This is a genomic window from Mesorhizobium sp. B2-1-3 (assembly GCF_006442495.1).
Lineage (GTDB): Bacteria > Pseudomonadota > Alphaproteobacteria > Rhizobiales > Rhizobiaceae > Mesorhizobium.
The window spans coordinates 1-57,671 of sequence record NZ_VFWL01000027.1 but is presented as its reverse complement, the minus strand read 5'-3'; the positions used below and the strand labels follow the sequence as shown (position 1 = coordinate 57,671).

The following is a 57,671-nucleotide window of genomic DNA, read 5'->3' as shown; positions in this document are numbered from 1 at the left end:
TGGCGCCCGAGACGATCGCGGCGGCGAACGATGTGCCGGTGACGACATCCGAGCCGGCTCCGCTCGGCGCCACCATCTCGACGCCCGGCGCCGAGATGAAGACATAGGCGCCGCGATTGGCCTGCGGCATTAGCCCATCCCTGGCGTCGGTGGCGGTTACCGCGATGACGCCGTCGAAGGCGGCCGGGTAGCCATAGGGCGCCTTGGGCCCGTTGTTGCCGGCGGCGGCGACAAGAACCATGCCGAGCGCGCGTGCATTGCGGCAGGCGATGCCGAGCAGGTCGTTCTTCGGACCGACGAAACTCATATTGATGATGCGCACGTCCTGCTCGGCCGCCCAGTCGAGCGCAGCGAGGATGACGTCCATTGTCGACTTGCCGCCTTCGAAGGCACGTGCGTGATAGATCCTGGCGCCGGGCGCCATGCCCCTGAGCGCGCCGACGCCGGCGATCAGCCCATCGACCGAAGTGCCGTGGTCGCGCTTTTCGACCGGCACGTCGGGCATGGCGTCGAACTGGCCGGCGATGACCCCGGCCAGCGTCGGATTGGTGTCGTCGACGCCGGTATCGATTACCGCGACGCGGACGTTCTCGCCGCTCGCATGGTTGGCGTCGAGCGCGATGCGCTCGAACGCATAGTTGACGATGCCCGCCGCCTGCTGAAGCGAATAGATATGGTTGGGCTCACGCCGCTGCGTGCGGCTGTCGGCGGCAAGCTGCGCCAGCACCACGCCGACGGGGCGACCGTCGGGAATGCCGAAGCGCACAAGCGTGGTGCCGAGCAAAAATGATTGCCGCTGCGAGCGCACATCGAGGCCGAAGGAAGCGGCGATCTGCTGCACGGCGCCCGCATCGCCATCGACGGTCACCAGCACCTCGTCGGGCACGAAATCGCCGGCCACGGCGCGTGGCGGCTGAACGGCGATGAGATCGCTTGGCGAGACGATCGGCCCGCCCGAAGGCAGTCCGGCCTGCGTGCCGGCGGGCGGCGCCGCCGGGTCCGGCCGTGGCGTCGGCACCGGTGCCGCGGGAGCGGCCGGATTGGGGAACAGGTCGACGATCAGGGCGGGAAGAAACACGGCACCGGCCGCGCCGTCACTGATGCTCTTGCCGTCCTTGCCACAGTCGGCGCCCGCCGCATCGGTGCCGTTGCGGCAGTCGATCTTTCCCCGGTTGGCATTGGCGTCGTTGCCCTGCGCCGACGCAGGCCCGGTGGCGATCGTCATCGCTGCCGCAAGAATTGCCGCAAATCGGATGACCGCCTCAGCCGCCATCGGCCGGTTTCCTTCCCTCGATCACGGTGTCGGTGAAAGGCTGGGCGGCAACAAGGCCGAGTTGCCTGGTGTAGTCGGCCGCGTTGGCGGCCGGAATGCCGAGCCGGAACACGCCCCCGGCGGTCGGTCCGTCCAGGATCTTCAGGCCGCTGCTGCCGAGAAAGGCGGCGATGTCGGACATTTTCGCGTCGGGCTTGAACTTGACCAGGGCGAACGGCATCTTCGCCATCTCGTCCTGCGCGCCCGCGATCTCGAAATTGCCGTCCTTGCCGCCGGGCTGCACGAACGACTGCACCATGACCAGCGCCAGCAGAGCCGCGGCCGCCGCCCAGGCGACGCCGACCGGCAGCGCCATGAAACGGCCCCAGGCCTGCGCCAGCCAGGACGAACCGGCGGCGGCGCGCGCCGGGCCAGCCTCCGCATCGAGCGCCCTGGAAAAGCGGCTCAGCGCGTCGGCCGGCGGACGGATCGCCTCATTGGCGGCCGCGGTGCTGGAGAATTCAGCCTCCGCCTCGCCAAGGGCGGCCATCGCCGTCGGATCGCTGGCCAGCCATTCCTCGACGGCCTCCAGTTCCGAGCCTTCCAGCGAACCGTTCAGGTAGAACGGCAGCAACGTTTCCATTTCGTCGCGGCGCGACATCTTTTCAGCGGCGCTCATGGCCACCCCCTGTCGTAACCGGCGGCCTTGAGGGCTTCGCCGAGTTTCTTGCGGGCATAAAACATGCGGGTCTTGACGGTCGCGACCGGGATGTCGAGCACCTCGCCGATCTCGGTCACCGATTGCCCCTGATAATAGGCGAGATCGATGACCACGCGATGCTCGCGCGGCAAGGCATCGATGAAGCGGCGCAAGGCAGTGCTCTTGTCCTCCTTCATGGCAACGATCTCGGGCGTATCGGCGCCGTCGGGCACCGCGGCTGCGGCCTCGTCGTCGATCCAGTCTTCCTTTTTCTTGCGCAACAGGGACAGCGCCTTGAAGCGGGCGATGCCGAGCAGCCATGTCGAGACTCCGGAACGTCCCTCGAAACCCGGCGCCTGGCGCCACAGTTCGAGGAACACCTCGTTCGCGATGTCGTCAGCCATCATTTCCGATCCCGTCTGGCGCGCTACGAAGCGGTATATCCGCGCGTGGTGGCGCATGAACAGGAGCCGCACGGCGGCCCGGTCGCCCTTCGCGACCCGCTCGACAAGCGCGCGATCGGTCTCCATCGCGCCGGTCATGACCGATCGAGCCGCCTGGCTCCTGCCTGCTCTGTCGCTGATCGGCTCAAAAAGGTTCATCCTCCGCCAAGGAATTTGCGGAGGCTAACCGAAGAAGATGAGCCTTGCCAGTGGGTGAAGGGGAAGCTAGCTCAGGAAAGGCTTCGCCTTCATCGTCGCCGGCACCGACACCCCCAGTCGGCTTAGAACCGTCGGCGCCAGCTGCAGCTGGTCGAGCAGTGTGTCGGCATCCGGTCCCTTGCCGGCGCCGAAATAATACAGCGCGAAATCCTGCATCTCCTCATCATGGCCGCCATGGTGGCCGCGGTCGGTCTGGCCGTGATCGGCGGTGACGATCACTTCATAGCCGGCGTCGCGCCAGCGCGGCAGGAAAGCGGCCAGCATGCCGTCCATCGCGTAGCACGCATGGTCCATCTCGTGACAGTCATGGCCGAAACGGTGGCCCATCGAGTCCAGCGTGCAAGTGTGCAGGATGCCGTAATCGATGCCGTGGCGGCTGCTCAGCATGGTCAGCGTGGCGAACAGGTCGACGTCGCTCGGCGTCATCTGGTTGCGCGCGTTGTAGCCGGTCATGGTGTGGAAGCGGCCATGCGTGATCGGCCCGCCCGGCTCGTCATACTCCATGTCCTCGACGAGGTCGAACGGGTAGGAACGGAAGAACTCCGACCAGTAGGAGTGGGTGACCGCGCCGGTTATTCCCCCGGCCCCGGTGACCTCCGAGAAGATGTCGGGCTGGCTGACGCGGAAGCGGTTCTCGTTGGAAAGAATGCCATGCGCCTGCGGCGGCACCCCGGTGTGGATCGAAGCATAACAGCAGGCCGAGGTCGACGGCAGCACCGAGCGCATCCTCCATACCCGCGCTTCGCCCGACTGCACCCAGCCTTCGAGGTTGCCCATCAGCCGGCGCCAGTTCCGGTAAGGCACGCCGTCGAGGATGATCAGCAACAGTTTGGTCTTGAGCGCCACGAGCTGCTCCATGCGATTGTCGGGGGAACGAGCACGCCGCGTGTCGCACGGACACGCGGCGTGCTCGGCAGGAACTTGATGTCAGGCGTTCAGCCAGCATTCGGCGAGCGCGTAGCCGTCCATCATCTCGCCGATCGGGCTCTTGGCGAAGCCGCCGATCTTGTTGGTGGCGGCGTCGATGAACTGGTTGAAGAAAGGCACGATCAATCCGCCTTCGTCGCGCATCAGCACGGCCATGTCGTGATAGATCGCCTTGCGCTTGTCCTGGTCGAGCTCGCCGCGCGCTGCAAACAGCATCTTGTCGAACTCGGGCCGCTTGAAACGCGTGTCGTTCCAGTCGGCGTTCGACACATAGCCGGTGGAATACATCTGGTCCTGCGTGGCACGCCCGCCCCAGTAAGACAGCGAGAAAGGCTGCTTGTTCCAGACCTCCGACCAATAGCCGTCGCCAGGCTCGCGCTTGATCTCGATCTTGATGCCGGCCTTGGCGGCACTCTGCTGATAGAGCTGTGCCGCATCGACGGCCCCGGGGAAGGCGACGTCGGAGGTGCGCAGCAGGATCGAGCCGCTGTGGCCCGACTTCTTGTAGAGCGCTGCAGCCTTTTCCGGGTCGAACTTGCGCTGTTCGATGGCCGAAAACAGCGGATAGGCCTCGTTGATCGGGAAGTCATTGCCGACCGAACCGTAGCCGCGCAGGATCTTTTCCAGCATCTCGTCGCGGTCCATGGCGAGCTTGAGCGCCATCCTGAGATCGCCGTTGTCGAAGGGCGCGGTGTCGCAGAACATGTTGAACGGGTAATAGCCCTTGCCCGAAACGTTCTCGATGCTGACGCCGGGGATGCGCTTGACGAGATCGACCACCTTCGGCTCGACGCGATTGATCATGTGCACCTGGCCGCCTTGCAGGGCCGCCAGCCGCGCCGTCGCATCGTTGATGACGACGATCTCGACCTGGTCGGCATGGCCCGCCTTGTCGCCCTGCCAGTAATTGGCGAAGCGCTCGCCGCCATGGCGCACGCCGGGCTGGTTGACGGTCACCTTATAGGGGCCGGCGCTGATGCCCGCGTTCGGATCGTCCTTGCCGCCATTGGGCTGGATGACGAGATGATAGTCGGCCATCAGATAGGGGAAGTCGGCATCGGCGTCGGCAAGCGTGACGACGACCTCCTTGCCGTTGGCCTTGATGCCCTTGATGTTCTTGAGAATGCCGAGTGCGCCCGACTTCGACTTCTCGTCGGCGTGGCGCTCGATGGTGGCCGCGACATCCTCCGCGCCGACCGTCTTGCCATTGTGGAACTCGATGCCGTCGCGGATCTTGATCGTCCAGGTCTTGGCATCCGGGGAAGCGCCGATGTCCTCGGCGATCAGGTTGACCAACCTGTTGTCGGGGGTGAGGCGAACCAGATATTCGCCCCACTGCTTGCCGAAGCTGAAGGTGACCTGGCTGAGGTTCAGCGCCGGATCGAGGCTGTTGGTCGATTCGCCGCCCTGCAGGCCGGCCTTGAGAATGCCGCCCTTGACCGGCGTCTGCGCGAAGGCTTTCCCGGCCAGCGTCGTTGCCAGCGCCGCCGACATGCCCAGCGCCGCGGTGCGCCCGAGAAAGTCACGCCGCGATATCCGGCCTTGGCCGGCGAGTTCAGCGAGATGGTCGAGTTCAGTCTTCATGTCCTACCCCTTTTTGAAACAACCGCACACAGGCGATGCCGTCCGAAGGACGTCTGGCCCTCCAGTGTTGCATCCGGATGACGTTCGTCATCTCCTTGACTGGCGAACCGCTGGCTAGTTCCCGGCGCTCGCCATGCGTCGCCCCTTGATCGCCTTTTCCAGCCAGCCGATCTCCATTTCCGGAACCGAGGACAGCAGGAGGTCGGTATAGGCATCGAAAGGCGGTGTGAGCACCTTGCTTTTGGAACCGTAACGGACCACCTCGCCGCGATACATCACCGCGATCGAATCGGCGATCGACCTTACCGTCGCAAGGTCGTGGGTAATGAAGAGATATGCGACCTTCTCGTGCTGCTGCAGGTTCAACAAAAGCTTGAGAATGCCGTTGGCCACCAGCGGGTCGAGCGCCGAGGTCACCTCGTCGCAGATGATCAGCTTCGGTTTGGCGGCGAGCGAGCGGGCGATGCAGACGCGCTGCTTCTGGCCGCCCGACAGCTCCGCCGGATAGCGGTCGAGGAAGCCTTTGCCCATCTCGATCTCGTCGAGCAATTCGGCGACGCGCCGGTCGCGCTCACGTCCCCGCATGCCGAAATAGAACTCCAGCGGCCGGCCGATGATGGTGCCGACGGTCTGGCGCGGGTTCATGGCCACGTCGGCCATCTGGTAAATCATCTGCAGCTGCCGCAGATCCTCCTTCGGCCGGTCGGCAAGCCGGTTGGCAAGCGGGCGCCCGTCGAAGGTCACCGTGCCCTGTTCGGGCGGCAGGAGCCCTGTGATGGCGCGCGCCAGCGTCGACTTGCCGGAGCCGGACTCGCCGACCACCGCCAGCGTCTGGCCGGGATAGATATCGACGGAGACGTTCTTCAGCACCTTGACATGACCGCCGCCATAAGCGGCGGTGATGTTCTTCACGGACAGGAATGGCGAGACGCCGGGTTTCTGCTCGGCGTGTTCGATCTCGTGCACTGACACCAAAGCGTTGGTGTACTCCTGGCGCGGTTCCTTGATGATCTGGCGGGTGCCGCCCCATTCGACCAGACGGCCGTGGCGCAGCACCATGATCTCGTCCGAAACCTGGGCGACGACGGCGAGGTCGTGGGTGATATAGAGCGCGGCCACATGCGTGTCGCGGATGGCGTCCTTGATCGCCGACAGCACGTCGATCTGCGTCGTCACGTCGAGCGCCGTCGTCGGCTCGTCGAAGACGATCAGGTCCGGTTCCGAGCACAGCGCCATCGCCGTCATCACACGCTGCAGCTGGCCTCCGGAGACCTGGTGCGGGAAACGCTCGCCGATGGTTTCGGGATTGGGCAGACTCAGCTTCCTGAACAGCGCGACGGCGCGTTTCTCGGCCTCCGCGCGCGTCGCCCTGCCGTGCAGGAGGGTGGCTTCGACAACCTGGTCCATCAGCCTGTGCGCCGGGTTGAACGCCGCTGCCGCCGACTGCGCGACATAGCAGACCTCGCGGCCGCGCAGCCTGCGGAAACCTTCCTTGCCGCCCTTGAGGATGTCGCGGCCGTTGAGGAGCACCTCGCCGCCGGTGATGCGCACGCCGCCGCGCCCATAACCCATCGAAGACAGGCCGATGGTCGACTTGCCGGCACCGGATTCGCCGATCAGGCCGAGCACCTTGCCCTTTTCCAGGGTCAGCGAGACGTCATGGACGAGCGTGATGGTCTTTGGCGCTTCGCCCGGTGGGTAGACCATGGCCTCGATGCGCAGGTTGCGGATATCGAGGAGCGGGCTGGATTTCGCTTTGCTGTCGGCCATCATCCGCGTCCTCCTTTCAGGCTTGTCGTGCGGTTGAGCACCCAGTCGGCGACGAGATTGACCGAGATCGCAAGCGCCGCGATCGCGGCCGCCGGTATGAGCGCCGCGGCAATGCCGAAGACGATGCCGTCCTTGTTTTCCTTGACCATGCCGCCCCAGTCGGCATCCGGCGGCTGTACGCCGAGGCCAAGAAAGGAGAGCGTCGACAGGAACAGCACGGCATAGATGAAGCGCAGGCCGAGTTCCGAGACCAGCGGCGACAGCGCATTGGGCAGGATCTCGCGGAAGATGATCCAGGCGCTGCCTTCGCCGCGCAGCTTGGCGGCTTCGACATAATCCATGACGTTGATGTCGACGGCCACCGCGCGCGACAGGCGGTAGACGCGGGTCGAGTCGAGAATGCCCATCACCAGGATCAGCGTCACCAGGTTTGTCGGCAGCACCGAGAGCACGACAAGGCCCATGATCAGCGTCGGGATCGACATCAGGAGATCGACGAGGCGCGACAGCAGCGTGTCGAACCAGCCGCCGAACACCGCCGCCGAAAAGCCGAGAATGGCGCCAAGCGAGAAGGACAACGCCGTGGCGAGCACTGCGATGAACAGGGTGATGCGCGCACCATAGATCATGCGCGACAGCAGATCGCGGCCAAGGTTGTCGGTGCCCAGCCAATGCGCCGCCGACATCGGCTCCCAGACGTCGCCGACGATCTCGCCATTGCCGTGCGGCGCAAGCCACGGCGCGAAGATAGCCGCCAACACGAACAGGGCCGTCAGCACCAGGCCGACCAGCGCGGGCACGGGGATGCGTTTGATGTCGAGCATGCCCGCCCTCTTCATTTGGGATGCCTCAGGCGCGGATTGGCGACGATTGCCGCTATATCAGCGATGATGTTGAGGCCGATATAGACGGCGGCGAAGATCAGTCCGACCGCCTGCACCACCGGCACGTCGCGCTTGGTGACGTGATCGACCAGATACTGCCCCATACCGGGATAGACGAAGATCACTTCGACCACGACCACGCCGACGATCAGATAGGCGAGGTTGAGCATGACCACGTTGATGATCGGCGCGATGGCGTTCGGGAAGGCATGTTTGCGGATGACCGCGAAAGCCGAGAGCCCCTTGAGCTCGGCGGTCTCCACATAGGCCGATTGCATGACGTTTAGGATCGCAGCGCGCGTCATGCGCATCATATGGGCAAGCACCACCAGCGTCAGCGCCGCCGCCGGCAGCGCGATCGCCTGCATGCGTTCACCGAAAGGCATGCCGTCATAGACGGTCGAGATGGCGGGGAACCACTGATGCTGAACCGCGAAGTAGAAGACCAGCAAGTAGCCGATGAAGAATTCCGGGAAGGAGGTCGAGGCGAGCGCCAGTCCCGAGATCAGCTTGTCGACCCAGCCATTGCGGTAGCGCACCGCGATCAGGCCAAGCGTTATGGCCAGTGGAATGGCCACGATCGCCGCCCAGAAGGCGAGGAACAGCGTGTTCCACAGCCGGCCCTTGATCGATGTTGCGATATCCTGTCCGCTCGACATGGCGGTCCCGAGATCGCCGGTCAAAACGCCGCCGAGCCAGCGGAAATACCTGATATAGGCCGGGTCGTTGAGACCAAGCTGCTCACGCAGATTGGCGAGCGATTCCGGTGTCGCCGACTGCCCTAGGATGGCTTGCGCGACGTCGCCGGGCAGGATCTGTGTGCCGGCGAAGATCAGGACCGAGACGGCCAACAAAAGGAGGATGCCCAGCGCAACGCGCTGGGCCACCAGTTTCACGATGGGTGAGGACATCTGGGCAAGGCCGGCTCAGGCTTCGAGCCAGCACTTTGCCAGGGCATAGCCATTCATCAACTCCTGGTGCGGATCGTCCACCCAGCCGCCCACCTTGGCGCCGGTGGCGTCGATGAACTGGTTGAACATCGGCAGGATCAGGCCGCCTTCGTCGCGCACCATGACGGCCATGTCGTGATACATCGCCTTGCGCTTGGCCTCGTCCAGCTCGGCGCGCGCCGCCAGCACCATCTTGTCGAAATCCGGGCGCTTGAAACGCGTGTCGTTCCAGTCGGCGGTCGACAGGTAGGCGGTCGAGTACATCTGGTCCTGGGTCGAGCGTCCGCCCCAATAGGAGGCGCAGAAGGGCTGCTTGTTCCAGACCTCGTTCCAGTAGCCGTCGCCCGGCTCGCGCTTGAGCTCGATCTGGATGCCGGCCTTGGCCGCGCTCTGCTGGAAAAGCTGGGACGCGTCGACGGCGCCGGGAAAGGCGACGTCGGAGGTCCTGAGCAGCACCGCACCGTCATGCCCCGACTTCTTGTAGTGGAACTTGGCCTTGTCCGGATCGTATGTGCGCTGCTCGATCTCGGTGAACAGCGGGTAGGCGGCATTGATCGGGAAATCATTGCCGAGCGAACCGTAACCGCGCAGCACCTTCTTCAGCATTTCTTCGCGGTCGATCGCCAGCTTCAGCGCCATCCTGAGGTCGTTATTGTCGAACGGCGCCGTATTGCAGTGCATGATGAAGACGTAGTGCCCCGGTCCCGCATGGTTGCGGATGGTGACGCCCGGCACGCGTTTGATCAGGTCGACGATCTTCGGCTCGACGCGGTTGACCATGTTGACCTGGCCGCCCTGCAGGGCTGCCGTACGGGCCGTGGCGTCGTTGATGACGATGATCTCGATCTGGTCGGCATGGCCCATCTTGTCGCCCTGCCAGTAGTTGGCGAAGCGCTCACCGCCATGGCGCACGCCGGGCTCGTTGGTGGTGACCTTGTAAGGGCCCGCCGAGATGCCGGCATCGGCCTTGTCCTTGCCACCATTGGGCTGGACGATCAGGTGGTAGTCGCTGAGCAGGTAGGGCAGATCGGCATTGGCCTCCTTCAGCGTCAGCACCACTTCCTTGCCGCTGGCCTTGATGCTTTCGATGCCTTTCATGTAGCCGAGCGCGCCGGACTTCGACTTCTCGTCCGAATGGCGCTCGAGCGTGGCGGCGACGTCTTCGGCTGTCACCGTCTTGCCATTGTGGAATTCGACGCCGTCGCGGATCTTCAGTGTCCAGACCTTGGCATCGTCGGACGAGCCGATCTCCTCGGCGATGCGGTTCTCGAGCTTGCCCTCGGGGGAAAGCTCGACGATCAGTTCGCCCCACATTTTGCCGAAGGCGAACGGCACCTGCGTCATGAACAGGGCTGGATCCAGGCTGTTGGTGGACTCGCCGCCAACCAGGCCTGCCTTGAGCGTCCCGCCCTTGACCGGACCGGCTGCGCGCGCCGCGCTCGAAAGCAGTGAGTTGGCGAAGGTCGCGGTGACGCCGAGCGCTGCCGCCCGGCCGAGAAAATCACGACGGCTGAGCTTGCCTGAAGCGACACGTCGGCTAAGGAATTCCAGTTCGTTTGACATTTTGAGTTCCTCACTCTGTTGGTTCGACCTTAGTGGTCGTTTTCTTGTTTCTTGTGAGGGGAATAATGACCGCAAGGGAAAGCGGTAAGCAAGACCGAATGCGACATGCCGTGGCGTAAATGGCACGTCGCAATTGGACCAATGCCTTGCCGCTCAAACAAGCGAGCGCGGAACCGCCTGTTCGAAATTGCGTTCGAAGACGAGTTTTTCGCCTTCGTAAGCTTCAATTCGGGCGCTTACGATGAAGTTTTTGGCGTCGGAGCGTATTTCGGCCGATGTTTCGGTGCGCACCGACCATCCGCTTCGCGACAGGGTTTGCGTCCAATGCGTCCGTCCCGCGGCCGACAACGGATCGTCCGGATGAATCGTCCAGGTCTCGCGGGCGATGCTGCCGTTCGCCAGGCCATGCGCAAGATCGCGCACCTCGCCGAAATCGTCTTCTATGGAAAGCGTGACGATGCCGGTCTTCTCGTCGCGGTCGACGCGGCGTTCCGAATTGGCCGGGCGGATGGTCTCGGTTGCCCAGGGGGAAGCAGCCTCCGGCGCGGCGAACGTGACCTCGTCGCCCGTCGCCAACGGGCGCAGCGGCAGCTTCAGCGTCGCCGCCGACAGGCTCAGGCGGACCGGCTCCGGCGAGGGCCAGATCATGGGCCAATAGGCGTTCGAGACGGCTATGCGCAAATGGTGGCCGGCCGGCACGCGATAGGCGCACTGGTCGAGCACGACGCGTGCCGAAACGCTCTCGCCGGGGACAAGCGCTTGCGGGAATTCGTGCGAGAGGCGGTGCGTGAGGTTGAGCACGCCATAGGAGATCAGTTCCGAGGCGCCATCGGGATGCACGTCGCAAAGCCGCACCGCGATGTTGGCCTGCGGACGGTCGCAGGATAACCGGACCTCGACTTCCGGTGCGCCGACGATGTCGATCGCCTCGGCGAGTTCCTGCTGGTCGAAACACACCGACAGCGCGTCGTCGGGACGCTGGTCGCCCGGCAATTCCGGGCCGAAGGTGAACGGGAAATACTCACCGCCGGCCAGCCCACAGCTTTGCGGCGAAGCGATGGTGACGGATTTACCGCCCGCCGGGATCAGGTCGATCGTTTGCGTCTTGATGTCGGGCGAAGGCCACTGCCGCTCCGCCACCCAGCGGCCCGGCCGTTCCGGATGCCAGCGCGCTGGCCGCACGCTGTCCATCACATAGGCGCGGTAGGCCGGGTCGGCCTCGACGCCGGTCTCGATACCCTTCAGCCAGCGGTCCCACCAGCGCAGCGCTTCCTGCAGGAAGCCGATTGCCGGCTGGGGCCCGGCATAATGCGGGTATTTGTGGATCCAAGGGCCGACAATGCCTTTGACCGGCGCCTCGATGTTGGCGACGAGATGCGAGATGGTGTTGCGGTAACCGTCATGCCAGCCGCCGATCGACAGCACCGCGGCCTTGAGGGCGGAGAAATCCTCGCAGATCGATCCCCGTTTCCAGTAGGCGTCGCGGTGCTGGTGGCCAAGCCAGAGTGGCAAAAGGAACGACTGGTTCTCCAGCCGGCTGAGCCACAGGTCGCGCCATCTGTTGTCGCCCGCCAGCAGCGGGTCCGGCGGCCGTGACGAATAGGACAGCATTGTCGAGGCCCAGCCGAAATTTTCCAGCAGCAGGCAGCCGCCCTTGTAGTGGATGTCGTCGGCATAGCGATCAACGGTCGAGCACAGGCTGATCACCGCCTTGAGCGCCGGCGGCTGCATGGCTGCCACCTGCAGGCAGTTGAAGCCGCCCCAGGAAATGCCCATCATGCCGACATTGCCGTTGCACCAGGGTTGGGCGGCCGCCCAGGCGATGACGTCGCAGGCGTCCTGCAATTCCTGCTCGGAATATTCGTCGTCCATCAGCCCTTCGGAATCGCCATTGCCGCGCATGTCGACACGGATCGAGGCATAGCCGTGGCCGGCGAAATAGGGATGCGTCAGCTGGTCGCGAAAGATGGTGCCGTCGCGCTTGCGGTAGGGCAGGTGCTCGAGGATGAGAGGCACCGGATCGTCGCCGGCATCTTCCGGCATCCATACCCGCGCCGACAGCCGGCAGCCATCCGGCATGACGATGGCCATATCAGGGAATTCGACGACCTTGCGGGGAAACTCGGTGACGGTTTTCATGGCGCGCATAACGCCTCGCGGCGCGGCAAGTTTCAATCGCCATTCGCGACTGGAGCAGCGGAATATGCGACCTGTGCCGCTGCTTGGTGCCCTCAGTTCAGCGGAATGTCGTTCTCGGCCTTGTTGGCCTGGTAGTCGCCAGAGAGCGCTTCATAAAGTGCTGCAATCTTGCCGATGCGCGCCTCCAGCCGCCCGCGTTCCGCCTCGGGCAGCGCCAGCACCAGCCTGCGGATCGAAAAGCTCTTCCAATAGGCATTCTCGGCATTGTAACCGCCGGGATCGAGTGTGAAGACCTCTTTCAGGATTTTCAGATCGTGCGGGATGGCAAAACTGTCGCGCGAATCCTCGTGGCTGAACAGATAGTAGAAATTGTCGAAACCGGTCCAGGTGATCGCCGACAGGCAGAGCGAACAGGGCTCGTGCGTGGCCAGGAAGATGGCCTCCTTGGTGTCGACACGTTCGGCTTTGGGCATTTCGTAGAAGCGTTTCAGGCAGTGCACTTCGCCATGCCAGAGCGGGTTTTCGATCTCGTTGTTGGTTTCGGCCAGCACCAGCGAGCGGTCGCCTTTCTTCAGGATCGCCGCGCCGAACAGCTTGTTGCCATGGGCGACGCCTTCCTGCGTCTTCGGCACGATGTCGTGCTCGATGACGTCGAGCAGGCGGTCGATCAGCGAAATGTCGGTCATCAAAGGATCTCGTCGGGGAGATGAATCTCGTAGGCGTGCGAAAAATGGAATTCTTCGAGATTGGAGCCGTCGCCGCCACGGTCGACGATCAGGAAATCCTGGGGCTCACCCAATGGCGTCAGTACGCCGTGCCATAGATTGCGTGAATAATTGATGCCTTGCCCTGGCTTGGTGATGAAGGCATGCGGCTCGGCCGGACCGTCCTTGCCGTCATGACAGACGACGACCAGGAACGGTCGTGGCGACAGCGGGATAAAGGCCTGGCTGCCGAGCGGGTGACGCTCGACCATGGTCAGCGCCAGCGGCAATTCGTAAGGCGTGCCGCGCACCATCGAGATCAGCACGCGCGCATTCGGCCCCACGGCCTCGGCGGTCGCCAGATCATGGTAGCGCTCGGCCTTGCCGCCATTGATCGGGTAGTGGTTGTCGCCGCCCATGTCGATGACATCGCCGAACGGGGCAAAGCCCTCGCGGGTCAGCGGCCGCGCGACGATGCGGGTCACGGCGCACGCCCTGCGATCCCGGCACTGCCGAGCTTGGCGTGCCGGTTGACGTCCTTGTAGAGCAGATAGCGGAATTTTCCCGGTCCGCCGGCATAGCAGGCCTGCGGACAGAAGGCGCGCAGCCACATATAGTCGCCGGCCTCCACTTCGACCCAGTCCTGGTTGAGCCGGTAGACGGCCTTGCCTTCCAGGACATAGAGCCCGTGCTCCATGACATGGGTCTCGGCAAAGGGAATGACCGCGCCCGGTTCGAGGGTGACGATGGTCATGTGCATGTCATGGCGCATGTCGGCCGGATCGACGAAGCGCGTCGTCGCCCAACGGCCGTCGGTACCGGGCATCGGCGTCGGCCCGATGTCCTGCTCGTTGGTGAAGAAGGCTTGCGGGACCTCGAGGCCGCTGACGGACTCATAAGCCTTGCGTATCCAGTGAAAGCGGACAGCCGCATTGCTTTCGTTGCGAACAGTCCAGCCGCTCGACGGCGGCAGGAAGGCGAAGCCGCCCGGCCGCAAGACATGTCTTTCGCCGGCAAGCAGGACGGTCAGTTCGCCTTCGACCACGAACAAGGCGCCCTCGGCGCCGGCATCGGGTTCCGGCCGGTCGCTGCCACCGCCGGGCGCGATCTCGACGATGTACTGCGAAAACGTCTCGGCAAAGCCCGACAGCGGCCTCGACAATATCCAGACGCGGGTCTTGTCCCAGAATGGCAGGGCGCTGGTGACGATGTCCTGCATCACGCCCTTGGGGATGACGGCATAGGCCTCGGTGAAGACGGCGCGGCCGGTCAGAAGCTCACTCTGGCCGGAATGGCCGCCATGTGGAGCATAATAGGTTCGCTCGGGCATCCTGATCGTATCCATGGGTTCAAACCTATTGCGGAAGCATGTCCTTGAGGCGGAAGAGCGCGATGCGCTCGACCTGTTTGCAGGCGGTCTCGAATTCGACGCCGCGGCTGTTGCCGATGCGCCTTTCGAACTCCGCCAGGATTTCTTGCCTGGTCTTGCCCTTCACCGCGACGATGAACGGGAAACCGAAGGTGGTGACGTAGGCGGCGTTAAGCTTGGAAAACAGCTCGCGCTCCTTGTCGGTCAGCTCATCGAGGCCGGCCGAAGCCTGTTCCCTGGCTGATTCCGCCGTCAGCCGCCTGGCCCTTGCCAGCTTGCCGGCAAGGTCTGGATGGGCGTTGAGCACGCCCAGCCGCTCCGTTTCGCTTGCGGCGCGGAAAACGCGGCAGAGCGCATTGTGCAGGCCGCCGGCGCTGTCGTGCGCCGGGCCAAGTTCCAGCTCGTAGGCGCGCTCGGCTATCCACGGCGAATGTTCGAAAACGCCGCCGAAAGCATGCACGAAGGCCTCGAATTCCATCCTCGAAGGGCGCAGCACCGGCTGCTTGTATGGATGGGTCTCGCGCCAATGCCTGGCGATGTCGATACGCCGCGCCAGCCAGACCTTGTCGTGCGACTTCACATAGTCGACGAAGCGCTTCAGCGCCGCCACCCGCCCCGGCCGCCCGACGAGGCGACAGTGCAGGCCGATATTCATCATGCGCGGCCGCCCAGCCTTGCCTTCGGCATAGAGCGTGTCGAAACTGTCCTTCAGATAGGCGAAGAACTGGTCGCCCGAGTTGAAGCCCTGCGGCGTGGCGAAGCGCATGTCGTTGGCATCGAGCGTGTAGGGGATGATGAGCTGTGGCCTGTCGGTCCCGTCATCCGCGAACCAGTAGGGCAGTTCGTCGTCATAAGTGTCGGAGACGTAGTCGAAGCCGCCTTCCTCCGCCACCAGCCGCACGGTGTTGACCGACGTCCGGCCGGTGTACCAGCCCGTCGGGCGCGTGCCTGTCACTTCGTAGTGCAGCCGGATCGCCTCCTTGAGGTCGCGGCGCTCGTCCTCGGCGCTGTGGTCGCGGTAGTCGATCCATTTCAGCCCGTGCGAGGCGATCTCCCAGCCGGCATCCTGCATCGCCGTCACCTGATCGGGCGAGCGGGCGAGTGCCGTGGCGACGCCGTAACAGGTCACTGGCACCTCGGCCTCGGTGAACAGGCGAAGCAGCCGCCAGAAGCCTGCCCGCGCCCCATATTCGTAGATCGATTCCATGTTCCAATGGCGTTGGCCCGCCCAGGGAGCCGCGCCGACGATTTCCGACAGGAAGGCTTCCGAAGCCTTGTCGCCATGCAGGACGCAGTTCTCGCCGCCTTCTTCGTAATTGACGACGAATTGCACGGCCACATGCGCGCCACCGGGCCATTTGGGATCCGGCGGATTGGCTCCGTAGCCGCGCATGTCTCTGGTGTAACGCATCGTCCCTCCCACGGGCATCGCCCGAAGTATGATCAGGATATCGAAAGGGTGCTTCTCGCATTCCCCCGAAAATTTTTGAAAGTGTTTTTGTCGCACTCCGCTCGACCGGGACTTATGCATCGCCTTTAATTGGCGCACAATTCATCAGCAATGTTTGGCTGTACCGGCCGGTTTGTTCGTATTGGAATGGGAGGCGGACAATGGCAGAAACGTCGAAAATCGATGGCGGGCGTCTGACGACCCATGTCCTGGATACGGCAACCGGCAAGCCCGCGGCGGGATTGTCGATCGCGCTCTACCGGATCGATGGCCCGGCCAGGACGCATCTGAAGACGGTCGCCACCAACGCCGATGGCCGTTGCGACGCACCGCTTTTGGCCGACGCGGATTTCCAGACCGGCGAATACGAGCTGGTTTTCGCCGCTGGCGACTATCTGCGGCGCCAGGGAACGAAACTGCCCGAGCCGGCCTTCCTCGACACCGTGCCGATCCGCTTCGGCATGGCGGATGCCGTGCACTATCATGTGCCGCTGCTCGTCTCGCCCTACGGCTATTCGACTTACAGGGGGAGCTGAGACGTGGCCGAGGTCAAGATCCGTAACGATATTCGTGTTATCCTCAACGGCAGGGATGTCGTGCTGTCATCCGTGGCGCCTGACGCGACCTTGCTCGACTGGCTGCGGCTCGACCGATCGCTGCGCGGCACCAAGGAAGGCTGCGCAGAGGGCGATTGCGGCGCTTGCACCGTGCTGGTCGGCAGGCTTTCCGCCGGCGAACTGGTCTATGAAAGTGTCAACGCCTGCATCCGCTTTCTGGGTTCGTTGGACGGCACCCATGTCGTGACGGTCGAGCATCTCCGTGGAACGCCGGGCCAGTTGCACCCGGTGCAGCAGGCGATGGTGGATTTCCACGGTTCGCAATGCGGCTTCTGCACGCCAGGTTTCGTCATGTCGCTTTACGGCTTGTGGATGAAATCACCGGAACCGTCGGACGCGGCCATCGAAAAGGCCTTGCAGGGCAATCTCTGCCGCTGCACCGGCTATGAGGCGATCATGCGCGCGGCTCGCGCCATCTCCAGCTACGGCAAAGCACAGAAGGATCCGCTGGCGCTGGAGCGTCAGTCGATCATGGCCAGACTCGAGGCGATGGGCGACGGCGCACGGATCGAGATCGGCGCCGGCAAGGCGCGGCTCGTCGTGCCGGCTGACGTTGACGATTTCGCCGCCGTGCTCGACAAGGAACCGGGCGCCACCATCGTCGCCGGCTCGACCGATGTCGGTCTCTGGGTGACCAAGCACATGCGCGATATTTCGCCTGTCATCTTCATCGGCAATCTCGACGGGCTGTGCGCCATTGCCGAGGACAAGGACGTGATCTCGATCGGCGCCGGCGTCACCTATTCCGATGCCTTCGCGATGCTGTCGAAACGCATCCCGGCGCTCGGGCCATTGTTCGATCGCATCGGCGGCGAACAGGTGCGCAACATGGGCACGATCGGCGGCAACATCGCCAATGGCTCGCCGATCGGCGACACACCGCCGCCATTCATCGCGCTCGGCGCGCGGCTGACGCTGCGCCGTGGAAGCAAGCGGCGCACGATCCCGCTCGAGGATTTCTTCATCGCCTATGGCAAGCAGGACCGGCAGGCCGGCGAGTTCGTCGAGGCCGTGCATGTGCCGGTTCCGGCAAACGAAACGAAGTTCGGCGTCTACAAGATCACCAAGCGCCGCGACGAGGATATCACCGCCGCCCTCGGCGCGTTTTTTCTGACCTTGGCCAGGGACGGCACCGTGGCCGATATCCGCATCGCCTATGGCGGCATGGCGGCGACGCCGAAGCGGGCTGCGGCGGTCGAGAAAGCTCTGCTCGGCAAACCCTGGACCGAAGAAACAGTCGAGGCGGCGATGACCGAATACCCAACGGATTTCACGCCGCTCACCGACATGCGGGCAAGCGCTGAATATCGGGCTTTGGCGGCGAAAAACTTGTTGCTGCGTTTCTTTGTCGAAACCACCGGCACCAGGGCACCGTTCCAGGTGTCGCGCAACGAGGCGGCATGATGAACAAGCACGCCAGCGCCAATTTAAAGGCCGAAAAGATCGTCGGCGGCGTCGCCACAGACCAGCGCCATGATTCCGCGCACAAGCATGTCAGCGGCAGCGCCGTTTACATCGATGATATGCCCGAACCGGCGGGCACGCTGCATGGCTGCCTCGGCTTGGCCACGGCCACGCATGCCGCCATCGCCAAAATGGACCTGTCGGCGGTGCGCGCCGCTCCCGGCGTGATCGACGTGCTCACGGCAAAGGATGTGCCGGGCGAGAACGACATTTCGCCGACCGGGCGCCATGACGAGCCGGTACTCGCCGACGGCAAGGTACAGTTTTTCGGCCAGCCGATCTTTTGCGTGATTGCCGAGACGCGCGAGCAGGCGCGGCGCGCCACGAGGCTGGCAAGGGTCGAATACGAGGAATTGCCTTTCGTCACCGACATCGGCGCGCTCGATCCGACCAGGGACAAACTCGTCACGCCGCCTCTGACGCTGAAACGCGGCGACGCGGCTGCTGCGATCCGTCAGGCCCCCCGCCGGCTGAAAGGAAAAATGCGCGTCGGCGGCCAGGAGCATTTCTACCTCGAAGGCCATATCGCGATGGCGGTTCCGGGCGAGGATCAGGATGTCACCATCTATTCCTCGACCCAGCATCCGAGCGAAGTCCAGCACATGGTTGGTCATGCACTCGGCGTGCCGAGCAACGCCATTACCGTGGAAATGCGTCGCATGGGGGGCGGCTTCGGCGGCAAGGAAACGCAGGGCAACCAGTTTGCAGCGCTGGCCGCGATCGCCGCCAAGAAGCATCATCGGGCAGTGAAAATCCGGCCCGATCGCGATGACGACATGATCGCCACCGGCAAGCGGCACGATTTCCTCATCGACTACGAGGCCGGCTTCGACGATGAGGGCAATATTCTCGGCGTCGACTTCATGTTCGCGGCGCGCTGCGGCTTTTCTGCGGACCTTTCCGGGCCGGTCACCGACCGCGCGCTGTTCCACTGCGACAACACCTATTTCTGGCCGGCTGTGCATGCACAGTCGGCGCCGCTCTACACCAACACGGTCTCGAACACCGCCTTTCGCGGCTTCGGCGGCCCTCAAGGCATGGTCGGCGCCGAGCGTATCATCGACGAGGTGGCGTTCGCCGTCGGCAAGGACCCGCTCGAGATCCGCAAGCGGAATTTCTACGGCACCGCCGACCGCAACGTCACGCCCTACCATCAGGTGGTCGAGGACAACATCATCCACCGCATCGTTGGGGAACTGGAAGAAAGCGCCAGCTATGCAAGGCGCCGGCGCGAGATCTCGGCCTTCAACAACAACAGCCGCTTCATCAAGCGGGGCTTGGCGCTGACGCCGGTCAAATTCGGCATCTCGTTTACCGCCACGCATTACAATCAGGCCGGCGCGCTGGTGCATGTCTACACCGACGGTTCGGTGCATCTGAACCATGGCGGCACCGAGATGGGGCAGGGCCTCAACGTCAAGGTGGCGCAAGTGGTGGCGCAAGAGTTCCAGATCGATCTCGACCAGGTGAAGATCACCGCGACGACCACCGGCAAGGTGCCGAACACCTCGGCCACCGCCGCGTCGTCCGGCACCGACCTCAATGGAATGGCGGCGCAGAACGGCGCCCGCCAGATCAAGGACCGGCTGACCGATTTCGCCGCCGAGAAATACCAGGTGCCACGCGACCAGGTGCTGTTCCTGCCCAACAGGGTGCGCATCGGCAACCAGGAGATACCTTTCGCCGACCTCGTCAAGCAGGCCTATATGGCCCGCATCCAGCTTTCGGCGGCCGGCTTTTACAAGACGCCGAAGATCCACTGGGACCGCGACAAGGGCGAGGGCCGTCCTTTCTATTATTTCGCCTATGGCGCCTCCTGCTCGGAAGTCTCGGTCGACACGCTGACCGGCGAATACATGGTCGAACGCACCGACATCCTGCACGAGACGGGCCGCTCGCTGAACCGCGCCATCGACCTCGGCCAGGTCGAGGGCGGCTTTATCCAGGGCATGGGCTGGCTGACGACCGAGGAACTGTGGTGGGATGACAAGGGCCGGCTGCGCACGCATGCGCCCTCGACCTATAAGATCCCGCTGGCGTCGGACCGGCCCAAGATCTTCAACGTGACACTGGCCGATTGGCCGGAGGCCGGTGAGCCGACGATCCATCGCTCCAAGGCGGTCGGCGAGCCGCCCTTCCCGCTCGGCATGTCGGTGCTGCATGCCCTGTCCGACGCGGTGGCAAGCGTCGCCGACCACAGGATCTGTCCACGTCTCGATGCGCCTGCGACACCGGAACGCGTGCTGATGGCGATCGAGCGGCTGAAGAAAGAGGCGAAGACCTGACTCCGGCAAAACGTGCAAAACAGGCCGAAAAGGCCTATATTTCCCGACAGGGAATGTAAAAAATGAACACGACTGTGCAAAGCCTGAAAGCCTTTCTTGGCCAAACCGGCCGGGTCGCGCTCGTCGAGGTCGCGGCGACGAAGGGCTCGACGCCGCGCGAGAAGGGCGCCTTCATGCTCGTCTCGCAAGCAGCGACATCGGGCACGATCGGCGGCGGCCAACTGGAATATATGGCCATCGACAAGGCACGGCAGATGCTGGGCTCTTTACCCTCCTCCTTGCGGGGAGGGTCGGCGAGCGGACGCCGCGAAGCGGCGTCAGCGAAACGGGGCGGGGGAGCGGCGTTCACAGATCCCTCGACGACGACGTCGTCCAACCCTATCCACAAGGGGGAGGGTGAAGAGACCCGCCCCGACGCCCACGTGATCCTCGACGTGGCGCTCGGTCCGGAGATCGGCCAATGCTGCGGCGGGCGCGTCGAGGTGTCGATCCGCCTCGTCGATGCGACGTTGGCGCAGGAGCTGATTTCGGCCGCGGAAGTCGAGCAGGCTAAACTGCCTTGTGTCTACATCTTCGGCGGCGGCCACGTCGGCCAGGCGCTGGCCTCCGCGGTCGCCCTTCTCCCTGTGCACCCCGTTGTCATCGAAACACGGGCAGACGCGCTTGAAGGAATGCCGCAAGCCATCGAGACGCGGCTGACCCCGATGCCTGAAGCCGAGGTGCGCAACGCGCCTGCAGGCAGCGCCTTCGCCATCCTCACCCATGATCATGCGCTGGACTTCCTGATTGTCGCCGAAGCCCTGAAGCGTGATGACACCGCCTATGTCGGCATGATCGGCTCAAAGACCAAGAAAGCGACATTCAGGAATTGGTTCCTGAAGTCGGCTGAGGGCACGGAAGCGCAGTTTGCCCGCCTCGTTTCCCCAATTGGCGGTGATGCCGTGAAAGACAAGCGCCCATCCGTCATTGCCGCGCTAGCGGCCGCCGAGATCATGACGGCGCTGGTCAATCACGGCGCCGCGGCAAATGCCGAGCACCAGGTGCCGCATGATAGGACGACGGCCGGGTAAGGTCACGTCGCGGCTATACCGGTTGCTTCAAGCCCAGATGATCGCGCAGTGTGCGGCCCTCATACTCCCTGCGAAACAGGCCGCGCCGCTGCAGCTCCGGCACAACCAGGGTGGCGAAGGCATCGAGTTCGCCGGGGAAATATGACGGCATGACGTTGAAGCCGTCCGCCGCACCGCCCTCGAACCGGGCCTGGAGTTCGTCTGCGATCTGCACCGCGGTCCCGACGATGCGCCAATGGCCGCGTGCGCCGGCGAAATGGCGGGCAAGCTGGCGGATGGAAAGGCCGTCGCGGCGCGATTGCTCGATGACCAGGGCCTGCCGGCTTTTCATGCCTTCGCTCTCCGGCAATTCGGGCAGCGGCCCGTCGAGCGGATAGCGCCGAAGATCGGAGATGCTGAGATAGCTGGACAGCAGCGCTACGCCGACGTCATCGGGGATCAGCTCCTGCAGCTCCTCGTATTTCGCCCGCGCTTCCGCTTCGGTTTCCGCCACCACCGGGGCGACGCCGGGCATGATCTTGATGTCGTCCGGTTCGCGTCCATAGGCCGCCAGACGGCCCTTGAGATCGTCGTAGAAAGCCTTCGCTTCCGCGAAAGTCTGCGCGGCGGTGAACACCACATCGGCGGTGCGAGCGGCGAGATCGCGGCCGACATCCGAGGCGCCGGCCTGAACCATGACCGGGGCGCCCTGCGGCGAACGCGGCAAATCGAGTGGATCGCACACCGAAAAGCTCTGGCCGTCATGGCCGGAGGCGCCGAGCTTGCCGTGCCAAAGCCTGGTGACGACTTCGGCGAATTCTCGTGCCCGTTCATAACGATCGGCGTGGGGTCTGAGACCCGTTGCGCCGAAGTTGGCGGCCTCGATCGGGCTGGCCGACGTGACCAGGTTCCAGCCGGCGCGCCCGCCGCTCAGCTGGTCGAGCGAAAGGAAGGTTCGTGCCAGCCCGTAAGGCTCGTTGTAGCTGGTCGAAGCCGTGGAGACGAGGCCGATGCGGCTGGTCTGGACAGCGAGTGCGGAAAGCAGGCTGATCGGCTCGAAGCCGATCGAACGCGAGGTCTGGCTGGCGATGCTGACATCGGCTTCGCGCAGGCCGGCCGCATCCTCGCAGAACAACAGGTCGAATTTCGCCGCTTCCGCCGTGCGCGCCAGCGCGACGTAATGATCGATGTCGATCCCGGCCTTCACATGGGCCTGGGGATGCCGCCAGGCGGCGATATGGTGGCCCGTCGCCCACAGAAAGACGCCGAGCTTCATCTGGCGCGCGGTCATCGGTCGCCTCCGCCGCTGAGTCCCAGATGCGAGCGCAGCGTTGTGCCCCCATGGCTCTGTCGAATCACGCCGCGCCGCCGCAGCTCCGGCAGAACGCGATTGGTGAAATCGTCGAGCGCTGAAATGTGCGCGGACAGCCGGATGTTGAATCCGTCGCAATTGTTCGCCCGGAATTCTTCCTCCATCCTGTCGGCCAGCCCGGCGACGCCGTTGGCGGCGAGGGATATGTCAGCCAATATTCTCACGGCATCCGGTTCGCGCCCGGACGCGGAAACGCGGCGCCTGAATTCGTCATGGCGTGCCCTGCGCCGCGCTGCCTGCCTTTCGTCCAGCAGGATGACATCGGCTGTGCGCGCGGCAATGTCGAGGTCGCCTGCCGCCAGGCCGGACAGGACCAGAACCGGCGTATCCTGCGGCGAGCGCGCCACGTTCAGCGGTCCGCGCACGGCGAAGAATTCGCCCTTGTGGTCGAGTTGGTGCATTTTTCCGGGATCGTGAAAGCGGCCGCTGTCTTTGTCGAACAACAGCGCGTCCGCCTCCCAGCCATTCCACAAGCCCTGGACGATGCCGATGTATTCCTCGGAGCGGCGGCGAAACTCGTCGCTGGAAAATCCATCCGGCCGGCTGAAATTGGCCGCCTCGCTCGGCGCCTGCGCCATCGTTGCGTTCCATCCGGCGCGACCGTGGCTGATGATATCGAGCGAGGCGAACCGGCGCGCCAGATTGTAGGGCTGGTGGGCAACCATCGACGCGGTGGCGACCAGCCCGATCCTGCTCGTCACGGTCGCCAGTGCGGCAAGCAGGGTCGTCGCTTCGAACGGGTTGCCCGACCCGGCCCTGCCCGGCGGCGCATCGTCGAGAACAATCATGTCCAGCCCGGCCGCTTCCGCCCGCTGCGCGAAGCCGGCCAAGTCGCTGAAGGTGAGCGCGCCGGCCTGCCCGGCCGTGGAGGCAATGTTGAGCGAAACGGTGAGATGCATTGTGGCTAGCTCGTCAGTCGGCGCAAAGCCCATCGGCCATGAGGCGGCATCCGCGAACCTAAGTTCGCCTTCGCGCAAGGCAACCCTTGCGACTGGGCCAGGAGCCGCTCACTTGCCGACCAGTATGTCCTTGATCAGCCGCTGGCAGCGCTCGGCCATGAAATCCAGCAGCAGGCGCACCTTCGGGTCCTGCAGCTTCTTGTGCGGATAGACGGCGGCGAACTGCACCGGCGTCGGCGGCGTGCCGGCCAGGATGATCCTCAGCCGCCGGTCGCGGATGAACGGCTCGACCTCGAAGCGCGGCTTGTTGATGATGCCGCGCCCCGACAGCGCCCAGCCGGTCAGCACGTCGCCATCGTCCGTATCATAGGGCCCGTGCACCTCGAATTTCTGCGGTCCGTTCGGCGTCTGCAAGGTCCAGACATATTCGCGCGCGCCGGAATAGCGCAGCATCAGGCAATCGTGCTTCCTGCTGATCAGTTCCTGCGGCTCGGCCGGCTCTCCGCGCGCCTCCAGATATTTGGGTGCCGCCACCAGCACCCGCTCGCATTCCATGATGCCGCGCATCCTGAGGCTGGAATCTTCGATGATACCGAGTCGGAAGGCGACGTCGATGCCCTCTTTCATGATATCGACATTGTGATCCGAGAGCCTCAGCCGCACTTCGATATCAGGATATTTGTCGTGGAAATCGGGAATACCCGAGGCGACCAGGCGGCGGCCGAGGCCGAGCGGCGCGGTCACGCGGATGGTGCCGCGCGGCTGACCGGAAAGGGCCGAAACCGCGGCCTCCGCCTCGGTGATCGCTTCCAGCACCTGCTTGGCGCCGGTGTAGAACACCGTGCCATGCTCGGTCGGCATCAATTGTCGTGTCGTGCGGTTGAACAGCCGCACACCAAGGTGCTTCTCCAGCTCCTTGATTCGGTTGGAAGCAACCGCCGGCGAAATGCGCATGTCGCGCCCGGCCGCCGACAGATTGCCGAGCTCGACCACGCGGACGAAGACGGCGATGTTGTCGAGATAGGCCATGCGGTTCAGGGGCTTTCAATCAAGCTGTGTGCGAGCAACCTAGTATTTTCCAATTTTTTTTGAAAGTCATCGCACACCTCGCCTCTTTCCGTTTGCGCGCCACACCGTAAAGTCGCTTCATCGGCAGGGACGACTTCAATGATGGATTTCGCTATTTTCTGGGACTGGCTGAGCTTTGCCGTGCGCTGGCTGCACGTCATCACCGGCATCGCCTGGATCGGCTCGTCCTTCTATTTCGTCGCGCTTGATCTCGGTTTGCGCCAGCGACCGGGCATGCCTGTCGGCGCCTTCGGCGAGGAGTGGCAGGTGCATGGCGGCGGCTTCTATCACATCCAGAAATACCTGGTCGCGCCGGCCGAGATGCCGGAACACCTCACCTGGTTCAAATGGGAATCCTACGCCACCTGGCTGTCCGGCTTCGCCATGCTGTGCGTGGTCTACTATGCCGGGGCCGACCTGTTCCTGATCGATCCCAACGTGCTGCCGATGTCTGTGCCGGTCGGGATCGTCCTGTCGATGGCGACGATCGGCGTCGGCTGGGTGGTTTATGACCTGCTCTGCCGTTCGCCGCTGGGCAAAAGCGATACAGGCCTGATGCTGGTGCTCTACTGCGTGCTGGTGTTCATCGCCTGGGGACTGACCCATCTGTTCACCGGCCGCGCCGCTTTCCTGCATCTGGGCGCCATCACCGCCACGATCATGTCGGCCAATGTCTTCATGGTCATCATCCCCAACCAGAAGATCGTCGTTGCCGACCTCATCGCCGGCCGCAAGCCGGATCCGAAATACGGCAAGATCGCCAAGCAGCGCTCGCTCCACAACAATTACCTGACGCTGCCGGTGCTGTTTCTGATGCTGTCGAACCATTACCCGCTGGCGTTCGGCACTGAGTTCAACTGGATCATCGCCTCCCTGGTGTTCATCATCGGCGTGTTGATCCGCCACTACTTCAACACCGTGCACAAGCGCGCCGGCAACCCGCACTGGACCTGGCTGGGCGCCCTTGTCCTGTTCCTCATCATCGTCTGGTTGTCCACCGTGCCGAAGGTGTTGACCGGCGAACCGAAGGCGTCCGCCTCGGCGCAAGTCTATATCGCTTCGGCCCATTTCCCGGCCGTGCGCGACACCGTGCTCGGCCGCTGCTCGATGTGCCATTCACAGGAGCCGGTCTACGAGGGCATCTACCATGCGCCCAAGGGCGTGATGCTGGATACAGACGCCGGCATCGCCGAGCATGCCCGCGAGATCTATCTGCAGGCCGGCCGCAGCCATGCCATGCCGCCCGCCAATGTCAGCCAGATCACCGACAAGGAGCGGGCGCTGCTGGTGGCCTGGTTCGAAGGCGCGGGGAAATAAGCATGACATCGACACTTCTGCGTGGCCGCACGCTGTCCTTCGTGCGCTGGCCTGAAAGCATCGATGATCATTCCGCCTGGCGCTACGAGGAGGATGGCGGCCTGCTGATCCACGACGGCAGGATCGTCGCTGCGGGCGCTTACGTCGATGTTGAAAGGAAGGCAGGCGAGACAACGAGAAGGATTGATCACCGGCTGCATCTGCTGCTTCCGGGCTTCATCGATGCCCATGTGCATTTCCCGCAGATGCAGATCATCGCCTCCTACGGCGCGGAACTGCTCGATTGGCTGAACGCCTACACTTTCCCGGAGGAGACGAAGTTCGCCAATGCGCAGCATGGCCGGCGCGTCGCGCGGCTATTCCTCGACGAGATGGTGCGCCACGGCACCACGACGGTTGCCGCCTACTGTTCCGTGCACAAGGCCTCCGCAGAAGCTTTCTTCGCCGAGTCGCATGACCGCAACATGCTCAACATCGCCGGCAAGGTGATGATGGACCGCAACGCGCCCGATGGCGTGCTCGACACGCCGCAATCGGGCTATGACGACAGCAAGGCGCTGATCAAGGAGTGGCACGGCAAGGGCCGGCAGCTTTATGCCATCACCCCTCGCTTCGCGATCACCTCGTCGCCGGAGCAGATGGAGATGGCCGGCGCGCTATGCCGCGAATACCCCGACCTGCACATCCAGACGCATCTGTCGGAAAACCATGCCGAGATCGCCTTCACGCAGGAGCTTTATCCGTGGTCGCGCGATTACACCGACGTCTATGAGCATTACGGGCTGTTGGGTAGAAAGAGCCTGCTCGGCCATTGCATCCATCTGTCGGAGCGGGAAGCGGACGCGCTTTCGGACAGCGGCTCCGTAGCCGTGTTCTGCCCGACCTCGAACCTTTTCCTCGGCTCCGGCCTGTTCGATTATCAGCGCTACCGCACCCGCGATAAAGCCCTCCGCATCGCCGCCGCCACCGATGTCGGTGGCGGCACCAACTATTCCATGCTGCGCACCATGGACGAGGGCTACAAGGTGATCGCGCTGAACGGCGAGAAGCTGAACCCGTTCCAGTCCTTCTGGCAGGTCACGCGCGGCAACGCCGAGGCGCTGTCGGTGGCGCAAAGGATCGGCACGCTGGAGGAAGGCACCGATGCCGATATCGTCGTGCTGGACGCCAGGGCGACGTCGTCGATGCGGCTCAGGATGGAGACCGTCGAGACGCTGGCGCAGGAACTCTTTCTCTTGCAGACGCTGGGCGATGATCGCGCCGTGCGCGAGGTCTATGTGGCGGGTCGGCCGGCAAAAACCGATTTGGCAATTTAGAACGTGACGGCGCGTTCCTTGCTTGACCCGGGCTTGACCCAGCGGCAACCATCCGTCAAAGCGTGCGGCGACGTTGAAAGGGGAACGACATGGCCGTTGCCGAAGACATCGCCCTGATCAAGAGACAGGAGGAAGTCCTTGTCTTTCCCGCCTTCGACGAGGCAGTCGCGTTCAGTGTCGGGTCCGCGATCCGCGACAGGGCACTCACCGAGAATCTCCCGGTCATAGTCGACATCAGGACCTTCGACCGGCCGCTGTTCTATGCCGCCATGCCGGGCTCGAACGCTTCCAATCCCGACTGGGCGCGGCGCAAGATCAAGGTCGTCAAGCGGTTCCTGAAAAGCACTTACCGCATGGTGCTGGAACAGCAGCGCCCCGACCGCACTTTCAAGATCGGCGAGGGCCTGGATATTGCCGACTACGTGCTGGCCGGCGGCGGCTTTCCCGTCACGGTCAAGGGTGTCGGGGTCATCGGCGTCATCGCCGTTTCGGGCCTGCCGGAGCGCGAGGATCACGGCGTGGTGGTCGATGCGTTGTGTGATCATCTGGGTATCGACAAGCGCGAATTGGTATTGCCGCCGGAAGAAAAATTGTGACGTCGGCGCCGCCCCTCATCCGCCTGCCCGTCCTCCGCAGCAGCTGCGCTGTAGCTGCTGCGGGTGGAAGTGAAACGCTCCACCGCTGGCTATCCCCCTATGCCCGTTCTTCACGGGGAGAGGGTCGGGGTGAGGCGCAACGTCAGCTCTGCAAGAATGCGCGAAACGCTGCTGGCTGCCGGATATGACCATTCTCGATCCCAAATCCTTCCTCACTTCCATTTTCAACGCCGCCGTCGCCGCCGCCGATCCGGAAAAGACCATCCGCGATCATTTGCCGGCCAGGCCCAGGGGCCGCACCATCGTCATCGGCGCCGGCAAAGGCTCGGCGCAGATGGCGGCGGCCTTCGAGAAAGCGTGGGACGGTCCGATCGAAGGACTGGTCGTCACCCGCTACGGCTATGGCGCGAAATGCGAGCGCATCGAGATCATCGAGGCGGCGCATCCGGTGCCGGACGCCGCCGGGCTCGAGGCTTCGCGGCGGCTGCTCGGGAAGGTGCAAGGGCTGACCGCCGACGATCTGGTGGTGGCGCTGATTTCCGGCGGCGGTTCGGCGCTGCTGCCGTCACCGGCAACCGGCCTGACATTGGCCGACGAGATCGCCGTCAACGAGGCGCTGCTGGCGTCGGGCGCGCCGATCGCGGCGATGAACACCATCCGCAAGCATCTTTCCACCATCAAGGGAGGCCGGCTGGCCGCCGCCGCCTGGCCGGCCAAAATGGTGTCGCTGGTTGTCTCCGATATTCCCGGTGACAATCCGGCGCTGGTCGCATCCGGCCCGACCGTTCCCGACACCGGCAGCCGGGCGGATGCGCTGGCGTCGATATCAGCCTACGGCATGAACCTGCCGGCCTCGGTCATGGCGCATATCAATTCACCGGCCGCCGATGCACCAATTCCCGGGGATGAGCGCTTTTCGCGCAACGAGGTGCATCTGATCGCCTCCGCCGGCGTGTCGCTCGAAGCAGCCGCAGCGGAAGCGAGCCGACAGGGCATGGAAGCTGTCATTCTCTCGGATGCCATCGAAGGCGAAGCCCGCGAGGTGGGCGGGGTTCACGCGGCCATCGCGCGCGAAGTAGCGACACGCAATCGGCCTTTCTCAAAGCCGGTGCTGATCCTGTCCGGCGGCGAGACCACGGTGACGCTGCGTGCCAAGGGGAAAGGCGGCCGCAACTCCGAATTCCTGCTCGCCTTCGCCATCGGCATCAATGATGTGAAGGGCATTCACGCCCTGGCCGCCGACACCGACGGCATCGACGGCTCGGAGGACAATGCCGGCGCCTTCGCCGATGGTTCCACGGTCGCGCGCATGCGCGCGGCCGGCATCGACGCCAAGGCGATGCTGGCAGGCAACAATGCCTGGACGGCTTTCAACGCGGTCGGCGATCTGTTCGTGCCCGGTCCGACCGGCACCAATGTCAACGATCTCAGGGCCATCCTGATTCGCTAATCGTTTGGATCAGGCAGCCATCAGCCGCTTCACCTGCTTCATGTCGTCAAGGAACCGTTCTCGCTCGGCCTCCTTGTCCGCACGGTCACGGATGCGCAGGATGAAGGATGGATGGATGGTGATGAACACACGCATGCCATCTTCCCGCTCGATCGCCTGGCCGCGCATCTTCGTCACCGGAACCGCCTTGCCGAGCAGCGACAATGCCGCCGTTGCGCCAAGCGCCACGGCAAGGTTCGGTTTGATCAGTCCGAATTCCTGGTCGAGCCACCAGCGGCACGCCTGAATCTCGCCGGCGTTCGGCTTGGAATGAATGCGACGCTTGCCGCGCGGCTCGAACTTGAAGTGCTTGACCGCATTGGTGACGTAGACTTTCTGGCGGTCGACCCCGGCGTCGTCCAGTATGGCGTCGAACACCCTGCCGGCCGGGCCAACGAAGGGAGCGCCGGCGAGATCTTCCTGATCGCCGGGCTGCTCGCCGACGAAAATCACCTTGGCGCCGTCAGGCCCTTCGCCGAACACGGTCTGCGTCGCATCGCGCCACAGCGGGCAGCGGTGGCAAGCCTTCGCTACCTCACGCAGCTCCGAGATCGAGGTGACATCTGGCAGTGGCTCGTCGGACGGCCCGGAAATGCGCCTGGCCGGCCTCTTCGCTTCATGCGTTTGGCCTGTGGTCGCCATCATCCTGTCCTGTCGGTTCTGACACTGAAATGGACGGGAAGGGCGATGGTTCCTCCGAGGGCTCAGACCTCGTGCAGATAGAGGTGATAGTCCAGCTCGCTGACCGTGCGCGCCACGCGCAGGTATTCGGACTGCTTGATCGCCACGAAGGTGCGGTGCAGGTCTTCGCCAAGCGCGCCTTTGAGGAAGCTGGACGCTCTGGCCGCCTCGATCGCCGCGCGCCAGTCGACCGGCATGGTCGTGCGCGTCACCGCCGCCTCATAGCCGTTTCCGGTCGTCTCGGGGCCGGGGTCGAGGCCTTCGTCGAGCCCTTTGACGATGCCGGCAAGCACGGTTGCCGCGATCAGATAGGGGTTGGCGTCGACGCCCGACGGCCGATGCTCGATGCGCCGGTTCCTGGCGTCGCCCGCCGGCACGCGCAGCGCCACCGACCGGTTGTTGACGCCCCAGGTCGGCGCCACCGGTGCATAGGATTGGGAGACGAAGCGCCGCCAGGAATTGGCGTGCGGCGCAAACACCAGCATCGATTCCGCCATGGTCTGGATCAGGCCGCCCAGCCCGCGCAGCAGTGGCAGCGACCAACTCTCGCCACCGGCCTCCGAAAAAACGTTTCGGCTAGCCTTGTCCTGCAGCGAGACGTGGAAATGCATGCCGGAGCCGGCATATTTCTCGATCGGTTTGGCCATGAAGCAAGCGGTGACGCCATGGCGGCGCGCCTGCGCCCGAACCAGCCGTTTCAGCATGACGAGGTCGTCGGCCGCCCGCATCACATCCTTGCGGTAGTTCAGCGTCAATTCGTACTGGCCGGGCGCATATTCGGAAATCACGGTCTCGGCCGGAATGCCCTGTGCCTTGGCCGCGGCATAGATGTCGGTAAACAGCGGCTCCATGCCGTGCAGATGGTCGACCGAGTAGACCTCGGTCTTGCCCGAGACGCGGCCATCCAGCACGGCGTGCGCCGGCTGCACCTTGCCGTCGCTGTCGCGCTCATTGGCGAGGAGAAAAAATTCGAGCTCGAAGGCGCCGGCCGGGTACAGCCCCTTGGACGCCAATATGTCGACCTGCCTTGCCAGCGCCAGCCGCGGGTCCGATGACATCGGCGCGCCGTCGAGATGATACATCGCCATCAGCACCTGGCCGCGCGGCGGGTTGGTCCCGTGGAGCGGCACCAGCGTGCCAGGAATCGGCCAGGCGCGCAGATCGCCGTCGCCGGTGGTCCAGATCAGCCCGGTCTCGTGCACGTCCTCGCCGGTGATGTCGAGGCCGAGGATCGAGATCGGCATGTGCCGGCCGCCTTCGAAGATGGCTTTCAGCTCGTGCCGGCGCACGATCTTGCCACGGCCGACGCCGTTGGCATCGGTCAGCACGATATCGAAGGCTTCGATCTCAGGATGGGCGTCGAGAAAGGCCTGCGCCTCGGTGGGCGTCGAGCCCGAAGGTGAAGTCATGATGGAGCCCGGCCTGGCTTGCGCGCCTGTCTGTTGGGTGGCTTGTCTCATGCCGCAAGCTCCGCCGCAACTGCGCCGAAGGCGGTGATCAGCCGGTTGACCTGGGCGCCAGTGGTCGCCGGAGAGATCAGCATCATATTGTGGAAGGGCGCGATAAGCACGCCGCGATTGACCAGCGCGACATGGATGGCGGCTTCGAGTTCCGGCGCGTGCGCGGCCTCCGCCTCCGCCCCATTGCGCAGCGGGCCCGGCGCGCAGATGAATTCGACGCGGGCGCCGACGCGGGCGACATGCCATGGCAGGCGGTAGCGGTCGATGACCGTGGTCAGCCCGGCATCGAGCCGCCGCGCCAGATGATCCATGCGGTCGTAGTTCTCGGCCGTCATCACTTCTTCGAGCGCGGCGCGCATCGCGGCAAACTGCAGAGGATTGGCCGAGAGCGTCGTGCCCATGCCGGAATAACCCGGCTCTTTCGTCCTGTTGTAGTCGGCGTAGCGCGAGGCGACCTCTTCGCTCATGCCCCATACGCTTGCCGGTACACCACCGGCGATCGGCTTGCCTAGCACGAACAGGTCCGGCTCCAGCCCGTATTTCGCGGAATAGCCGCCCGGTCCGGTCGAGATCGTATGCGTCTCGTCGATCAGAAGCAGCGTGCCGGCCGCGCGGGTCAGCTTTCGCAGCGCCTCGTGGAAACCGGGATCGGCCAGCACCATGCAGGAATTGGTCAGCACCGGTTCGGCGATGACGCAGGCGACATCCTTGTCCCTGAGCGCTGCCTCCAGCGCGGCAACGTCGTTGAACTCGATGACCTTGGCCGTGCGGGTCAGGTCGCGGAATTCTCCGGCCAATCCGGGCCGGTTGGCCGGCTTGCCGTCGATCAGCCGCACCATCGTCTCGTCGACAGAGCCGTGATAACAGCCGTTGAAAACCAATATCTTTTCTCGCCCGGTGACGGCGCGGGCAACGCGCAGCGCGAAGCGGTTGGCATCGGTCGCCGTCGTGGCGATCTGCCAGAACGGCAGGCCGAAGCGCTGTTGCAGCAGCGGTCCAATGGCGAGCGCATCTTCCGAAGGCAGCATGTATGTCAGGCCGCGTCCGGCCTGCCGGCGGATGGCGCGCGCTATCGCCGGCGGCGAATGGCCGAACATCGATCCGGTGTCGCCGAGGCAGAAATCGTCGAGCCTGTTGCCGTCGATGTCGGTGATCGTAGCGCCTTTGGCGCTCTCGACCAGGATCGGAAACGGCGTCGGCCAGTCGTTCATCCAGTGCATCGGCACGCCACCGAAGAAGCCGGGCAGGCCGTTGCCGGCCTTGGCCTGCGATTTCGGCCGCGCCTTGCGGAAGCTGGCGCCTTCGGTATCCCGCAATGCGGCAATGCGGTCGCGGCTGACGCCGCCAATGGACGTGTGGGCGCTGTGCATGAAACCCCTCTCTGGCGCAGTAGTGGAGTAGTGGGGTAGGCGCTCAACGGCCCGGATGCTCTAAACCCGCTCCCATATTGCCCTACTCCCCTACTCCCCTAACCCGTGATGTCGATAACGCCGCAGTCGCCGGCGGCACTGCCGAAGGCGATGCGGCGTTCTTCCCTGTCCCACATCATCGAGGTGATGGCGCCCTTGCCGGGGCGACGCAACAGCACTTCCTTGGCGTCGGAAAAACGCACCGCCATCACCATGCCGTCCTCATAGCCGATGGCGACGACATCCTGGCTCGGATGGCAGGCGACTGAGGTCACCATCGCATTGCCGCGCGTACCGAGTTCCAGCGGCGCCTTGCCCATTGGCCCGTCCTTGCCTGAAAACGGCCAGACGATCGCCGCCGGCGCGCCGGAACTCGCCAGCCACTTGCCTTTCACGCTCCATGACAGGCTTTTGACCTTGGCGGGATAGCCGCTCATGCGCATGTGCTTGCCGTCCGCCAGCTTCCAGCCGTGCAACGCGTTTTCCTGCATGGTGGTGACCAGGAAGGCGCCATCCGGCGAGAAGGTGATGCCGGTATGGGCGCCGGCCCATTCGAGCTCCACCGGCTTGCCCTCGGCGGCCGGGAAATGCAGCGTCGCGCCATTGTAGCGCGCGACGCCGAAGCGCATGCCCTTGGGCGAAAATGCCAGCCCCTCGACCGAACGCGGATGGGCGAACTCTTTTGTGTGGCCGTCGGCAAAGCGCACATAGGCGGTCTTGCCTGTAGCGTAGGCGATGGCGCCTTGCGGGCCAGCGGCGACGCTGGTGACCCACTTCTTGCCCGCGCTCGCCAATTCCTTGGCCTCGCCGCCCGCTTTCACCGCAAACACCTTGCCGTCTTCGCCGCCGGTGAGCAGCCGGTCATTGGCGGCATCGTGGAAGGCCGCGAGCAGCCCGTCATTGGCCTGCACCGTCTTGTGGCCATTGTCGAGCCGATGGACGGTGCCGTCGGCCAGCGCGAAATGCGGCACGTCGCGGAGGAAGGCGGCGGCAAGGCAATGGCCTTCGAGATCAAGCGGGGCGACGGTCGGCATGTAGGACAGGTCCATTCCAGATTGTTGCTGGTCGTCTCGGGAGCCGCCAGCGCGCCAGGCGCGGCCCCACCCTCTCCCGCAAGGGGAGAAGGAAGAGCGGGCAGCGCTACCGCCATAAAGTCCGGAAATCAAGCGGCCTGGCAGGCCTCGAAGCTCTTCCTCAGCCGTTCGGGGTCCAGTTCGCGACCGATGAACACCAGCCGGCTCTCATGCTTCTCGCCGTCTTTCCAGGCGCGCTGGTGGTCGCCCTCGATGATCATGTGCACGCCCTGGATGACGTAGCGCTCGTCGTCGCCCTTCAAGGCGATGATGCCTTTCAGGCGCAGGATGTTCGGCCCCTCCATCTGGGTGACCTTCTCGATCCAGGGGAAGAATTTCTTCGGATCCATCTCGCCTCCCCGCAGCGAAACCGACTGCACCGTCACGTCATGGATGTCGGATGGGTGCGCGTGATGGTCGTGTCCATCGTGGTCATGATCGTGCCCGTCATGATCGTGGTGGTGATGATCGTGGTCGTGGTCATGATCATGATCATGACCATGGTGGTCGTCATGCGCCTCGAGGAAATGCGGGTCGTTCTCCAGCGCCCTGGACAGGTCGAAGGCGCCGCGGTCGAGCACTTCCGACAGCGCCACGCCGGCGCGGGTGGTGCGATGGATCCTTGCGGCCGGGTTGATGGCGCGGATCGTCGCTTCCACCTTGGCCAGTTCTTCTGGTGTGACGAGGTCGGTCTTGTTGAGCACGACGACGTCGGCGAAGGCGATCTGGTCCTCGGCTTCCTTGGAATCCTTCAGCCTGAGCGGCAGGTGCTTGGCGTCGACCAGCGCCACCACGGCGTCGAGCTTCGTCTTGGAGCGCACGTCGTCGTCCATGAAGAAGGTCTGCGCCACCGGCACCGGATCGGCGAGACCCGTGGTCTCCACCACGATGGCGTCGAAGCGGCCGGGCCGGCGCATCAGGCCCTCAACGACGCGGATCAGGTCGCCGCGCACCGTGCAGCAAACGCAGCCATTGTTCATCTCGTAGATTTCCTCGTCGGACTCCACGATCAGGTCGTTGTCGATGCCGATCTCGCCGAATTCGTTGACGATGACGGCGTAGCGCCTGCCGTGGTTTTCCGACAGGATGCGGTTGAGCAGCGTCGTCTTGCCGGCGCCGAGATAGCCGGTCAGAACGGTTACGGGGATCTGCGTCTGTGCGTCGCTCATGGCTTGCCTCGAATGGATGGGCCTTGAAAGATTTCGGCGGCCTCGAAAGGGATTGTCGGCTCCATATAGGATGCGCGGCGGGCTTTTGCACGAGGCAAACCGCGAATGGCTGCGGTCCAATCCCTAGGTCAGCGTCTCGTCGAACTAGGCGGCTGGCGGCGCCCTGCAGGCCATGCGGTATCGGTGCGCAAAAAGAGCCTGTGGACGACCACGGCCGGCCGATCCACCGCAATCGCTTTCGCGAAAAGTCGTTTGTCATCTAACTGAAATAATCATCTGGCATTAGCCACGGCGGGTACCGCAATGCTTGCCGGCAAAGCTGTTTCAGGCGCCGGAATCTTTTTTGATCGTCGATTGCCAACCGGCCGGCTGCGTCTATGCTGCCCGCACCGGTATGGCCGAAGAGGGATGACCATGGCCAAGGCGGACAAGACTGCGACAATGAGCCGGCTGCATTCGGCGGCAAGGCTGGCAAGAACAGCGCTTGCGGCACGGCTGCTGGCGCATGGCTTCTATGCCGGCCAGGACCAGATCATGCTGGCGCTCGACCGCGAGGACGGCCAGACCCCGGGCAATCTGGCTGGCCGGCTCGGCGTGCGCCCGCCCACCATCACCAAGACCATCAATCGGCTGCAGGCACAGGGTTTTCTGCAAAAGCGCGCCTCCGACGCCGATGCCCGCCAGGCGCATATCTTTCTCACCGACACCGGTCGCGAGACCATCCGCGCCATCGAAAAGTCGGTGAAGAAGACCGAAAAGCAGGCGCTGAAGGGCCTCGACAAGAAGGACCAGAAGGCGCTGTTCAAATTTCTTGCCCGCATCGAGGCCAATCTTTCGAACGAAGAACTGGCCTTGATCGACGACGACGCCGAGTCGGACGACTGACCGCCGGTGCGGTGATCAGGCTGCCGCTGCGGCCCCACGGATCAGCGAAGACCAGCGTCCCGGCGTCATGCCGAATGCCTTCTTGAATTGCCTGTTGAAGTGGCTTTGGTCGCTGAAACCGGCCTCGGCCGCGATCTGTGCCAGCGGCTCGCCGGCGGCGATCATGCGTCGCGCGCGCTGAAGCCGGCGCATCAAAAGGAAACGATGCGGGCTGGTGGAGAAAGCGGCGCGGAAATGCCTGGACAAGGCATAGCGGTCGAACCCGGTAACCGCCTCCAACTCGTCGGATCGCACGGGCCGGGCAGAGTTTTCCGTGAGATAGTCGCGCGCCAGAGCGGCCGCCCGCCAGGCCGTTCCCGGCACCGCTCTCGCCGGCTGGCCGGCATGGCGGGCGAGCCCTTGCATCAGTTGCGCCAGGAAGTCGGCGACGAACAGCTCATCGAGTTCCTCCTCCAGCGGACCCAGCGCCGAAAGCAAGGTCGCGCGCAGGCGTTCGTCCGCCACCACGGCCTGCCTGACGAAAGGCAGCGATGCGCCGCCGAGGCAGTCCAGCATCAGTGACGGTTCCAGATAGAGGATCCTGTAGCGCAGCCCGTCCTCGGTTCCGGCGCCGCCATCATGCAGTTCGTCGGGATGCAGGACGATGATCTGGCCGGGCAGGCTATGCCGCACCGCACCGCGATAGCGAAAGCTCTGCACGCCTTGCAGCGTCACCCCGATCGCATAGGTGTCGTGGCGATGCAGGTCGAAGGCGCTGCCGTGGAATCGCGCCTCGATGCGCTCCATGCCGGCAGGATCGCAGGCGGCAATGATGCAGTTTTCCGCGGCCTCCGCGCACAAACGTCCAAGACCCTGGAACGCCTGGCTGCCTAGATCGAGCGACATCGCTTCCTTTCGCCTTGAAAGGGGCACAACCCCGAATGGTCACTGTCTCATGTTCGATACGAAATTTGCAATCGTGCTCAGGGATGATCTGCCGGTCTGGCAAAAACTCAACGTCACAGCATTCCTGACCAGCGGCGTCGTCGCGCAGTTCCCCGATCTCATCGGCGAGCCCTATCGTGACCGCGCCGGCAATGTCTACAACCCGCTGTCGATCCAGCCCGTCATCGTGCTGTCCGCCGACCAGGCGACACTCGGCGCAATCCACAGCCGCGCCCTGGAGCGCGGAGTAACGAGCTCGCTCTATGTCGAGGAGATGTTCTCGACCGGGTTCGACGCCGCCAACCGCGCCGTCTTCGCCGAATTCGCGCCGGAAGACGCCAAGGTTGTCGGCATCGCATTACGCGCCGACAAGAAGACGGTCGACAAGATCACCAAGGGTGCTCGCATGCATCCCTGACGACCCGGGCCTGAGCCTGTCCGCAGCTCTTGTTGTGCCAGCCGCTTTTGGCTTGCCGCACGCCCGCAATTGCCGCAAAAGGTGGGCCTCAGCCCAGCTTTCCATCCGGCCTGCAAGTGAGTGCTCCCCAAACATCTTCAGAAAGCGCGACGCCGCCGGTGGCGATCCTGTGCATGCTTTCCACCTATGTCTTCTTCACCTTTCTCGACACCAGCAGCAAATACCTCGTCCTAGCCGGCGTCTCCGCGCTTGTCGTCGCCTGGGTGCGCTTTGCCGTGCATGTCGTGCTGGTCGGCGCGCTGTTGCGCGGCTGGCGTGAACCGGCGCGGTTCCGTCCGGCCAACCTGCCGGCTCATGTCCTGCGCGGGCTGTTCCTGTTCGGCTCGACCATCTTCAACGTGCTGGCGCTGCGGTCCCTGCAACTGGCCGAGACGACATCGATCTATTTCTTCGGGCCGATGGTCATCACCGCACTTGCCGGCCCGCTGCTTGGCGAATGGGCGGGCTGGCGGCGGTGGCTGGCGATCCTGGCCGCGTTCGCCGGGGTTCTGATCATCACAAGGCCGGGAGTCGGCGTTTTCGGCATCGGCCACCTGTTCGCGCTCGGCTCGATGCTGTCGAACTGCTTCTATGTGATCATGACCCGGCGCATGTCGGCGACCGAGACATCGGAAAGCCTCATCCTGTTTTCGGCACTGGCCCCGGCGGTGGTGCTCCTGCCCATGCTGCCGTTCTCGTTTTCCCTGCCGCATGATGGCTGGCACTGGTTCATCCTGCTCATGCTCGGCGTCTTTGGCGGCGTCGGTCATTGGCTTCTGGTGCAGGCCTATCGCATGGCCACCACCACCGCGCTCGCCCCCTATCCCTATTCGCAGATGGTGTGGATGATCCTTTCCGGGCTCATCGTCTTCAAGCAGTTCCCCGACCGCTGGACACTCGTCGGCGCCGCCGTCATCGTCGCCAGCGGTCTCTACATCGTTCATCGCGAGCACCGGCTGCGCCTGCGCAATCGTGCGGTGCTGGACGTCGAGGCGGAAGCGCTGGCAAAAAAACTTTGATTTAGCGTCGAAGGGTGGCATAAGGCCGCCTTTAAACAGTTTAAAAAAACGACGGGGGAGGGGAAGGCTGGCACAGAAGATCAAGCTGTCGACGATCGCGGATGCGCTCGGCGTGTCCACGGCCACGGTATCGCTGGCGCTGCGCGACAGCCCGCTGGTGGCAGGCGGCACCCGTGACCGCATCAAGGAACATGCCCGCGCCATCGGCTACATCTACAACCGCCGTGCCGCCAGCCTGCGTACCTCGCGTTCGGGCATTGTCGGCGTCGTCGTGCATGACATCATGAACCCGTTCTTCGCCGAGATACTGCGCTCGATCGAAAGCGAGCTCGACCGCAGCCGCCAGACCTTCATCCTGTCCAATCACTACGACCAGCTCGAGAAGCAGCGCACTTTCATCGACACGCTTTTGCAGCTCGGCGCCGACGGCGTCATCATGTCGCCGGCCATCGGCACTCCGGCCTCGGATATTCTGATGGCCGAGGAAAACGGCCTGCCGGCGGTGCTGATCGCGCGCACCGTCGAGGGCGCCGACGTGCCGGTTTTTCGCGGCGACGATGCCTATGGCACGGGGCTTGCCACCAATCACCTGATCTCGCTCGGCCACAAGCGCATCGCCATGATCGGCGGCACCGACCAGACCTCGACCGGCCGCGATCGCTACCAGGGCTATGTCAACGCCATGGAGGCCGCCGGGCTGGAAGTGCGGCCGGCCTGGCGCATCCCCGGCCCGCGCACCAAGCAGGCTGGCTTCGAGGCCGCCGGACAGTTTCTGGCCCTGAAGGACAAGCCGACAGCCGCCTGCTGCTGGAACGACCTCGTCGCCATCGGCCTGATGAACGGCATCGCGCGCGCCGGCCTGGTGCCCGGCCTGGACATATCGGTCACCGGCTACGACGATCTCGAGGAGGCGGCAATCGCCACGCCGGCGCTGACCACCGTGTGGAACGGTCAGCGCGAGGTTGGCCGCCGCGCCGCCAGCGCCCTGCTCGACAAGCTGAACGGGCAGACGGTGCGGCCCTCTCAGGAACTGATCAAGCCGGAACTGCATGTGCGACAGTCGACCGGCAAGCCGGTGGAGCGTGCATGACAAGGCCCGAGCAACTGCAAACCGTCGCCATCCTGGTGCCGGGGCATTTCAACGACCACGCGGTCGAGCGCATCGACCGGACATTCAGGCGTGTCGGGATCGAGCGCGCCGACCCGTCCCTGGTCACCGATGAAATGCGTGACAACGTGCGCGCCATCGCCTCGTTCGGCGGCATCAGCGCGGCCTTCATGGATGCATTGCCCAAGCTTGAGATCGTCGCCAGTTTCGGTGTTGGCTACGATTCGGTCGATGCCCGCCACGCTGGCGATCACGGCATCATGGTCACCAACACGCCGGATGTGCTGACCGAGGAGGTCGCCGACACCGCCATCGGCCTGCTGATCAACACCGTGCGCGACCTGCCGCGCGCCGAAGCCTGGCTGCGCGACGGCAGCTGGCAGCGCAAGGGCAACTATCCCTTGAGCCGGCTTACCTTGCGCGGCCGCAGCGCCGGCATTTTCGGCATGGGCCGCATCGGGCTCGCCATTGCCCGCCGGCTGGAGGCGTTCGGATTGCCCGTCGCCTATCACAACCGGCGCCGGGTCGAGGGCCTGTCCTACCCCTATCATCCGACGCTGAAGGGCCTCGCCGAAGCAGTCGACACGCTGATTTCGGTGGTCCCGGGCGGCGCCTCGACGGAAAAGGCGGTCGATGCCGAGATCCTGTCGGCGCTTGGCGCCAACGGCGTCTTCGTCAATATCGGGCGCGGCAGCACGGTCGACGAGGCGGCGCTTGCGACAGCCCTCGCCAAGGGCACTATCGCCGCCGCCGGGCTCGATGTCTTCGCCGACGAACCGAACGTGCCGCGGGCGCTGCTTGACGCGACCAATGCCAGTCTGTTGCCGCATGTCGGTTCGGCGTCGGAGCACACACGTCGCGCCATGGCGGATCTGTGCGTCGACAATCTGGTGTCCTGGTTCAGCGAGCGCCGGTCGATCACACCTGTGCCCGAGACCGCGCATGTGAAGGCGCGCTGCTGAGCGGTCGGGCTGCCATATTTATTAACGTCAGCTTAACCCTTTGAAATCATTCTTCATCCTGTCCGTACGCATGGATGAGGATCACCATGAAAACGCTTTCCGTACTGATCGGAGCCGCCGCCCTGTTTGGCGGCGTTCAGCTGTTTCATGGCGGCACTGGTGAAAGCGTCGCTGAAGAGGCCGCGCCGCCCGACACCTACAGGCTGGTCGCCAATGGTGATGAGGGGGTTTGCGCAATCAAACGCGGCGCCACCGTCTCGGACGGCCTGTCGCTTTTGACGGTGGCTCCGAACTGTAGCCGACTCATGCCAGGCATCGAGCGGGCGAAATTCTGGCGCGAGCAGGAGGACGGCACGGTCGCCTTCAGCGTCAACGGCGTCGATCCGATCGTCACCTTCGCGGTCGCCGATGGCGACGGATTCGAATCCTACGCTCCCGCACTGCCGCTGCTGTCGCTGGCGGCCGCCGGGGACCCGAGCACCGACGACTGATTACTCCGCCGCCGCGCGGGCGCCGGCTTTGGCAGCCGCATGCAGGCGAACCGCGTCGCCGAAGGCCCGGAAGATCTTGGCCGAGTTACTATCCGACTTGACCCAGTATTCGGGATGCCACTGGACGCCGACCGCGAAAGCGCGGGCATCCTTTACAGAGACCGCCTCGACGGTGCCGTCGTCGGCCACGGCTTCGATCTGCAGCTTCGAACCAAGCCGGCCGATTGCCTGGCGGTGCAACGAGTTGACCTTCATGTCGCCGGCCCCAAACACACCGGCCAGGCAACTGCCCGCCTTGATCGAAACGGTCTGGTGAATCGCGAAACGTTCGTCCTGATTGTCGCTCACCGGCGCGCGGTGGTCGAGCGAGCCTTCACGCTCCTGGATTTCGGTGCCCAGCGTGCCGCCCAGCGCCACGTTCATCTCCTGGATGCCGCGGCAGATGGCAAGCAGCGGCACGCCACGCTCGATCGCCTTGCGAATCAGCGGCAAGGTGGTGGCGTCGCGTGCCGGGTCATAGGGGCCGTTCGCCTCGCTGGCATCGCCGCCATAGAGCGAGGGGTCGACGTTGGATTTCGAGCCGGTCAGCATGACGCCGTCGACCGACGACAGCAGCTCATCGAAATCGAGCCGATCGCCGAACGAGGGCACCAGCACCGGAAACACGCCGGCGCCGGCGATCGCCGCCTCCAGATATTGCTGTGGGGCGGCATGCCAGGTGTAGTTGTCGAATTGACGGACGTCGGTCGATATGGCGACGAGCGGCTGCTGCATTTTGGCTTTGTTTTCCATCTGGGCCGGGGAATCCTGCCTTCAAAATAGGCGATCCCAGCACATTTTTCCATGACAAGTTTCGGTCTGTCGGATGGGCCACCAAACGGCCCGTTAGACTATAGTTGCAAGGCCCTGCGCACACGCCGTCAAATCAGGCCGCCACGCTGGACTCGACTCCTTGCCCGTGTATTGTTTCGCCCAGCCGTGCGGGACATCGAGCATGCGCCGCACGTCGGTTTGTTGATCCAAAAGGGAGGACTTCATGGATCGTCGTTCATTCATCCGCAAGGCCGGGACGACCGCCGCGGCCGCCGCGGCCGCCGCCACGCTCGCCGCGCCGGCCATAGCCCAGTCCAATCCAAAGGTGACCTGGCGGCTGGCGTCGTCCTTTCCCAAATCGCTCGACACGATCTATGGCGGCGCCGAGGTCTTCTCAAAGATGCTTTCGGAAGCCACCGACGGCAATTTCCAGATCCAGGTCTTCGCCGCTGGCGAACTGGTGCCCGGCCTTCAGGCGGCCGACGCCACGACCGCCGGCACGGTCGAGGCCTGCCACACGGTGGCATATTATTACTGGGGCAAGGATCCGACCTGGGCGCTGGGCGCGGCGGTTCCGTTCTCGCTCAACGCGCGCGGCATGAATGCCTGGCACTATCATGGCGGCGGCATCGACCTGTTCAACGAATTTCTCGCCACGCAAGGCTTGTTCGGCCTGCCTGGCGGCAATACCGGCGTGCAGATGGGCGGCTGGTTCCGCAAGGAGATCAACACGGTGGCCGACCTTTCCGGCCTCAAGATGCGCATCGGAGGCTTCGCCGGCAAGGTTGTGCAGAAGCTCGGCGTCGTGCCGCAGCAGATCGCCGGCGGCGACATCTACCCGGCGCTTGAAAAGGGCACCATCGACGCAGCCGAATGGGTCGGCCCCTATGACGACGAGAAGCTCGGCTTCTACAAGGTCGCGCCCTACTACTATTATCCAGGCTGGTGGGAAGGCGGCCCGACCGTCCACCTGATGTTCAACAAGGCGAAATACGAAGAACTTTCGCCGACTTACAAGTCGCTGCTGCATACCGCCGCGCAAGCCGCCGATGCCAACATGCTGCAGAAATACGACTATCTCAATCCTGCGGCGGTGAAGCGGCTGGTGGCCGGCGGCGCCAAACTGCGTCCGTTCAGCCAGGAGATCATGTCCGCCTGCTTCGAGAAGGCCAATGAGGTCTACGCCGAAATGGAAGCCTCGAACGCGCCGTTTAAGAAGATCTGGGACTCGATCAAGGGCTTCCGTAAGGAGCACTATCTCTGGGCGCAGGTGGCCGAGTACAATTACGACACCTTCATGATGGTCCAGCAGCGCAACGGCAAGCTGTAAGGTTTTTCTGCCTCCTTTCGAAGACCTCGGACTCGGTAGTCCGGGGTTTATTCGTTGGGCGTCGGTGCTGGAAACATCGATAGTCGAAGGCGTCGAAACTTGCGCCGCAGGGCCGGGGGTCGAACGGGTTCGAAGCGACAGCGGCACTCAGCCTCGGTCCGGCACCACCACCACCTTGACCTCGCCGGCGGCAGGCGGGTTGGCGATTACCGCGGCGGCCTCTTCCAGCGGCACCTGCCTGGAGATCAGCCGGTCGATCTCGATCGCGCCCGAAGCGATCAGCTCGGCGGCGCGGCGGTGCGTGTAGGGATTGAGGAAGGAGCCGAGAACCTTCAACTCGCGAAACAGAAGATCGAAGGGCTCGAACGCCGCCTTCATGCCTTGCGGCACCACGCCGACAATGACGACCGTGCCGCCGGCCCTCGCCAGCCGCAGCGACTGCTCGACCGTTTCCTGGACACCGGCACATTCGAGCACCACGTCGACACCGCCGGGCACCAGTCCCGCTGGCCCGGAGATGGCATCGATGACGTCGGCGGCGCTTGCGTCGACCGTTGCCGTCGCGCCGAGCTCCTCGGCCAGTGCGCGCCGTGATGCCTGTCGCGTCGACAGGATGATGGTCGTCGCCCCTGCAAGCCTTGCCAGTTGCACTGTGAGCAGGCCGATCACGCCGCCGCCAAGTATGGCGACCGAGGAGCCGGGCTTGATCTCGGCCAGATCCACGCCATGCAGGCAGCAGCCGAGAGGCTCGCAGAAGGCGCCGTGCGTCGGCTTCAAGTCCGCGGGCAGGATGAAGGCCTGTTTCTGCGGCAACACGACGTAGTCGGCGAAGCCGCCGTCGCGATGGATGCCGATGGCATTGAGATTGCTGCACAAATTGATGCGGCCGGCATGGCAATGGCGGCAGCGTCCGCAGGCGATGTTGGGATCGCCGGTGACGCGGTCGCCGATCGAGAAGCCGCTCACGGAATGTCCCATTGCCTCGACGATGCCGGAGAACTCATGTCCGGGCGTTACCGGCGGCCGGCAGGGAAACTCGCCGTGGAAGAGATGCCGGTCCGTGCCGCAGACGCCGCAGGCCTCGATGCGCACCAGCAGATCGTCAGGCCCGGGAACCGGCTCGGCGACCTCGCGCAGCGTGATGCTGCCAACCGCTTCCAGCCGTACCGCTTTCATGGTTTTGCGACCTCCGGCATCAGTTGAAATTCGGCGGCTGCGACAGATCCGGCTGTGGTGCCGCCGGTTTGGCGGGCGCCGTGTCGCCGAAGTTCGGCGGTTGCGACAGGTCGGGCGCGGCAGGCGCGGCGGGCGGCGGGGCGCGAGTGGCGGGTGCGGTTCCGCTCCCGGCCGGCGGCGTGCCGAGCGGCGTCAGTCCCGGCACCTCCGGCACCGTATAGTCGATCGTGCCGGAATCGACCGCTGTGCCCTTGTAGTGCATCACCATTTGCGGGAAGGCGATGGTGAGCCCGATCATGATCACCTGGATGCAGACGAACGGCACGGCGCCCCAATAGATCTGGCCCGTGGTCACCGGCGCGATCTGCTTGCCGGTCAAGCGGTCGAGATAGGGCACCCGGGCGGCGACCGAGCGCAGGTAGAACAGCGCGAAGCCGAAGGGTGGATGCATGAAGCTGGTCTGCATGTTGACGCCCAGAAGCACGCCGAACCAGATCAGGTCGATGCCGAGCTTGTCGGCGGCCGGTGCCAGCAACGGCACGATGATGAAGGCCAGTTCGAAGAAATCGAGGAAGAAGGCAAGCACGAAGACCAGGATGTTGACGCCGATCAGGAAGCCGACCTCGCCGCCCGGCAGCGAGGTCAAGAGATGCTCGACCCAGATGTGGCCGTTGACGCCGTAGAAGGTGAGGGAGAAGACGCGCGCGCCGATCAGGATGAACAGCACGAAGGACGACAGCCTTGTCGTCGAAGCGAGCGCCTGCCTGACCACGTCGAGCGACAGCCGGCCTTTGATCGCCGCCATCGCCAGCGCGCCGACAGCGCCCATGGCGCCGCCCTCGGTTGGAGTGGCGATGCCAAGGAAAATGGTGCCCAGCACCAGGAAGATCAACGCCAATGGCGGGATCAGCACGATCACGACCTGCTGCGCCAGCCGCGACATCATGTTGATTTTCAGGCGCTGATCGGCGATCGCAACGATATAGATCACGGCCACTCCGATGCTGGCGCCGAGGATGTCGGCATTGTCGCCATGGGTCGGTGCGAGATAGCGGTAGGCCGCGTAGGAGATCGCCACCGTCGCCAGCAACGCCACCAGCAGCGACACGACGCCATGGCCGAGCGTGCGTGCTTCCAGCGGCAGCGCCGGCATCGAATTCGGCCGGACGATCGTCATGATCAGGATGTAGAGCATGTAGAGGCTGGTCAGCACGATGCCGGGGATCAGCGCGCCCGCATACATGTCGCCGACCGAGCGGCCGAGCTGGTCGGCGAGCACGATCAGCACCAACGACGGCGGGATGATCTGGGCGAGCGTTCCGGACGCGGCGATGACGCCGGACGCCAGCCGGCGGTCATAGCCGTAGCGCAGCATGATCGGCAGCGAGATCAGCCCCATGGCGATGACCGATGCCGCCACCACGCCGGTCGTCGCGGCCAGCAGCGCGCCGACGAAGATCACGGCATAGGCAAGCCCGCCGCGGATCGGCCCGAACAGCTGGCCGATCGTATCGAGCAGGTCTTCCGCCATCCCCGATCGCTCGAGCACGATGCCCATGAAGGTGAAGAAAGGGATCGCCAGCAGCGTGTCGTTCGACATCACCCGGCTGCCGTAGAAATTATCCGGCAACGCATGCAGCAGCGGCCAGGCGAGATTGATCGAGCCGCCCGAATAGGGTGAGACCAGCACGCCGATGAAAAAGAACAAAAGTCCGTTGGCGGCGAGCGAGAAGGCGACGGGATAGCCGATCAGCAGGAAGAGGACCAGCGAGGCGAACATGATCGGCGCCATGTTCTGGGCGATGAACTCGATCACGAGCGCACCTCGTCGGCCAGTGCCTTGGCTTCGAGTTCCGCCTGCTCATGCGCCGATATGAACGGGGTCGGGTCGTCCATGTCGCCGCGCATGATGGCGATGTTCTTGATGATCTCGGAGATGCCCTGCAGCGCTAGCAGGAAGAAGCCGACCAGCAGGATCGCCTTTGCCGGCCAGATGATCAGCCCGCCGGAATTGTTCGACATTTCGCCGCTGCGGAACGACAGCGACACATACGGGACGAAATAGATCACCATCAGCGTCACGAACGGCATCAGGAAAAAGACATGGCCGAAAAGGTCGATCCAGTGCTGCACGCGCCGCGGGAACAGGCCATAGACGATGTCGATGCGGATATGGTCGTTCTGCTTCAGCGTATAGGCCGCTGCCAGCATGAAGGCGGCGCCGAACAGGTACCATTGCAGCTCCAGCCACGCATTCGACGAGGTGTCGAACACCTTGCGGATGGTCGCGTTAGCGGCGCTCACCAGGATTGCCAGCAGGATCAACCACGATATCCATTTGCCGATGAACTCGTTCACACGGTCGATCGTCCTGGATAGAGCGAGAAGCCCTGCCATGCATTCCTCCCTGTTGGCCGAGGCGCGACGGCTCCCCCTTGTTTTCCGCCGCGCCGCTGTGGCCTAACCGTATGCCGTGCGTGGCAGGACGGGTCAACACAGGAGCGGCGCTGTCAACGCGGTTGTGAGACGAGGAAGCCGACGAAGCGCAGGCAGACGGCGCACGGCTTGGGAACCCGGAACCGGCAGCCGGCAGGGTTCGTGGGGAAAATCAAAGCCTTAAGGCGGTCGTTTCGTTTCCGAAACAAGCTTATCGACGGCATGCGTCATGCAACCAAAGTCTGATGCGGATCACACGATCTTGGTCTGGTCGCGGCCAGCGCCGATCAGCACCAGCATGGCGACGAGGAACAGGTACATCCACGCGTCGCGCCATTCCACCGGGAAATAGCCGGCCCACAGCGACTCGGCCATGCCGAAGGCGGCAGCGCCCAGGGCCGCCCGCGGCGGCGAGAGATAGCCGCCGACCGCTGTCACGAACAGGATCTTGAGCCCGTAGACGAGGCCGGAACCGAAACTGACATTGCCGTAATAGAGGCCGGCCATGACGCCGGCCAGCGCGGCGCAGAAACCACCGAACAGCACTGCGTGGCGGAACACGGCGCGCACGTCGACGCCGCACATGGCGGCCGCCTTGGGATCGTCGGAGACGGCGCGCCAGCGCCGGCCGAAATTCGAATGGGCAAAGCCCCAAGCCGCAAGCGCCACCGCCCCCAGCACCACGGCGCAATCGAGCAGCTGGATCAGCGTCAATGTCGCCTTGAAGCCGGCATTCTGCGCGAAAACGACAGGTTGCGCCAGCATAGGCGGCAGCCACAAATCATGCGTGTCGGCGGCGATGCGGCTTGCTTCCGACAAAACCAGCAGGATGCCAAGCGTGGTCACCACGATCGCGTTGGGCGAGCGGTCGGCCAGCGGTTCGAAGACGCTGCGCGACAGGACCCAGCTGATAAGCGCGGCGTAGAGGAAAGCCGCTGCGACGCCGAGCACCACCGCCGCCGTCAGCGTCAGCCACAGCACCTGGTAGCCGAAGGCGGCGGTCAGGATCATCGTCTGTCCGCAAAAGGCGAACAGCGCGCCATAGGCCAGGTTGGTGCGGTGCAGGATGCCGTTGGTCAGCACATAGCCGAACGCCAGCAGCGCATAGAGTGCGCCTGAATGCAGCCCGTTCAGGACCTGCTGGAACAGATACAGCATGCGAAAATCCTCGGGGCATGTCGCCCAAAGCGCATAGCGGTTTTGGGACGACGATACGCTCCAGACAGAGAGCGGCAACACCCGCTTCAGGGCAGACTTGCATCGTCGAATCTAACTTGTCAAATGCCATTTATCGGTTAGATTTCGGACATGACGGTATCCTGGACCCCGCACCGCTTCACCGGCGGCCTGCTCGCGCTCGACACGGCGAACACCGTCGTGCTGCGTGCCGATCCCGAGAGGACCTTCGACCGTTTTGACGATCCGCGCGAGATCGCCCGCTTCGCGGACGCGGCCAGCGGCTTTCGCGCCGCCGAGCTTGGCGGCAGGCGGCTGGCGGTCTCCGCGCCGACTGCAATCGCGCCGGTCGTGCTGGCGATCCGCGAAGCGACGGACCGGTTGTTTCGCCACGCCGTGTTGAGGGGCGCCGTCGCCACCGATCATCTCTCAGGCTTGCTGGGGGCCTGCGCCGGCGGTCTTGCCGGCAGCCGGACCGAGATCGCAACGCCCGGAAAGCCGTTCGGCGATCCGGCAACGCCGATCGCATTCGAAGCGGCACTGGCGGTTTCCGCCCTGTCGCTTCTGCGCGAGGACACGGTCGCCAGGCTCAGGATCTGCCCCAATTGCTCCTGGCTGTTCGTCGACCGCAGCCGCAATTCCAGCCGCCTGTGGTGCGACATGGCGGTCTGCGGCAACCGCCAGAAGGCAAGCCGCCACTATCGCCGCCGCAGGGCGGCCAATGAGGTCAACAATGTCCAGGATTAGCTCTCGTTCAGCCCTGCTCGGCATGGCGCTGATCGCGGCGATGGCGCTCGGCGCCTGCCGCGACACCGCCAAGGACGGTGAAGGCAAGTTGTTCGAGATTTCGGGCAAGATATTCGTCTTCAACTATCGTCTTGCCAGGGCGACCTATGTCGTGACGCTGCGGCCCCTGCGGCCGATGGGAGAGGGCCAGGTCGCGGTCGCCAGCTTCCAGGATCCGGCCGGCGGCGCGCCGTTGGTGGTCGAGCAGAAGGTCTGGCCCAAGCTCGACAAGGTGACGCTGGAGAGCCCGGCTTTGACCTGCGTCGTCAAGAACAAGCCTTATACGATCGCCATCGCTATCAAGGGCTCCGACGGCGCGGTCCTGCAGAAGATCGACACCACGCTGATGTCCACCGAAGACCAGTCCATCCTGCCCGACCGGCCGCTCGTCATTGACCAGCTCTACACCGCCAATCCCGATCTCGTCGGCCACCCCGACGGCAAGCTGCCGGGCGAGCCGAAGCCCGACTGCTCCAAGGGCACCTGACGCTCGCCGCCAAGCCGAAAGGCAAGCGAAATTTTCGTACGCCGGACATTGCTCGCTGAGCGATTTCATACCGGGCAAGAGACGACGGCGGATCGTTCGTTGCGCGTTGCCTGGCACGTCCGATTTCGTTTGACCTGTCTTGCAAGGGGAGAAAGGATGCGTCATCCGATCCCGACGCTGGCTGCCTGCCCCCGCGCGGCCTCCGCAGAGGAAATGCCTGATGACGCTGCACGACGTCGCGCTCGACGACAAGTTCGATCTGGGGAAGGAGCGCATCTTCCTGTCCGGCGCCCAGGCGGTCATCCGCATGCTGCTGATGCAGCGCGAGCGCGACCGCCGCGCGGGCCTGAACACGGCAGGCTTTGTCTCCGGCTATCGCGGTTCGCCGCTGGGCGGCCTCGACATGCAACTGTGGAAGGCGAAAAAACAGCTTGCCCAGGCCGACATCGTCTTCCAGCCCGGCCTTAACGAGGAACTCGCCGCCACCGCCTGCTGGGGATCGCAGCAGACGGAATTGCTGGGCGAAGGCACCCATGACGGCGTTTTTTCGATTTGGTACGGCAAGGGTCCGGGGGTCGACCGCTCCGGCGACGTCTTCCGCCACGCCAATCTGGCCGGCTCGTCGAAACATGGCGGTGCGCTCGCTTTGATGGGCGACGACCACATGGCCGAATCCTCGACCAACGCGCACGCCACCGAATTCCTGTTCGTCGACGCCATGGTGCCGATCCTCAACCCGGCCGGTGTCCAGGAGATAATCGATTACGGGCTCTACGGTTTTGCCATGTCGCGCTTCGCCGGCACATGGGCGGCCATCAAATGCGTCAAGGACAACATCGAATCGACGGCCTCGGTCGATGCCTCGATCGAGCGTCTGAACATCGTTAATCCCGAGTTCGACATGCCGCCCGGCGGCCTCAACATCCGCCACGAGATCGACATGCTCGGCCAGGAGGAGCGGCTGCATGAGTACAAGCGCGCCGCCGCGTCGGCCTTCATCCATGCCAACGGGCTGAACCGCGTCGTCTATTCGGGCGGCCGCAATCCCAGGATCGGCATCATCACCATCGGCAAAAGCTATCTCGACGTCCGCCAGGCGCTCGAGGATATCGGCATCGACGAGGCGGCCGCCGGCCGCATCGGCGTGCGGCTGTTCAAAGTCGGTTGCCCCTGGCCACTCGATTTCCAGCACATTGCCGAGTTCGCGCGCGGCCTCGACACCATCGTCGTCGTCGAGGAGAAGCGTTCGCTGATCGAGGTGCAGCTTCGCGAGAGCCTCTACGGCACCGCCACGCAGCCCGTCATCGTCGGCAAGAAGGACGAGCGCGGCGACTGGCTGTTTCCGGCCAAGGGCGCGCTCGACCCCAACGAGATCGCCATTGCCCTTGGCGAAAGGATCGTGAAAACCATCGGTCCGTCGGAAGAGATTTCAGCGCGGGTGGCGAAGCTGCGCCAGTTCCAGGCCATGCTCGCAGACGCGTCGGACATCGGCTCCCGCACGCCCTTCTTCTGCTCCGGCTGCCCACACAATTCCTCGACCAAGGTGCCGGATGGCTCGATCGCCGCGGCCGGCATCGGCTGCCATTTCATGGCACTGTGGATGGACAGGAATACTGTCGGCTTCACCGCCATGGGTGGCGAGGGGGCGCAGTGGGTCGGCCAGGCGCCCTTTTCCAAGCGCGACCACATTTTCCAGAATCTCGGCGACGGCACCTACAACCACTCCGGCACGCTGGCGATCCGCTTCGCGCTGTCGTCGGGCGTCAACATCACCTACAAGATACTCTATAACGACGCGGTGGCCATGACGGGCGGCCAGCCGCATGAAGGCGGCCTGACGGTGGACATGATCGCCAGGCAGGTGCGGGCCGAAGGAATCGAGCGCATCGCCATCGTCACCGACGAGCCTGACAAATATGCCGGCAAGGTCGAGTTCCCGGCCGGAGCCACCATCCATCACCGCGACGATCTCGATCTCGTCCAGCGCGAGCTGCGCGGCGTCAGCGGGGTTTCGATCCTGCTCTACGACCAGACCTGTGCCGCCGAAAAGCGCCGCCGTCGCAAGCGCGGAACCTTTCCCGATCCCGACAAGCGGGTCTTCATCAACGAACTGGTCTGCGAGGGCTGCGGCGACTGCGGCGTCCAATCGAACTGCGTCTCCATCCAGCCGGTGGAGACCGAGTTCGGCCGCAAGCGCCGGATCGACCAGTCGAGCTGCAACAAGGATTTTTCCTGCGTCAATGGCTTCTGCCCGTCCTTCGTCACGGTGCATGGCGCCAAGATCCGCAAGGCCGAAGGCATCGCCGGCAAGACCGATCCGCTCGACGGCGTTCCAGCAGCCGCCGAATTCCCGCTCGGGGAACAGGGCTGGGCGGCGATCATCGACGGCGTCGGCGGCACCGGCGTCGTCACCGTCGGCGCCGTGCTCGGCATGGCGGCTCATCTCGAGGGCAAGGGCTGCGGCATGATCGACATGGCCGGGCTTGCCCAGAAGGGCGGCTCGGTGTTCACCCATGTCCGCATCGCCCGCACGCCCGATGACATCCACGCCATCCGTGTCTCGGCCGGCAAGGCCGATCTCGTGCTCGGCTGCGATCTCGTCGTGTCGGGCGCCAAGAAGGTGCTGGCCGCGGTGCGCGAGGGCCACACCATCTTCCTCGCCAACACTGCCGAGATCATGCCGGGCGAGTTTGCCCGCTCGGCCGATTTCTCGCTGCCCATCGAGCGCTTGAAGAAGGCGATCCGCACTGCTGCCGGCGACGACAAGGCGCATTTCTTCGACGCCACCCGCACAGCCACCGCCCTGTTCGGCAATTCGCTGGGCGCCAACATGTTCATGCTCGGCTTCGCCTTCCAGCATGGCGGTCTGCCGCTGTCGGCGCAAGCCGTCGAAAAGGCGATCGAATTGAACGGCGAGGCGGTGGGGATGAATATCGCCGCCTTCCGCTGGGGCCGCCGCGCCGCGCATCAGCCGGACTTCGTGCGTGGCCTCGTCCAGCCGGGCAAGGACGGCCAACCCGCCACCATTGCCCAGACGCTGGACGAAATCATTGCTCGCCGGGTCGCTTTCCTTTCCGCTTATCAGAACGCCGCCTATGGCAAGCGCTACGCCGGCAGGATCGCCGCCCTGCGCGCGGCCGAAGCCAAGGCCGCGCCCGGTTCGAGCGCCGTGACGGAAGCGGCGGCCAGGAACCTGTTCAAGCTGATGGCGATCAAGGACGAATACGAGGTGGCGCGGCTCTATACCGACGGCTCCTTCGCCGCCGAACTCGGCAAGCAGTTCCAGAGTTACGAAAAACTCGAATTCCACCTGGCGCCGCCGATCCTGGGCCGTCGCGGCAATGACGGCAAACCGAGGAAATCGAGCTTTGGTCCCTGGATGATGAAAGGGTTCCGCATGCTGGCGGCGCTGAAGGGCCTGCGCGGGACAGCATTCGACCTGTTCGGCTACACCGCCGAGCGGCGCATGGAGCGGCAATTATTGGCGCAATATGAGGCCGACCTGCAACGCGTCGCCAACTCGCTGGCGCCGGACAACATCGAGGCTGCCACGGCCCTCGTCTCGGTGCCGGCACTCATCCGCGGTTACGGCCATGTTCGGCAAGCCAGCGCTCAAAAGGCGGCCGGCGAGCGCCAAAGGCTGCTCGAGCGCCTGTCCGGCACATCAGCGAGGGCGGAACTCCAGGCCGCCGAGTGATGGCCTTGTTTACCTAAAGCCCAATTCTCCCAGTCTGTCCTGCTTTGCGCGCCTTCGGTAAGCCGCCCAAAACCGCTGTTCTAAGCCTTTCTTAAGGCGGATGTGAGATGACGAGGCCTAGCGTTGGGCCGACGACATGGGCAGAACAAAGACCGAAAACATCCCAGCGGATGTTTATATCCAGTTTGTGCGGTCGTTGTTCGACAACGCCCACATGCTGGTGATCGGTGGCGTGTGCTACTGGATCCTCGGACTAATGATCTACTTGCGCACGAACAATCCGTTGTTCCTGGCTTTCTCTTTTGTTCTGCTGTCCATCTGCCTTTACCGCTATTTCGGCATTCGCGCCTTCCGGAAGGCAGGCGGTGTAATAGCCGACGTCCAGGAGGCGCATCGGTGGGAGCGCAACTACATCCTCAAGGGCAGCGTGCAGGGCCTCACGTTGGGCGCACTGTGCTTCATATCGATCTATGTCTATCCCGATCCCTTTGCCGAACTGGCCGCGACGTCGCTGGCCATCGCGACCTTGGTGACGGTTGTTGGCCGGAACTATGGCTCTCCCATTATGGTGCGGGTTTTTTCCGTGACCTTCATTGGTCCGGCAGCACTTGCACTTTTGCTGCGCATGGATGTGCCTTCGGTCATTCTCGGTCTGATGATCATCCCGTTGACTTTCGTCACGATCAACAGCGCCGACCACGTCCGCGATGTGCTTTTCTCGGCCGTCATCGGCCACAAGGAAGCGAGGAAGCTCGCGCTCAGATTCGATCGCGCGCTCAATACCATGTCGCATGGCCTCGTCATGCTTGGCCCGGACGGTCGGGTGGCGGTCGCCAATGCCGAGGCCGCGCATCTGATGTCGCTCAAATCGGCCGATGCGCTGCTTGGGCGGTCAATCCATGGTCTCTTGATGCGCGGCGTCGTGGGCGGCATGCTGGCCCCAAAGGACTGCCGCTACATCGAAGCCCAGCTGACGCGTGCATTGCGCGAGGGCCGCGACCGTAAGGTCCTGGTTTCGCTCGCCAATGGCCAACATTACGAATTCTCCGCCCGCGAAGGCAGCCAGGAACTCGGAGTCATCACCTTCGAGGACGTGACGGCGCGCGTCGAGGCGGAAGACAAGATCCGCTTCATGGCCCGCTATGACAATCTCACCGGCCTGCCCAATCGCGCCTATTTCCACGAACTGATCGGCGAGGCGATGGCGTCAGGCGACCGTGATCGCCTCTGCGGCCTTGCCGTGCTCGACCTCGACGATTTCAAAAGCGTCAACGACACGCTCGGGCATCCGATCGGCGATGGATTGATTTACGCGGTGGCCGAGCGTCTTGCCGCCATTGCGGGACAAGGCATCACCGTCAGCCGCTTCGGCGGCGACGAATTCATGGTTTTCTTCGACCGTATAGAGGATGAGAGCCATCTGACCCTTCAGATCGACGAGATCTTTGTAGCGTTGCAAGGGGAGGTGGACGTCGCCGGCCACGGGCTGCGCATCCAGGCCAGCGCCGGCGCCGTGCTGTCGCGGGTCAGGGATACCGACGTCGACGCCATGATCGTCAAGGCGGACCTGGCGCTCTATAAGGCCAAGGAGCTCGGCAAGAACGGCTGGCGGCTGTTCGAGGCCGCCATGGACGCTGCGTTCCGCAATCGCCAGCTGATGAAGGCGGATCTGCGCAGCGCGGTGGAAGGCAAGGCCCTGCGCGTCGTCTACCAGCCGATCGTGGCGATGAGCACGATGCGCATCGCCAGCTGCGAGGCGCTGTGCCGATGGGACCATCCCGACCTCGGGCCGATTTCGCCCGGCATCTTCATTCCGCTGGCGGAGGAAATGGGCATCATTTCCGAGATTAGCACCTTCGTGCTGCAGGCAGCCTGCACCGAATGCGCCAAATGGCCGGACCACACCAGCGTCTCGGTCAATCTCTCCGCCAAGGATTTCCGCAACCGGGACGTCATCCAGAAGGTTCGCGACGCTCTGGTCAGCTCCGGCCTTGCCGCCGGCCGGCTGGAGATCGAGGTCACCGAAACTGCGCTGCTCGATGACAAGTCGCTGACACGTCAATATATCGAGGAACTGAAGCAGATCGGCGTGCGCATCGCACTTGACGATTTCGGTACCGGCTATTCGAGCCTGAGCTATCTGCATAAGCTGCCGCTCGACAAGATCAAGATCGATCGCTCCTTCCTGATGGACGTCACCCAGAGCAAGCGTTCGCTGGAGCTGCTGAAGGGCATTGTCAATCTGTCGCGGCCGCTTGGACTTTCGGTGACTGTCGAAGGCGTCGAGACCTTTGAGCAGCTCAAGATCCTTGCCTTGCAAGTGAAACCGGATCTCGTGCAGGGCTTCCTGTTCGGTGCCGCGCTCAGTGCGTCGGGTATCGAGACGATGTCGAATGTCACCTGGCCATTTGCCGCTGACCTGCGTCGCACCGGTAAACGGACGGTCCGTTAGCGCCGTAATTTTCGACTTCGCTCGATTGGATTCCCCGCGCGTTGCGAATCGCACGACGCTCTTTGATGTCGAACTCGTTCAGTGTCGGGATACGGTTCCGCCGCGATTTTGCCTTTGCGCAATGCAGCTGAAAGGGTCCTCCTCAGAGTATGCAGATGTATTCGGAGGCATGATCCCACGTCCTCTCAGCGGCAATCGCTCGGACGATTGCTCAGTAAGATATTCTCGGGCGACTCCCGGCCATTAAGGTTAACGGAATGTAAATCAACAAGATCTAAATTTCGGCTTGTGTCTCATTTCAACTCGAATAGCCTATCCTAGGTCGAATTCGAGGACAGACGATGGATGCTGCAACAGCTACAAGGAATGCGTCTGGCGGGGTAAGCACAGCCGGGGATTCGGTGCTGAATCGATCGATGATGCAACTGCTTGAGCATGTCGATTATCGCCTCATTACCGGGGGCGAGGATTTGGAAGCGATTTACCGGCTTCGCTATAAGTCCTATCTGCGCTCCGGCATGTGCGGCCCGCTCGCCAGCGGCATGTTCGAGGATCGCTGGGACAATCTACCCAATTCCTACCGATTCGGTGTCTATTGCTACGGCGAATTGGTGAGCACAATCCGCTTCCATTACATTTCCATCGAGCACCCGAATTCGCCCTCCGTTGATGCCTATCCGGAAATACTGATCGAGCGGCTTGCCCGCGGAGAGACCTTCATCGACGGAACCCGCTTCGCAACCGATCCTGACGCCGCGCCGGCACCCGGAGTGCTGCCGTTTCTGACACTCAGGCTTGCCATGGTGGCCTCGCTCTATTTTGGCCAGAACTCTGTGCTGACGCCGGTCAAGGTCGAGCATTCCAATTTTTATTCTCGTTACTTCAATGCCGTGCAGAGGACCGAGGCTAAGGAGTTTCCGGGCGTTCTTACCCGGATCGCCCTGTTCGAAATCCCCGCCGGCGAAAATATGCGCCTGACGCTCGAACGTTTCCCATTCTTCAGGTCGACGCCCATGGAACAGCGGTTGATGTTCGCCAATCCGGCCATCAATCGGCTGACGCCCTTGTCTATCGTGCCGACGGCGAAATATTATCGTGAGGCCGCCTGAGGCCCCTGATTTTGCAAAGCTCCGGAGCTTTCCGGCCAGATCCGCGTTTTGATGACGGCGGCGCGTTGACGCTCCGCGTCTTCATTTCGACGTATCTGCCAAAAGGACCCCGACATGCATATTTCCCAGCTCGCGCTCACGCCGCTTATCTCGCTGATCGCCGGGGTGCTGATTCTGGTCACGCCACGGCTGCTGAACTACATCGTCGCGCTCTACCTGATCATAGCCGGCCTGCTTGGATTGTTTCCGCACCTCGCCGGCTAAAGACGGACAGCGCGGTTGACGCGCCAGCCGGCTTCGTCCGGGATTGCGCGAAAACAAGCAGCCGGAGCGGTTCGGCGATTCTGCCGAACGCAGGGGCGCTTTGCTTCAAATTTCCCTTGAGGCAGTTGTCGGCTGCGATGCGGCAATAGCGCCATTGCTCTCGGCGCGGCTTTTCGCTATGTGCCTGAAAGATGTCTTCGAAGGGGTATTCCTATGGCTGAGCACACGCCGACCGGTCCTGTCGAACTGGGCGCGAAGATGGACTATGCCGAGCACGACCGCACCTATGCGGGCTTCCTCATGCTGGCCAAATACGGATCACTCTTCTGCGGCGCCATACTTCTGGCGATGGCTTTCGGTTTCTTCGCGGGCGGCTTCTTCTCGGCGACTATCCTGTTCGTCCTGATCATGGCCGTCGGCGCCTTCATTCTGCGATAGTCTTTCCAAAACCCCATTGCCTTTGACGTCGCCGGACGCCCCGGCCGACACTTTGCGCAAACAGGTTCCAGCCGAAAGGATCATGCGGTGGGACAGACGGTTTTCATCCCTCGTGAGCTCGATGCGAACGAGCCGCGCGTCGCGGCTTCGCCCGATACGGTGAAACGGCTGGCCGGCCTGGGTCTTGAAGTGGTTGTGGAGGCCGGTGCCGGCACGCGATCGCGCATTCCCGATGAGGAGTTCGCCAAGGCGGGCGCTTCGATCGGCGAGGCCGGCGATGTTGCCAAGGCCGACGTGGTGCTGAAGGTGCGCCGGCCGACGGATGCGGAGCTGAAAAGCTACAAGTCAGGCGCTGCGGTCATCGCCATCATGGATCCGTATGGCAATGACGCCGCCGTCGCGGCGCTGGCCAAGGCCGGGGTGACCGCCTTTGCGATGGAATT

Annotated in this window: 50 protein-coding genes and 1 pseudogene (1 of these 51 running past the window's edge); 23 read left to right on the top strand and 28 right to left on the bottom strand. The window is 63.9% G+C overall.

Going from position 1 to position 57,671, the window contains the following annotated elements:
• From FJ973_RS29280 to puuE, 14 genes are all read right to left on the bottom strand, one after another.
• A protein-coding gene (locus FJ973_RS29280) for a S8 family serine peptidase (RefSeq protein WP_140558771.1) crosses the window boundary here: on the bottom strand, positions 1–1,273 show its 5' portion. The gene continues 155 nt to the left of window position 1, outside the view; 1,273 of the gene's 1,428 nt are visible here — the first part of the coding sequence; its start codon is at positions 1,271–1,273; its stop codon lies beyond the left edge, outside the window.
• A complete protein-coding gene (locus FJ973_RS29275; protein ID WP_140558770.1) occupies positions 1,263–1,931 on the bottom strand; it encodes an anti-sigma factor in 669 nt (222 codons plus the stop codon). The genes FJ973_RS29280 and FJ973_RS29275 overlap by 11 nt, the downstream gene beginning before the upstream one ends.
• Positions 1,928–2,494, bottom strand: coding sequence for a sigma-70 family RNA polymerase sigma factor (locus FJ973_RS29270; RefSeq protein ID WP_140558769.1), 567 nt, complete (start codon positions 2,492–2,494; stop codon positions 1,928–1,930). Before FJ973_RS29270 ends, FJ973_RS29275 begins: the two co-directional genes overlap by 4 nt.
• A gap of 126 nt (positions 2,495–2,620) precedes the next feature.
• The gene (locus FJ973_RS29265) at positions 2,621–3,460 is read right to left on the bottom strand and encodes an alkaline phosphatase family protein (RefSeq protein WP_140558768.1); all 840 of its coding nucleotides are present in this window, start codon (positions 3,458–3,460) and stop codon (positions 2,621–2,623) included.
• 81 nt (positions 3,461–3,541) lie between these two features.
• Positions 3,542–5,125 carry an ABC transporter substrate-binding protein gene (locus FJ973_RS29260; protein WP_140558767.1) on the bottom strand — a complete coding sequence of 528 codons (1,584 nt, stop codon included), beginning with the start codon at positions 5,123–5,125 and terminating at the stop codon, positions 3,542–3,544.
• A gap of 114 nt (positions 5,126–5,239) precedes the next feature.
• Positions 5,240–6,895, bottom strand: coding sequence for an ABC transporter ATP-binding protein (locus FJ973_RS29255; protein ID WP_140558779.1), 1,656 nt, complete (start codon positions 6,893–6,895; stop codon positions 5,240–5,242).
• Positions 6,895–7,719: an ABC transporter permease gene (locus FJ973_RS29250; protein ID WP_140512801.1), complete on the bottom strand. Its 825-nt coding sequence runs from the start codon at positions 7,717–7,719 to the stop codon at positions 6,895–6,897. Before FJ973_RS29250 ends, FJ973_RS29255 begins: the two co-directional genes overlap by 1 nt.
• 11 nt (positions 7,720–7,730) lie before the next feature.
• Positions 7,731–8,690 (bottom strand): ABC transporter permease, encoded by a 960-nt coding sequence (locus FJ973_RS29245; protein ID WP_140512803.1) that lies wholly within the window; start codon positions 8,688–8,690, stop codon positions 7,731–7,733.
• Between the two features lie 15 nt (positions 8,691–8,705).
• Positions 8,706–10,292, bottom strand: coding sequence for an ABC transporter substrate-binding protein (locus FJ973_RS29240; RefSeq protein ID WP_140512805.1), 1,587 nt, complete (start codon positions 10,290–10,292; stop codon positions 8,706–8,708).
• A 153-nt stretch (positions 10,293–10,445) separates the two neighbouring features.
• Positions 10,446–12,431: a CocE/NonD family hydrolase gene (locus FJ973_RS29235; protein WP_140558766.1), complete on the bottom strand. Its 1,986-nt coding sequence runs from the start codon at positions 12,429–12,431 to the stop codon at positions 10,446–10,448.
• A gap of 92 nt (positions 12,432–12,523) precedes the next feature.
• Positions 12,524–13,117: a nucleoside deaminase gene (locus FJ973_RS29230; RefSeq protein ID WP_140558765.1), complete on the bottom strand. Its 594-nt coding sequence runs from the start codon at positions 13,115–13,117 to the stop codon at positions 12,524–12,526.
• Entirely contained in the window at positions 13,117–13,620 is a 504-nt protein-coding gene (locus FJ973_RS29225) for an ureidoglycolate lyase (protein ID WP_140512809.1), read from the bottom strand. Before FJ973_RS29225 ends, FJ973_RS29230 begins: the two co-directional genes overlap by 1 nt.
• Entirely contained in the window at positions 13,617–14,480 is an 864-nt protein-coding gene (locus FJ973_RS29220; RefSeq protein WP_140501178.1) for a bifunctional allantoicase/(S)-ureidoglycine aminohydrolase, read from the bottom strand. Before FJ973_RS29220 ends, FJ973_RS29225 begins: the two co-directional genes overlap by 4 nt.
• Before the next feature lie 10 nt (positions 14,481–14,490).
• Entirely contained in the window at positions 14,491–15,915 is a 1,425-nt protein-coding gene (gene puuE / locus FJ973_RS29215) for an allantoinase PuuE (protein WP_140512811.1), read from the bottom strand.
• 200 nt (positions 15,916–16,115) lie between these two features.
• On the opposite strand from puuE, the gene uraH reads away from it, so the two are divergent.
• The 4 genes from uraH to xdhC all read left to right on the top strand — a co-directional run bounded on the left by uraH (position 16,116) and on the right by xdhC (position 21,390).
• A complete protein-coding gene (uraH, locus tag FJ973_RS29210) occupies positions 16,116–16,490 on the top strand; it encodes a hydroxyisourate hydrolase (protein ID WP_140501174.1) in 375 nt (124 codons plus the stop codon).
• A gap of 3 nt (positions 16,491–16,493) precedes the next feature.
• Complete coding sequence (xdhA, locus tag FJ973_RS29205) at positions 16,494–17,975, top strand: xanthine dehydrogenase small subunit (RefSeq protein WP_140512813.1); 1,482 nt, start codon at positions 16,494–16,496, stop codon at positions 17,973–17,975.
• Entirely contained in the window at positions 17,975–20,320 is a 2,346-nt protein-coding gene (gene xdhB / locus FJ973_RS29200; protein WP_140558778.1) for a xanthine dehydrogenase molybdopterin binding subunit, read from the top strand. Before xdhA ends, xdhB begins: the two co-directional genes overlap by 1 nt.
• Positions 20,321–20,382: 62 nt before the next feature.
• On the top strand, positions 20,383–21,390 hold the full coding sequence (xdhC, locus tag FJ973_RS29195) for a xanthine dehydrogenase accessory protein XdhC (RefSeq protein ID WP_140558764.1): 1,008 nt from the start codon (positions 20,383–20,385) through the stop codon (positions 21,388–21,390).
• 13 nt (positions 21,391–21,403) lie between these two features.
• Here xdhC and FJ973_RS29190 read toward each other — a convergent pair whose 3' ends face one another.
• The 3 genes from FJ973_RS29190 to FJ973_RS29180 form a co-directional block, all read right to left on the bottom strand.
• Positions 21,404–22,660, bottom strand: a complete 1,257-nt coding sequence (locus tag FJ973_RS29190) for an LLM class flavin-dependent oxidoreductase (RefSeq protein WP_140558763.1) — start codon at positions 22,658–22,660, stop codon at positions 21,404–21,406.
• The gene (locus FJ973_RS29185; RefSeq protein WP_140558762.1) at positions 22,657–23,640 is read right to left on the bottom strand and encodes an LLM class flavin-dependent oxidoreductase; all 984 of its coding nucleotides are present in this window, start codon (positions 23,638–23,640) and stop codon (positions 22,657–22,659) included. The genes FJ973_RS29190 and FJ973_RS29185 overlap by 4 nt, the downstream gene beginning before the upstream one ends.
• A gap of 108 nt (positions 23,641–23,748) precedes the next feature.
• Positions 23,749–24,669: a LysR family transcriptional regulator gene (locus FJ973_RS29180; protein WP_140558761.1), complete on the bottom strand. Its 921-nt coding sequence runs from the start codon at positions 24,667–24,669 to the stop codon at positions 23,749–23,751.
• Positions 24,670–24,807: 138 nt separating this feature from the next.
• Between FJ973_RS29180 and FJ973_RS29175 the strand changes: the two genes are divergently transcribed.
• The 4 genes from FJ973_RS29175 (at position 24,808) to FJ973_RS29160 (ending at position 29,387) form a co-directional block, all read left to right on the top strand.
• Positions 24,808–26,025: a urate hydroxylase PuuD gene (locus FJ973_RS29175; RefSeq protein ID WP_140501161.1), complete on the top strand. Its 1,218-nt coding sequence runs from the start codon at positions 24,808–24,810 to the stop codon at positions 26,023–26,025.
• Positions 26,026–26,027: 2 nt separating this feature from the next.
• The gene (guaD, locus tag FJ973_RS29170; RefSeq protein ID WP_140558760.1) at positions 26,028–27,341 is read left to right on the top strand and encodes a guanine deaminase; all 1,314 of its coding nucleotides are present in this window, start codon (positions 26,028–26,030) and stop codon (positions 27,339–27,341) included.
• A gap of 89 nt (positions 27,342–27,430) precedes the next feature.
• Positions 27,431–27,937 carry a heme-degrading domain-containing protein gene (locus tag FJ973_RS29165; RefSeq protein ID WP_140558759.1) on the top strand — a complete coding sequence of 169 codons (507 nt, stop codon included), beginning with the start codon at positions 27,431–27,433 and terminating at the stop codon, positions 27,935–27,937.
• 184 nt (positions 27,938–28,121) lie between these two features.
• Positions 28,122–29,387, top strand: a complete 1,266-nt coding sequence (locus FJ973_RS29160) for a glycerate kinase (RefSeq protein WP_140558758.1) — start codon at positions 28,122–28,124, stop codon at positions 29,385–29,387.
• Positions 29,388–29,396: 9 nt separating this feature from the next.
• Here FJ973_RS29160 and FJ973_RS29155 read toward each other — a convergent pair whose 3' ends face one another.
• From FJ973_RS29155 to FJ973_RS29135, 5 genes are all read right to left on the bottom strand, one after another.
• On the bottom strand, positions 29,397–30,134 hold the full coding sequence (locus FJ973_RS29155) for a UdgX family uracil-DNA binding protein (RefSeq protein WP_224647248.1): 738 nt from the start codon (positions 30,132–30,134) through the stop codon (positions 29,397–29,399).
• On the bottom strand, positions 30,131–31,516 hold the full coding sequence (locus tag FJ973_RS29150; RefSeq protein ID WP_140558777.1) for a glutamine synthetase family protein: 1,386 nt from the start codon (positions 31,514–31,516) through the stop codon (positions 30,131–30,133). Before FJ973_RS29150 ends, FJ973_RS29155 begins: the two co-directional genes overlap by 4 nt.
• A gap of 47 nt (positions 31,517–31,563) precedes the next feature.
• Positions 31,564–32,937: an aspartate aminotransferase family protein gene (locus FJ973_RS29145; protein ID WP_140558757.1), complete on the bottom strand. Its 1,374-nt coding sequence runs from the start codon at positions 32,935–32,937 to the stop codon at positions 31,564–31,566.
• A 98-nt stretch (positions 32,938–33,035) separates the two neighbouring features.
• The gene (locus FJ973_RS29140; RefSeq protein ID WP_140525596.1) at positions 33,036–34,010 is read right to left on the bottom strand and encodes a WD40 repeat domain-containing protein; all 975 of its coding nucleotides are present in this window, start codon (positions 34,008–34,010) and stop codon (positions 33,036–33,038) included.
• Positions 34,011–34,138: 128 nt separating this feature from the next.
• The gene (locus FJ973_RS29135) at positions 34,139–35,218 is read right to left on the bottom strand and encodes a GTP-binding protein (RefSeq protein WP_140501147.1); all 1,080 of its coding nucleotides are present in this window, start codon (positions 35,216–35,218) and stop codon (positions 34,139–34,141) included.
• A gap of 414 nt (positions 35,219–35,632) precedes the next feature.
• Here FJ973_RS29135 and FJ973_RS29130 point away from each other — a divergent pair, with 414 nt between their 5' ends.
• On the top strand, positions 35,633–36,103 hold the full coding sequence (locus FJ973_RS29130; protein WP_140501145.1) for a MarR family transcriptional regulator: 471 nt from the start codon (positions 35,633–35,635) through the stop codon (positions 36,101–36,103).
• A gap of 15 nt (positions 36,104–36,118) precedes the next feature.
• Here the strand turns inward: FJ973_RS29130 and FJ973_RS29125 are convergent, their stop codons facing one another.
• A complete protein-coding gene (locus FJ973_RS29125; protein ID WP_140501143.1) occupies positions 36,119–36,988 on the bottom strand; it encodes an AraC family transcriptional regulator in 870 nt (289 codons plus the stop codon).
• 49 nt (positions 36,989–37,037) lie between these two features.
• Between FJ973_RS29125 and FJ973_RS29120 the strand changes: the two genes are divergently transcribed.
• The 5 genes from FJ973_RS29120 to FJ973_RS29100 all read left to right on the top strand — a co-directional run bounded on the left by FJ973_RS29120 (position 37,038) and on the right by FJ973_RS29100 (position 41,064).
• Positions 37,038–37,445, top strand: coding sequence for a DUF2000 family protein (locus tag FJ973_RS29120; protein ID WP_140558756.1), 408 nt, complete (start codon positions 37,038–37,040; stop codon positions 37,443–37,445).
• A 173-nt stretch (positions 37,446–37,618) separates the two neighbouring features.
• Positions 37,619–38,503, top strand: coding sequence for a DMT family transporter (locus FJ973_RS29115; RefSeq protein WP_181165295.1), 885 nt, complete (start codon positions 37,619–37,621; stop codon positions 38,501–38,503).
• A gap of 67 nt (positions 38,504–38,570) precedes the next feature.
• Entirely contained in the window at positions 38,571–39,593 is a 1,023-nt protein-coding gene (locus tag FJ973_RS29110; protein WP_140501249.1) for a LacI family DNA-binding transcriptional regulator, read from the top strand.
• Positions 39,590–40,573 (top strand): 2-hydroxyacid dehydrogenase, encoded by a 984-nt coding sequence (locus tag FJ973_RS29105; protein WP_140501139.1) that lies wholly within the window; start codon positions 39,590–39,592, stop codon positions 40,571–40,573. Before FJ973_RS29110 ends, FJ973_RS29105 begins: the two co-directional genes overlap by 4 nt.
• An 86-nt stretch (positions 40,574–40,659) precedes the next feature.
• Positions 40,660–41,064 (top strand): hypothetical protein, encoded by a 405-nt coding sequence (locus tag FJ973_RS29100; RefSeq protein ID WP_140501137.1) that lies wholly within the window; start codon positions 40,660–40,662, stop codon positions 41,062–41,064.
• Here the strand turns inward: FJ973_RS29100 and FJ973_RS29095 are convergent, their stop codons facing one another.
• Positions 41,065–41,838, bottom strand: a complete 774-nt coding sequence (locus FJ973_RS29095; RefSeq protein ID WP_140558776.1) for a gamma-glutamyl-gamma-aminobutyrate hydrolase family protein — start codon at positions 41,836–41,838, stop codon at positions 41,065–41,067.
• 262 nt (positions 41,839–42,100) lie between these two features.
• Here FJ973_RS29095 and FJ973_RS29090 point away from each other — a divergent pair, with 262 nt between their 5' ends.
• Positions 42,101–43,207, top strand: coding sequence for a TRAP transporter substrate-binding protein (locus tag FJ973_RS29090; protein ID WP_140558755.1), 1,107 nt, complete (start codon positions 42,101–42,103; stop codon positions 43,205–43,207).
• 147 nt (positions 43,208–43,354) lie between these two features.
• Here the strand turns inward: FJ973_RS29090 and FJ973_RS29085 are convergent, their stop codons facing one another.
• The 4 genes from FJ973_RS29085 to FJ973_RS29070 all read right to left on the bottom strand — a co-directional run bounded on the left by FJ973_RS29085 (position 43,355) and on the right by FJ973_RS29070 (position 47,977).
• Complete coding sequence (locus FJ973_RS29085; RefSeq protein WP_140512844.1) at positions 43,355–44,383, bottom strand: zinc-dependent alcohol dehydrogenase family protein; 1,029 nt, start codon at positions 44,381–44,383, stop codon at positions 43,355–43,357.
• Between the two features lie 19 nt (positions 44,384–44,402).
• Positions 44,403–46,199, bottom strand: coding sequence for a TRAP transporter large permease subunit (locus tag FJ973_RS29080; RefSeq protein WP_181168458.1), 1,797 nt, complete (start codon positions 46,197–46,199; stop codon positions 44,403–44,405).
• A complete protein-coding gene (locus FJ973_RS29075; protein ID WP_140558754.1) occupies positions 46,196–46,780 on the bottom strand; it encodes a TRAP transporter small permease subunit in 585 nt (194 codons plus the stop codon). Before FJ973_RS29075 ends, FJ973_RS29080 begins: the two co-directional genes overlap by 4 nt.
• 291 nt (positions 46,781–47,071) lie before the next feature.
• On the bottom strand, positions 47,072–47,977 hold the full coding sequence (locus FJ973_RS29070) for a branched-chain amino acid ABC transporter permease (protein WP_140558753.1): 906 nt from the start codon (positions 47,975–47,977) through the stop codon (positions 47,072–47,074).
• Between the two features lie 150 nt (positions 47,978–48,127).
• On the opposite strand from FJ973_RS29070, the gene FJ973_RS29065 reads away from it, so the two are divergent.
• From FJ973_RS29065 to FJ973_RS29030, 8 genes and pseudogenes are all read left to right on the top strand, one after another.
• On the top strand, positions 48,128–48,742 hold the full coding sequence (locus FJ973_RS29065) for a CGNR zinc finger domain-containing protein (protein WP_140558752.1): 615 nt from the start codon (positions 48,128–48,130) through the stop codon (positions 48,740–48,742).
• Positions 48,717–49,268 carry a hypothetical protein gene (locus FJ973_RS29060; protein WP_140558751.1) on the top strand — a complete coding sequence of 184 codons (552 nt, stop codon included), beginning with the start codon at positions 48,717–48,719 and terminating at the stop codon, positions 49,266–49,268. Before FJ973_RS29065 ends, FJ973_RS29060 begins: the two co-directional genes overlap by 26 nt.
• A gap of 220 nt (positions 49,269–49,488) precedes the next feature.
• Positions 49,489–52,965 carry an indolepyruvate ferredoxin oxidoreductase family protein gene (locus tag FJ973_RS29055; RefSeq protein ID WP_140558750.1) on the top strand — a complete coding sequence of 1,159 codons (3,477 nt, stop codon included), beginning with the start codon at positions 49,489–49,491 and terminating at the stop codon, positions 52,963–52,965.
• 136 nt (positions 52,966–53,101) lie between these two features.
• A complete protein-coding gene (locus tag FJ973_RS29050) occupies positions 53,102–55,417 on the top strand; it encodes an EAL domain-containing protein (RefSeq protein ID WP_140558749.1) in 2,316 nt (771 codons plus the stop codon).
• 341 nt (positions 55,418–55,758) lie between these two features.
• Entirely contained in the window at positions 55,759–56,526 is a 768-nt protein-coding gene (locus tag FJ973_RS29045; protein ID WP_140501119.1) for a hypothetical protein, read from the top strand.
• 114 nt (positions 56,527–56,640) lie between these two features.
• Positions 56,641–56,790 (top strand): DUF3096 domain-containing protein, encoded by a 150-nt coding sequence (locus tag FJ973_RS29040; protein ID WP_140558748.1) that lies wholly within the window; start codon positions 56,641–56,643, stop codon positions 56,788–56,790.
• A gap of 213 nt (positions 56,791–57,003) precedes the next feature.
• A complete protein-coding gene (locus FJ973_RS29035) occupies positions 57,004–57,228 on the top strand; it encodes an aa3-type cytochrome c oxidase subunit IV (protein WP_140501115.1) in 225 nt (74 codons plus the stop codon).
• 87 nt (positions 57,229–57,315) lie between these two features.
• Positions 57,316–57,671: pseudogene (locus tag FJ973_RS29030) on the top strand (NAD(P)(+) transhydrogenase (Re/Si-specific) subunit alpha); the annotation flags it as partial.

Coding starts and splice junctions, on each gene's coding strand:
- FJ973_RS29275 (WP_140558770.1), bottom strand. CDS start 1,931: ATGAGCGCCGCTGAAAAGATGTCGCGCCGCGACGAAATGGAAACGTTG.
- FJ973_RS29270 (WP_140558769.1), bottom strand. CDS start 2,494: ATGACCGGCGCGATGGAGACCGATCGCGCGCTTGTCGAGCGGGTCGCG.
- FJ973_RS29260 (WP_140558767.1), bottom strand. CDS start 5,125: ATGAAGACTGAACTCGACCATCTCGCTGAACTCGCCGGCCAAGGCCGG.
- FJ973_RS29255 (WP_140558779.1), bottom strand. CDS start 6,895: ATGGCCGACAGCAAAGCGAAATCCAGCCCGCTCCTCGATATCCGCAAC.
- FJ973_RS29250 (WP_140512801.1), bottom strand. CDS start 7,719: ATGCTCGACATCAAACGCATCCCCGTGCCCGCGCTGGTCGGCCTGGTG.
- FJ973_RS29245 (WP_140512803.1), bottom strand. CDS start 8,690: ATGTCCTCACCCATCGTGAAACTGGTGGCCCAGCGCGTTGCGCTGGGC.
- FJ973_RS29240 (WP_140512805.1), bottom strand. CDS start 10,292: ATGTCAAACGAACTGGAATTCCTTAGCCGACGTGTCGCTTCAGGCAAG.
- FJ973_RS29235 (WP_140558766.1), bottom strand. CDS start 12,431: ATGAAAACCGTCACCGAGTTTCCCCGCAAGGTCGTCGAATTCCCTGAT.
- FJ973_RS29230 (WP_140558765.1), bottom strand. CDS start 13,117: ATGACCGACATTTCGCTGATCGACCGCCTGCTCGACGTCATCGAGCAC.
- FJ973_RS29220 (WP_140501178.1), bottom strand. CDS start 14,480: ATGGATACGATCAGGATGCCCGAGCGAACCTATTATGCTCCACATGGC.
- puuE (WP_140512811.1), bottom strand. CDS start 15,915: ATGCGTTACACCAGAGACATGCGCGGCTACGGAGCCAATCCGCCGGAT.
- uraH (WP_140501174.1), top strand. CDS start 16,116: ATGGCAGAAACGTCGAAAATCGATGGCGGGCGTCTGACGACCCATGTC.
- xdhB (WP_140558778.1), top strand. CDS start 17,975: ATGAACAAGCACGCCAGCGCCAATTTAAAGGCCGAAAAGATCGTCGGC.
- xdhC (WP_140558764.1), top strand. CDS start 20,383: ATGAACACGACTGTGCAAAGCCTGAAAGCCTTTCTTGGCCAAACCGGC.
- FJ973_RS29190 (WP_140558763.1), bottom strand. CDS start 22,660: ATGACCGCGCGCCAGATGAAGCTCGGCGTCTTTCTGTGGGCGACGGGC.
- FJ973_RS29185 (WP_140558762.1), bottom strand. CDS start 23,640: ATGCATCTCACCGTTTCGCTCAACATTGCCTCCACGGCCGGGCAGGCC.
- FJ973_RS29180 (WP_140558761.1), bottom strand. CDS start 24,669: ATGGCCTATCTCGACAACATCGCCGTCTTCGTCCGCGTGGTCGAGCTC.
- FJ973_RS29175 (WP_140501161.1), top strand. CDS start 24,808: ATGATGGATTTCGCTATTTTCTGGGACTGGCTGAGCTTTGCCGTGCGC.
- guaD (WP_140558760.1), top strand. CDS start 26,028: ATGACATCGACACTTCTGCGTGGCCGCACGCTGTCCTTCGTGCGCTGG.
- FJ973_RS29165 (WP_140558759.1), top strand. CDS start 27,431: ATGGCCGTTGCCGAAGACATCGCCCTGATCAAGAGACAGGAGGAAGTC.
- FJ973_RS29160 (WP_140558758.1), top strand. CDS start 28,122: ATGACCATTCTCGATCCCAAATCCTTCCTCACTTCCATTTTCAACGCC.
- FJ973_RS29150 (WP_140558777.1), bottom strand. CDS start 31,516: ATGACTTCACCTTCGGGCTCGACGCCCACCGAGGCGCAGGCCTTTCTC.
- FJ973_RS29145 (WP_140558757.1), bottom strand. CDS start 32,937: ATGCACAGCGCCCACACGTCCATTGGCGGCGTCAGCCGCGACCGCATT.
- FJ973_RS29140 (WP_140525596.1), bottom strand. CDS start 34,010: ATGCCGACCGTCGCCCCGCTTGATCTCGAAGGCCATTGCCTTGCCGCC.
- FJ973_RS29135 (WP_140501147.1), bottom strand. CDS start 35,218: ATGAGCGACGCACAGACGCAGATCCCCGTAACCGTTCTGACCGGCTAT.
- FJ973_RS29130 (WP_140501145.1), top strand. CDS start 35,633: ATGGCCAAGGCGGACAAGACTGCGACAATGAGCCGGCTGCATTCGGCG.
- FJ973_RS29125 (WP_140501143.1), bottom strand. CDS start 36,988: ATGTCGCTCGATCTAGGCAGCCAGGCGTTCCAGGGTCTTGGACGTTTG.
- FJ973_RS29120 (WP_140558756.1), top strand. CDS start 37,038: ATGTTCGATACGAAATTTGCAATCGTGCTCAGGGATGATCTGCCGGTC.
- FJ973_RS29115 (WP_181165295.1), top strand. CDS start 37,619: ATGCTTTCCACCTATGTCTTCTTCACCTTTCTCGACACCAGCAGCAAA.
- FJ973_RS29105 (WP_140501139.1), top strand. CDS start 39,590: ATGACAAGGCCCGAGCAACTGCAAACCGTCGCCATCCTGGTGCCGGGG.
- FJ973_RS29100 (WP_140501137.1), top strand. CDS start 40,660: ATGAAAACGCTTTCCGTACTGATCGGAGCCGCCGCCCTGTTTGGCGGC.
- FJ973_RS29095 (WP_140558776.1), bottom strand. CDS start 41,838: ATGCAGCAGCCGCTCGTCGCCATATCGACCGACGTCCGTCAATTCGAC.
- FJ973_RS29090 (WP_140558755.1), top strand. CDS start 42,101: ATGGATCGTCGTTCATTCATCCGCAAGGCCGGGACGACCGCCGCGGCC.
- FJ973_RS29085 (WP_140512844.1), bottom strand. CDS start 44,383: ATGAAAGCGGTACGGCTGGAAGCGGTTGGCAGCATCACGCTGCGCGAG.
- FJ973_RS29075 (WP_140558754.1), bottom strand. CDS start 46,780: ATGGCAGGGCTTCTCGCTCTATCCAGGACGATCGACCGTGTGAACGAG.
- FJ973_RS29070 (WP_140558753.1), bottom strand. CDS start 47,977: ATGCTGTATCTGTTCCAGCAGGTCCTGAACGGGCTGCATTCAGGCGCA.
- FJ973_RS29065 (WP_140558752.1), top strand. CDS start 48,128: ATGACGGTATCCTGGACCCCGCACCGCTTCACCGGCGGCCTGCTCGCG.
- FJ973_RS29060 (WP_140558751.1), top strand. CDS start 48,717: ATGAGGTCAACAATGTCCAGGATTAGCTCTCGTTCAGCCCTGCTCGGC.
- FJ973_RS29055 (WP_140558750.1), top strand. CDS start 49,489: ATGACGCTGCACGACGTCGCGCTCGACGACAAGTTCGATCTGGGGAAG.
- FJ973_RS29050 (WP_140558749.1), top strand. CDS start 53,102: ATGGGCAGAACAAAGACCGAAAACATCCCAGCGGATGTTTATATCCAG.
- FJ973_RS29045 (WP_140501119.1), top strand. CDS start 55,759: ATGGATGCTGCAACAGCTACAAGGAATGCGTCTGGCGGGGTAAGCACA.
- FJ973_RS29040 (WP_140558748.1), top strand. CDS start 56,641: ATGCATATTTCCCAGCTCGCGCTCACGCCGCTTATCTCGCTGATCGCC.
- FJ973_RS29035 (WP_140501115.1), top strand. CDS start 57,004: ATGGCTGAGCACACGCCGACCGGTCCTGTCGAACTGGGCGCGAAGATG.